We start from the raw sequence: 52,419 nt of genomic DNA, 5'->3' as shown, positions 1-52,419 counted from the left end.
AAGAAACTATCAAGCAAGGATTTCGATGTAATTTTCAAAGAATCTGCCGATACTACAGATAAAACAAATATTTCGTGAGGAGATGTCGGAATGAAAGAACTGATGCAGCAACATTTAAAGGATCGTGCCTTAACAGCGCAGAGATTAATTGAGGAATTAAAGAAAGTTTGTCATGAGCAAGACAGAAAAATGACTGGACTTGATGCAAATCTGGCTACTTTAGGAACTATAATCCTGTAACAAGTCAATTTGTTTTCGCTTGAAATAATACTTTCATAAGGTGGTAATAGGGGTATGAAAGTCATTTGTATTAGAAATCTTAATATTCTAGGTTATCGAATGACAACCGCAGGTAGAGTCTATGAAATGCATATGAATGAAGACGGAGAATTCTGTATTATAGATGATAACGGTAGAGAGTTTGAACCAGTTATTGATGGTAAGTATTTTGAAATTTTACGTTAAAACAATTCTTTTAACAGGAGTGATTAGCATGTGGTTTGAAATCGAATATTATGGAGAACTTCCGTCTGACGAAGAGTTAAATAAATTTAAGGAGTTAGAGCCTCCTGCTTCATATATAAATATGGATGATGATTGGGATTTGGCTACAATAATGTGCAGAGCTTTGTGGAACTATAGCGACGAATCATCGAGAGATTTTAGTCCATTGAAATATAAAGAGGCAAAAATGATTATGATTGAAACTCTGGAGAAGTTAAGAAATTTAAGATAAATCGAGTCTTTCAACAGGATGGTGGATGGTGTGAATGGATAACGCATATCGAGTAATTCCTATTGAAGTTGGATTGAAAATCACTGTAAGAGATTTCGTGTTCAACAATATAAGAAAAGAACAGTATATTCAGCATCATTTCAAATTAAACTCCAAAAGGATTAATAGATGGTGGTATAGCGTTTATTTTGATGAGATTTGCAAAGCACGATGCAGAAAAATTGAATTTTGATGGTTACACCTTTTGCTTAAAATGTAGAGCGAAAACAGAGTCATCTTTCAACGGGAGGTAAGGATGGAAAAGGACATTAATTCGATGTCGATTGAAGAAATCGAGAAGCTGCAAAATGAGTTGGAATCAAGAAAGAACGCAATAAAAGAACAAGAAATGAAGAAGAAAAGAAAAATTGTTAAAGAAAAAATTGATGGTCTGGAACAATATAGAGATATTATTTTAAGTTTACTTAATCATAGCCGAACTTCCTGCTCTGATGATCATATATCGAATGGATACATTGATTCGTTGGGGTACGCAAAGTGCTCAAAATGCCACTTAATTGAAATTTTTAATGGCTATTATGATAATGGTGAGTTCGATGTGTCGTTTGATGTCACAATTACTCAGGTTCGATAAAATGAATCTTTCGTGAGGTGATATATTGATTATCGAGGGTTGGCTTGGTGGAAATTACGATGATTTGGGCATCTTTGATACAAAGGAAGATGCAGAACGAGGGATTTATCCAGCAGATACACTGTGTGACCTACTGCAAAGCGTAAAGACAATGAAGGTACGAATTACAGTAGAGATAATTGAAGAATGATTAAAATAACTTTTAAATGTTTGAAATGTGGACATGGCAAAGGGAGAGTCAATGTTGATATTCATTTTGAGCCTTATATCGAGTGTTTAAGATGTGAAGAGTTAGAGGAACTGCCTAAGTATATACATAGTGAAGAGGTGATTTAAGAAATGTTTGTCTTTACAAATAAAGAAAGAACTTTGATTATTAATAAGTGGAATTACGAAGAGGCAGTTAAGGAAGTTTTGGAAAATTATGATCCAAAGTTTTTTGAAAAAGACGCAAAAGTTGCTCAGGTGTAAGGAGGAAAACGTTGAATAGTCTTTTGAACGATATGGCAAACGCTATCCTGTTTTATTGTATTGTTTTACCGCTGCTTTGCTTGGGTGTTGGAATCGGAATTGGATACTTTATTTGGGGATAAATTCGAAGATTTATCGGGAAAGGTGTGATGGATTATAAGTGAAAAGAAAAAGCCGCTGAAATATGAGGAGTGTCATAAACTAGTAGAAGGTGTGGAATATAAACTTTGTAATACATGTTTACAATGGTTTCCTTGTAACAGCGAATATTATTATAAAAATAAACAAAACAAAATGGATGGATATAATGCTTATTGCAAGGAATGTACTATTAAAAAATCGAAACTTTGGCAAAAGGAGAATCCAGAACAGTACAAAAAGTTAAAAGAAAAACATAACGCGAATAGACCTGAAAATCAAGTAGTATCTACTCGATTAAGTTCTAAACGTAGATTGAAGGATGGAAGACATAAAGAATGGCAGCAATCAGAAAGAGGTAAACTGGCACATAAAAAGAGCCGTGAAAGGAGAAAAGCAAAGAAACATATAATTAGCAAAGAAGAATGGACTAAATGCAAGTTGTACTTTGATGATTCGTGTGCATATTGTGGTTTGCATATAAGTGAACACTTTATAAAATATGCTGGCGAGTTCAAATGGACTGATCTACATAAAGAACATGTTGATGATAATGGTGCGAACGATCTGAGTAATTGTATTCCATCATGTAAGAATTGCAATAGTCAAAAGTGGGAATTTGATTTAGATGAGTGGTACAATGAACATAATCCTTTTTTTACATACGAGAGACTTCTGAAGATAAATAAATGGCTAAATGGCGATTGCTACATACATATAGATTAAAACCAAAGAAATTGAGATTTCCTTGGGAGTTGATATTTATTGTTCAACACTCCAGCAGGAGAAACGCATCAGTTTTATATAGATAATTATCTGATTACAATCGACACGTGGAGATATTGGCTTTTTAGAAGTAATTATTATTTAGTTTATGTCTGTCCTAGAGGATCATACATAGGTGCTGATGATTGGTATGGTTTTAAATTACCATGTAAAAGCAGCAATCTTCAATTGATTGGTAAAGTTGCATTGCGGAGATATCGTTAAGATCATAACCAAATGAATTTCATGTTTCATGGTGTAAATTCCTCGGAGAATAATTAAATAAAAAACGAAAAATAATGTATAAAAAATATTGCCAAGCTTTGGATATGGGTGTATTATAAGGAAGCAATGAGGAACGCCAATAAAACAACAGGCCAAAAGCCTGATAACATAGATGAGAAATCATCTTAAACAGAAAGGAATGGTTGATTGAAAGTAGGTGATAAAGCATAGCAGCTAGTCGATCGCCACCAGAAAGACTCCCTTAAAACAAACATAAAATAATAATAAACTATAATATAAATAAGGGAGATTGAATACATAATGGCAGAGTTGAAACAAACAGTTGGTAAGATTCGAATTGAAGGTAAGATTCAAGGTCTGGAAGCTGAAGGTGCTTACCGCGAAGGTAGAACAAAGAATGGCGAAGGTCAACCATATCGTAGCATCAGCACATCAGTAAAAACTTCTCCAACGAACACTATTTATAACATCGACCTATTTGGTCAAGTGCCTAATAAGAAAGTTAAAATCTTCTCCAATAAAAATGGCAACAAGCAGCAGATGGAGATTGATTTTGATGAACGTGATCAGATGCCAGATGGATTTACTTGTTTCGGATTTGGCACAGTGGGAACAGGATTTGAACAAGAGAATGGCAGACTGAAAATGAAAAATTACTTTAACTATGATGGCGTTAAAGCAATCAAGGATAATCTACATAACGATACTCCTGTTTGGATCGATGGAGAATTTAACATTAATACATATGAATCAAACGGTGAAACAAAAACAAATGTAAAATACACAATTGCAAGAATTGGTTTGAAAGACGAGATGGACTTTGACGCTGATAACTTCAAAGAAGTAGCATCTTTTGAGCAAGAATTTGTAGTAACAGAACACCAGTTAGACAAAGAAGCAAGAAAGCTTTATGTCGGTGCTCGTATCATTGGTTGGGATAAAACATGGAAAGATATCACTTTCGTTGTTGATGCTAACAAGTATGAGACACTTGCAAACAATGTATATAAGAAAACAAAATTTGGCGATTTGTTGAAAGTCCAAGGTGTCATTCGCAGTGGAGTTGAGTTAGCGGAAGTAGAGGAAGAGCCAGAATTGAATTGGGGTGGCGAGACTCCAACAGGACAAGGCAAAAAAGCAATTCGAAACAAGATTAATGAATTGCAGATTACCAATGTAATGAGTCATACGGCAAAAGTGTACAAAGAAGATGACTTCATTGTAGATAATCCATTTGAACAATCGAACGCTCTAGACATCGAGGACAGCGACCTTCCCTTCTGAACCAAATAAGTAAAAATAGTGAGTCTAATTAAGTAAAATATAAAATATTAGGAGGATTATTTTAAATGGCATTGCAAAAACGCGAGAAAAAACGTGAAGGTGTAACATTTCTTTGGTACGGTGAATCTGCGACAGGGAAGACTCCAACTGGTCTTTCCTTCCCTAATCAACTATTGTTTGATAGTGATGGTGGGACTAAGTTTTACGAAGAGTATAATGACAACATTTTGATGGAGTCCAATACTCTTGTCTTTAAAGAAATGAATGATGATCTAGACGATTTTGAAAGTGATGAAGAACTGTTCAATCAAGTAGAAACGATCAATATTGATAGTGCTACTCGCTATCATGAGAACATGAAACATGCTGCTCTAAAAGTGGTTGAACAACGTGCTAGAAAATCTAATCGTCTTCTTGAAGGCGAAGGGCTTTCGTTTAAGGAATACGGTGTAATGGGTCTGCACTATGACAGATTCTTTGCAAAGCTTCTAACATATGTGAAGATGGGTAAAAATCTATCCTATGTTGCTGAAGCCAGTGATGAAACTGAGAGCCGTACAGACGCTCAAGGTAATCAAATTAGTGTTAAAGTTGGAGTGAAGCCGAATCTTCCAAAGGGTAGTAAATTTGATTTCGATGTTGTTGTTCAAACTTATACTAAAGATGGAAAGTCTTTTGGAAAAGTTGAAAAGGATCGTACTAAAACATTTAACATTGGCGATATCGTAGAAATGCCAAATTACAATCATTGGAAAGCAGCTATTGCAAAGGCTCAAACTGGCAGAAAGATTACCAAAGAAGAAATTAAAAACTTCGATGAGACTCTAAATGCAGAAGCAGAAAGTTTGAGTAATCCTGAAGGCAATAAAGTTGATGAATTGATTTCTAAAATCGATACCATTATTGCAACTCTGTCTCAGGATCAGAAGAAAGAACTCGCTAAAGGATTGACGGATAAGTTTAAGACTGCTAAGTATAAAGATGTTAAGGATGAAAAAACTCTGCAAGCAATGTATGAGTACACGAAATCCCTATAAAAGAATTATTTTAAATGAAAAAGTGAGGTGAAGAAACATGGTGAGAGCAAAATTCAAGTGCGCTTTTAAAGAAGGAAATAGTGTACGCTTAGAGGCTGTAATTTCTGGATCAGAAGAGAATGAGCAATTTTGGAAATATACGCCATTTGGTCAAATTCAGATGAGCGTTGATAACGAGAAAGCGCAAGAACAATTTGAAGAGGGCAAAGAGTATTACGTTGATTTCACGCTTGCAGAATAAAACTGAATAATACATATAACAACGTTCGATCCACGCTCTCTAGAATAATCCAAACAGAAAGTTCTAGAGAGCATTTTCACCAATATACACAACAGGAGATGACAAATGAAGCCGATTACAAAGCACTCTCTCGCACTTGCTTTGGTGAGCAGTGTCTTACTCACAGCAGGGAGTTTAAGCGCAGGAGAAGCGAAAACAGACACCTTAAAACCCGTTTACCAGTCGCAAATGGCTGAAGATAATTTTAAAAATAACATTCATCATCTAGCAACAGCAATTAAAGTTGCAGAAGAAGTTAATCCAATAGTTCCAATTCCGGTTGAACAAGTTAAGCCTAAACGTCCACAATTAGATGTTCCTCTTCCAGAAGAAGTTCAGCAATACCTTTGGGAGTGTTCAAATAAATCTAATTTCTCATACGAGATGCTGTTAGCACTTGCGAATACAGAATCCAAGTTTGACTATAAATCTATAAGCAGCACTGACGATTATGGTCTATTCCAACTGCATCAACCTAACACGGTTGGATGGATTGCTTCTGAAATGGGACTCAAGAAATACAACCTACTTGACCCTAAAACGAATATTGATATGACAATTTGGTTGTTATCTTACCTTAGGGACTATTGGAGAAGCAAATGGATGTCAGAAGAACAAGTGTTTGATATGACAATCTTAAGTTTCCATCATGGGATTGAAGGAAGTAAAAAATACATAATAAACAAACGTAATAATGAATATTTGAAAACAGTAAAAGAGTACAAGTCTGAATTTGAAAGGGGTGGATAGGTGGCAACTGTTGACGATTTAACGGGACGTAAATTTGGAAGATGGACTGTACTAAAAAGGGTAGAGAACAATAAAGTAGGTAGAGCGATGTGGTTATGCGAATGCAGTTGTGATAGCAAAACTCAAAAACCCCTCAGTAGTTCAGTCCTAAAAACAGGAGATTCTACAAGTTGCGGTTGTTTTCAGAAAGAGTTAGCCTCCAATGTAAATCGTAAATATGATATCAGGTTGCAGAGTAAAAGGATTTATACGATATGGAACGATATGAATCGTCGTTGCTTTAATGAGAACTGCCGAGAGTTTAAGTGGTATGGAGAAAAAGGGATTACTGTTTGTGACGATTGGAGCGACGAAAATAATGGCTTCCCTAATTTCTTTAAATGGTCTATGGAAAATGGGTATAGCGAAAATCTAACTATTGATCGAATTGAATCTGACGGAAACTATGAACCGAGTAATTGCAGATGGGCGACAAAGATAGTTCAAGCGAATAATAAAAATAATACAATTTATGTGAAAATCAATAATGTTACAAAAACAGTTGGCGAATGGTCTCAAGAAAGCGGAATTGCGTCAGGTGTGATTAGAAGTCGATTACGTTCTGGATGGCAGAACGAAGATTTATTGAAACACGTGAAAGTAAAAGTTAGTAATGACTAAAGGAGAAAATGGATGAGTTATACACCAGCAGAACGTGAAACTGTTTTACAGTGTGATGATGAAAGCAAAACTTGGACTATTACAAGTTGTCAGCCAACAGTCATTACAAAGTTGAAGAAGTCTAATCTTGAGCCTTATAAAGTCACTGACGATGGAATGCATTGGTACAAGGATATTCCTTTTAGTCAAGTTTCATTCCGGTCAGTGAGCAAGCGCAAACCAATGAGTGACGAACAACGTCAAGCAGCAGCAGACAGACTCAGAAAGGCGAGAGAGAAGCAATGAAATTTAAAATTGGTGATAAGGTCAAGTTTAATAAGCGAGGGCTGGATATTTTTTTTAAGCAACATGAACCAGAACATGCTGATGACATCAAGTATTATACCAATCGAGTAGCCGTAGTCGAGCAGATTCCAAGTGGCAGTCAACTATATCTTACTATTGTTTTTGAGAACGGCAAAGATTTCCCTGTGTCAGAAGAAGAAATTATTCAAGCATATGAAAGCGATATCCCACTTAATTATCCATCGGAAGAGCCAGTTCAAGCAGGATACTTTGAGCAAATGGGACTTAACATTGGTCAACTGGTTGATAAGAAACAATTGGCTTATGGTGATAGTGTTGAAAAGAGTTATAGATTGATGCAGATTTTCTTGGAGAAATGGCGTAATGAAGATGGAACTTATACAATTTCTGATGCATTGTTGAAACATTTATTGTTGATGGTCAGAGTAATAGATAAACAGAACAGGATTTTTAATAATCCTGAAACAGATTTGATGGATGAGAATTGTTATCTCGATATTACAGGTTATGGCCTCTTAGGTCAGCGAATGGTTGATAAGAATTAAACTTTTTGGAGGTTGATAAGTTGACCACAATATTTAAAAGTGAAAAAAGTAAATATAAACCGTATTTCAATAATAAATCAAAATGGCAGCATCAGAAGGAAATTAAAAAGCAGGATACTAACCCAGAATATTATCTTCCAATCAATTTACAAGGACTGAGGAGTTATGATCAAAATACATAATGCTATTTAAAACATTTGAAGGGAAAACACACAACGAAGCAATTGATTTAATGCATAAATGGATCAGAGAGAACTCTGAGAAGATTAAATATGTTGATTTCTCATCTGATTGGGATTGGGGCAGGATTAAGGTTAAGTACCAGTTGAAAAACCCTTGATATATAAGGGTTTTTCTAAAGCATATTTCCAATAAAATGACGTTTTCAAGGGGAAATTTTAGGAGGGGATAGCACAATGAACGATAACGAAAAAGACCTTGCTTTGCAATACGCTGATTATGATGGATATGTGAGATTAGACAAAAAGGAAATTTACAGTCTAATTGATAGTGAGAAGAAGGCTTGGGAGTTAGTTGAACTGACAAAACGGAAATTAAATTACATTGCAACTATCACTCAAAGGAGTTGGAGAATGGATGACCCAATCGATCTGGCAAGGGTAGCTTTTGAAGAAATACTAGAGGAAATTAAGCTGTTTGAGGACTCTGCGAAATAAATTAAAAGCTAAGGAAATTTGGTTTTTATAAGGAGGGCAAAGATGCCAATCGTCACTAGGGACAATATAAAGTGTTTGCATTTTGGTTATGGAGATATATTTGTCGGAGACATCCAAGATGATAATGGGCGTACAGAAGGTGTTGCTTTTATACTGTCGCAACCAAGAGAAATTGGATCAGAGTGGGAGGAGTCAAAAGGACAAACATTAGACAGTTTTGATACACATGTGGTTATGAAATTCGATGACATTAAATCATTAGATGTTGTTATACAGGTATTGGAAGCAACACGTAATTCGATGAGATTGCAAAGGAATGCTTATTGAATGAAGAAAGACATCCATTTGTGGTTTGGCCTTACATATGCTCAATACTTAACCATTCCTCGAAGTGTATTACAATCCATGCCTGAAGATTGGCAGCATAAATTTGTGGAATTGCTTGAAGAGCTAGGAGATACATATTGGACTGATATCCTCCCAGAAGGCACTGACTACCGTGTTGAGTCAAGAAAGTCCGTCTGTGACCATTCTGGTAAGTTTAAGTGGGGTAAAAAAGTTGATGATCCACTACAAGATTATAAAAAAGGTAGGAGAGATATATTTCAGGAATATGGAAAATAATCAAGAAAATAAAGGGAAAATGAAAGATGATGGTCGTTTTAAGAGGAAACCCATAGAATTTATCATTGATGACAATGGGTGTTTTGTTTGTACTTCACATTACGCCAGCAGTGAAGAAAGCGGCGGTCATATAAGGTATTGGTTCGACAAAAAAGTTTCCGTAATGCACAAATTCATTTACAATGAATTATTTGGCGAAGTTCCAGAAGGGTTGGTGGTAAGGCACACTTGCGATAATCCAAAATGTATTAACCCAGAACACTTAATATTGGGAACGCAAGGAGACAATGTGCGTGATAAAGTTGAAAGAAATAGACAAGCAAAAGGAGAAAAGGTACACACTTCTAAATTAACCGAAGAGCATGTGCTTGAAATACTCAAAGATAAATCCAGCACGAATGCAGATTTAGGAAGGAAGTACGGTGTAATAGCTGATGCAATATCAAAAATTAGACTAGGGATAACATGGAAGCATGTCAATAGAGAGACCGTATAAATTTATAAACGCGGTAGACGAGATGTGTTTCAGGAGTATGGAAGTTAAACCCCAATGATATTAGGAAGTGACAAAATGCAATTAGTTGTCGGAGCAGTAATCTATAACAGCGATACTGACAGATTTTTATGTGGTAAGCGATATAAATATAACAAATGGGAGTTTATTGGTGGGAAAGTTGAAGAAGACGAAACCCCTGAAGAAGCTTTGCGGAGAGAAGTAATCGAAGAGATTGGATGCGAAGTAAAAGTCGGTGATATGGTAAAAGATGTTCAACACGACAACATTCGATTGCTTACATATATGTGCGATATCGAATTGGGTAAACCAGTACTTTACGAACATGAAGCTTTAGCTTGGATTAAGAGAGATGAACTTTGGATGTATGATTTTCTTGAGGCCGATATTCCTACTGTTCGAGAGTTGATGGAATGGGTTTGAAATTGGACTTTTATGAGGAGGCATAAACTTAATGGCTAAGAAGCCAAAAAAAGAAGAAAATGAAAGATGGGAAGCATTTCTTAGACAACAGGAAGAAGAAAAATATCCTCTTGCTGTAGCTGCTGTAATAAAAGCCAAAGAGAGCCATCCGGAGAATGAGGCATACGCTTCTGTATCGTTATTACAAAGGACTTGTAGAGTAGGCTATAAACAGGGAGAGCGCTTGATCAATCGAATGGTCGATGAAAAAATTCTAGAGCCAGAAGTTCATGAGCACTATACGAGGTATCGAGTAATTGGATAAAATGGAACTTTCTTGAGGAAAGTGAGGTGATGTACTCTGAAGGGTTTAAGTTTTAATGTTACGTTAAGTAATGAACAGATGGATCATATCGCATCTCTTGCAGCAGATAAAGTAAATTATACACTTGGAAAAGTAAAGAATAATGACATGTGGTACGAAGAAGAGATTAAGCGTCTTAAATCACAGACGAACAGAGTAAATGAATTGATGGTCGGTAAAGAGTTATTCATTGATAGGTTAAAGAGGATAATCGAAGACCAGCAGAATGAAATTGACGAGTTGAAAAACCGTTGAAAAGCGAATTTTATGAGGGAGATGAAAATGAGAATTTTTGAATTGTGGTGGAAAAAGAACACAAGAACTTTAAATATATCGTGGTTTCGTGGAATCAGAAAAGAAAATAAACGGCTATATCCAGATGATTCTGATGCCAACACGGAAGCACAATGGGGGATTAGTACGAATGGAGCAAGAAAAGGAATCGATTCTTGTCTTGATTGGACTTTATCGTTAGGACATTTAGAAATTAATTATATAAATTGGAATTACAATAGATGAAATGAATACGGAGGAAAGAATGACTAAGAATGTAAATTTGTTTGCAGAGTGGAATTGGTCATCCTTAATGTTTGGAATCTCTTATGGAATAGTGGAACAAACTCAATTTAGAGTTGAAAAAGTTTTAATAGTTTCCATAGCCATGTTCTCTTTTGGATGTCAATGGTTCATTGATAAATACCTTTGAAAGGCAAATTTGATTGGAATCGAGGTGAAGTTATTGGAACAAGATATAGCATTGCCATCACAATTAATTACTACACCTATGGAATTGGAAGAAGTTAAATTAAAAACTTGGGATAATTTTAAAGAGGAAATGGATTATTTCTTGAATTTGCTTAAGCAAGACAATCTAACTGAAGAAACAAAAGAAGTGATAAATAAATCAATTAGACAAATGATTCATTTTTGGGCTAATCCAATCATTTATTGGAAATGAAAGGTAGATTTTAACCGGAAAAGTAGGAGGTAAAGACCCCAAAAGTTTGTTATCAAGGTTATATTATATAGAAATTGACGGAATCGAAGATAAATAAACCTTTAATACATAAAAAAAGGAGAAATAACATGGAACTTAATACAATTGATAACAAGAAACTTCTAGAGGATTTTGCAAAATCATTTGGTAGAGCTGCTTTCGATAAAGAGCCACAACTTCACAGACAAGTCGAAGATATGAAAAATGAAATCCTAAAACGTATGCAAAGCAATATTATTACAACTACTGATCTGAAGTATTCACTGGCAGACGAATATGTAATTATCGGAAATGAAAATGTAGAATCTATATTTACAGCACTAAAAAACAAATTGAATATTGTTACTCCAATCACCAAGAAAAAATCTGCAACGATTATCTCCATTATTGACTCTTCTGGTTCTATGGGATCATTTGAAAAGTATTTGAGCCAATGCGTGTCATTGTGGACTGAAAAATTAATTGAACTAAAGTATGAGAAAGTTAACCATAGGTTTATTTCTCACCATACCGAAGCGCAAGAAGTACATAGAGATGTATTCTTTGTAAAAGGCGAATCAGGTGGGACTATTATCTCCTCTGGCCTAAATAAAGCAAATGAACGCATTAACTATATTGATTATGAGAATCAAGATATCTATGTATTCCAATATAGTGATGGCGATAATCTTACGAGCGACAATGATGTATCTGTTCGTGTATTAAAGGATATCTTGAACAAAGTAAATCAGTTCGAATATGTTGAAATCAATCAATATAGTCGAAGCAGTACAATTATGAGCGCATATCGAAATGTTCAAAATAGCAAATTTAATGCTCATGTATTACGTGAAAAAAATGACGTTTTGAAGACTGTAGAGAGTATTTCAAGTGCTATTATGTTCTAAATCAAACAATGCTTTCAACGGGAGTTGATAACATGGAACCGAAAGAGTCATTATCGAATTTTAAAGAACTGATTCATTCAATCCCAGAAGAAAAATTTGATGATGTTCTATCTGAGCTTGCAACTCTCCTCGGCAAATACTCGCTCGAAGATCAACTGAAGGCACTTGAGCAATTGAGGGAGTTGAGAAGCCATAACTAAAGAGACCTGTATCCACTGTGCATTTGAAGGCCACGAAGTTGAACTATATGCAAGCGAACATTTGAACCGCTGCTTAAGATGTAGACGATCCACTGAACAGGAAGTCAAAGGTGAAGAACACTTCAAGTTGAGAACTGGTGTTGATAAACATAAACAAAGTAATTGAATACATAAACAAAAATGAGATTGATGATATGGTTAATGAAATAATGAGACAGGGTAAGGACATAAAGAAGGTGCTCCATGACATTCGTATGAGTAGAGTGGAGTACCAAACTAAGTCGCAGCATCTTCAGTGGGCATTGGAGAAGTATTTGGAGGATGATGAAAATAAAAACGTATGATGTTTATTTTTACTTTGGTGTTTATGTACCAAATCCATTCATGAAAGCATCTAAAGTTGTAGAGGTTGAAATTGAAGAAAATTCCACTGAAAAGGACATTATTTTAAAAGCTCTAGGTAAAATTGGGGCTTACCCTAAAACATATGCCGCAAATGTTATCGAAAGAAAATAAATTAAAATTCTTCTTTCATAGGGAGGTTAAAAATGAAAACATTACAAATTGAAATTACCGAAAAGGATTATCATCTACTTCGTAAATTATTGGAGCGAGGTTATTATTCTGCAAAAGACAATGGTAACTTAGAGGAAATGGAACATATTGATGATTTAGATAATTACTTTATTTCTATGCAACCAGAATGAAAAGGCAAATAAAAATCTTATTTCAATGGGAGAATGATGCATGGAGTTAAATGAAACAACGAAGCCAGTTAAGCCAGAATTCACACTTACAATGTCTTTAGAAGATGCGATTGATCTATGGAGAATTGTGAACGCTGCTTACGATAGCGGCAATCAAAACGCAGACAAGTTTGTCGATGTATTGTATGATTTTGCTGCAAATTCAAATAGATATACTGAGTATTTAAGCAAATAAATCTGTATTTCGAATGGAGTGCGCCGAGGTGGGAAAAGATTGGGAGGAATTGGTTTCGAAAGTTAAAGAGTTATTCCCTAATTGGGACAATGAAAAATCATGCACTAGATGTATTCATACAGATGGATGGTGCGAGGTTAGAAGTAGTGATGTCAAAGAAAAAATATACATGATTTATTGTGGGGAATTTAATAAACCAATAGGCGACTTCTTAACAGAGGCAGAAAGTTGTCATGAGTATTGTAACAAAAGTGATTTACAATAAACTTGGATTTCAAAGGGTGAAATATGAAAAATCAGGCCATTGAATATTTGCATGAGTACCATAGACTCAAATGTAAAGCAACTGATTTATCTGCCGATTTATACTTTTATGACGGTAGTATTGAGAGGTTTAAAGAAGAAATCGAAGAGGACTTGCGAATTGTTATGAATAAGCTTAAATCAATCGAAGACAAGTTCAGTAATTTTTATTCGCAATAAAGAATTTATAAGGAAGGGATTCTAAAATGAGCATTGAATCAACCAAGGCCAATTTACAAAAATATATTAATAGTTATGAAAAATGTGTTGCTAATTTTGATCAAGAACGAATAGAACATAAGCATAAATATGAGTTAGCGCAACAGAAATATGAATTTTATTGTACAAAATTAGCCGAGTTTAGATATCTTCTTAATGAACTTGAAAGTTGATAAAAGCAGCATTTCCTCATGAAAAAGAGTCCACCCAATGGCAGACTCTTCGGAAGGGAAGCAAGTTCTTCGATGCATTAAAATTATTTACATAAGCGAACATTTATATACATATGCAAAGGAGAATGTATAACCAATGGATAACAATGAAGTTTGGTTTGATTTTGCTGGTGATGATAAATGTGAAGATTGTAGAGGTTGGGATGGGGTAGATAGTCGCTGCGACTGTGGGAACAGGAGAGTGTATTGGGACTGCGAGAAAGGTAATGGTTGCAAGTGTAAGGATAGAGTTGAAACGGCTGAGTGCGAACATGCTTATGCTGTGGCTGATTAAGAGGAGGAGAATATAGAATGGAAAAGATCATGAAGCAAGTTCCTGTAAAAGTTGAGCAGATGCAAGAGAAAGAAATTTTTGTCACAGCAGATGGAAGAGAATTCGAAAGAGAAGAAGATGCATTAGTTCACGAGACACTTAATCTTATCAATCAAATTGACATCTCTGATTACTTCCCTGCTTACAACAAGCAAATTAAATTAGTTTATTTTGAAGATGAAACACAGGTTGAACTATATGAGCAGTTGCACTCAGGAAATGCCGATGATAATACATGGATGTCTTGGTTGAGCCATGCACATAAACACAAATTTGAAAATTTGCCCAAGTGGGTTGTGTGTCATTTTGAGAACCATGGAAATGATTATACTGCTTTTTATTACACACTAGATGAGTTTAAAGACAACTTGAGGAAAGTTTTGACCGTGGTAGACATGTGTTAAAAATTCAGCATTTATAAGGGTTTTTCAAAACAGAAAAGCCCACGAAAACATGATTTTATCTTAATTAAACAATAACTTTGAGGTGATATTTATCAAATTAGGAGAACTGGCAAAACAAAGTTTCTATTACAATAAATTTGGTATGCTCTTAAATGGTGAAACTATTGAAGAAATGTCTAAATTACCAGAAAAATCGATTAATCTAATCTTGGCTGACCTTCCATACGGTACAACTCAAAATAAATGGGATGAAGTCATTCCTTTTAACAAACTTTGGGAACAGTACGAGAGAATCATTGCTGATAACGGAGCAATCGTTTTAACTGGTAAACAACCATTTACAAGTATGCTTATAATGAGTAACCAAAAACTATTCAAATATTGTATGGTGTGGCGCAAAAATTTAAAAACAGGAAATCTCAATGCTAGGAAAATGCCGATGGGTGCATTTGAGGATATTGTTGTATTTTATAAAAATCCTCCAACTTATAATCCGCAGCAGATTCCAAGAACATTTCAAGTTAAATCAGGGAATAAGACAAACTCTAAGACAACAAATTACGGTAAGCAGAGAGAAGAATACATAGATCGTCAAAGTGATTGGCTTATGCCAGATGATGTAATTGATTATGAAGACGCTTATGCATTAGATGCATTAGAACTTGAAAATGAAATGTTATACATAAAATGTGTTCATAACTCTAGTGGCAAATTACATCCAACTCAAAAACCTGTTGAATTATTTGAGTGGCTGGTTAAAACCTATACAAGTGAAGGAGATGTTGTTCTTGACAATACAAGCGGTAGTGGAACTACGGCTGTTGCAGCAGAGATAAACAATAGAAAATGGATATGTATTGAACAGGATCGAGGATATTGTGAAAAAACCGTTGAGAGATTAAAAAAATTGCACCACGAGGCTGTTTAAAAAATCAATGATTATAAGGAATTTTTAATACGTAAATTACGATGAAATTGTAATTTTAACGACATAAATTAAATGCAAAATACATAAATAATATTAAATAAATAATGGGAGAGTGTATACATATGACACAACTTTACGCATTGGCTGACCAGTACAGAGCATTTAATGAATTTGTTGAAGCTGCATTGGATCAAGAGGATTTGACCGAAGACGATTTGCAGATGTTCATCGATACTCTTGATGGCATTCAAGATGCATTGGAGAATAAGGTTGAGAATATCGCCAAGTTTATGAAGAATATCGAAGGGGATATTAAGGCGTATAAAGAAGAAGAGAAACGTTTGGCTCAAAAGCGCAAGTATCTGGAGAATAAGTTTGATGGCCTGAAATCATATACGCAAAGTGTTCTTGAGGTAAATGGCATTGATAAGATTAAGGCTGGTAAGTTTACTGCAAGACTACAAAAGAACAACCCATCTGTTGGCGTTGTAGATGAGACAAAAATCCCAGAGGCTTATCGTATCCCTCAACCTGACAAAATCGATAATAAGAGCATCCTAGAGGATTTGAAAGCAGGTAAAGAAATTGAGGGTGTGCAGCTCATTACCGATAAAATGCATCTAAGAATTAGTTAAAATAAATTACGAAAAAGTATTGTTTAAAATAAACTATAGATGATATAATCACATTACCGAGTTAAATCTTGGTAGTGATTATATCATCTATACATAGGAGGATAAAATATGAAGTTTCAGCATTACAAAGGTGGAATCTATACATACATTGGTGAAGGCGTACATACGGAAACACTAGAAGAATATGTTGTGTATCAGAATGAAAGTGGCAACATTTGGCTACGTCCAAAGGATATGTTCTTCGGATTTGTTGAGACTGAACATGGTGCAAAACCAAGATTTAAGAAGATTGAGTTGCATTAAAATCTCGGTTTCATTGCCCATTCATAATTTGGATAACGCGATTGACATACTTGGGGAGCATCGTGCTCATCTCACTCTTGATTAACTCTCTGCGCATTTGAAACGTGAAATGGTATCCTCGCACCATGTATGGATAGTGGAACAAAGGATACTTGGATTGATCTCGATCAAATATCTTTATGTTAGCTTGTTTAAGCAACTTTCTATTCTCTGCCATATCCTGATGGATTAGATTCATCACGGCTTCGCAGGAAGCAATGTAAAGTGGTTTAAGCGTAGACTGATTGAGGCTCAAATCCTCTATGTTTTTCTGCACTACATCCAGCATCAAGGGAAGGATAATGTGCTTCTTGATTAGTTCCATCTCTTCGTTAGTTGCGTGGTTGTTAGTCATGGTATCACCTTTACGGGAATATATGTTCTTATATTATAATGGAATATTGATTGAGTGGCAAATGGGAGGTGAGATGTTGGCACAAGTTAAATGCCAATGGTGTGAAGCAAAAGATTTAAAAGAAAAGATGACTAAGGAGCATCCAAAAGGATACATACACTTAGAATGTTTGCCGAAATACATAAAAGATAAAGAATTCAAGAGAATAGAACGCGATAAGAAGGATAAGCTTGCTGAAAAGATTGCGGAAATATATGAACTAGAATCGATTCAAATGATTCCTCATCAAATCTGGCCTTATATCGAAGATATCAGAAACGATTCTAAACTCTTTGGAAAGTTAGGGAAGTCTTATAAAAATGGCATTCCTTACGAAGGGATTGAATACACTCTTGAGTTTTGCAAAGATAAGATTCGACTAGCAAGAAAAACTGTTCGATTTAAGAATCTCCAAGCAGAATTAAAATACGGATTAGCTATAGTTAGAAATAATCTTGCAGATGCGAAGAATCACGCCATCAATGAGAAGAGAAGAAAAGAGTTGGCTGAAATTCAAAAAAATAAATCACAAGAAAAGATTGAGACAAAAGTCGAATTCAAAAAGAAAGAAGTAAATAATGACATATCAAGTTTTATTTAAGGAGGCTTAAATGACAACAATTAAAGAGAGATTACAAAAAGAAGTTGTTGTATCAGAAGGATACCTTGCCGCTTTATTTTGGAATAATCCAGATTTATATAATTTTTATTCTCAAGAGAAAATTAACTCAAAAACATTCTTAAATGAAGTTTATGGCTATTTTTATGGACTAGGAAGAGAGTTAGCAAATAAGGGAATTGTTATTTTTGATGATATTAGTGTTGCTAAAATTATTCAAGAAATGAAATTGGATAAATATCACGAAAAATACGGTGGGACTGAAACAATTCAGGAGTTGATGAAAGAAGTAAAGGGGAAGGAGGATAACTTAGATGCACACTATAATGAAATTAAAAAATACAATTTGATTAAAAGTTTAGTTGATTTATTTGGTGAAAAAGTTTTGGAGTCAGATGGAAAATATAATTATAAAAAGATGACTAAAGAGCAATTGCATACATATTGGAATGACAAGCTAAATCAATTAGCTTTGGATGGTGATAACAAATATGATGAACATTATCTTCTAGAAGGGCTAGAGGATGCAGTAGAGGAGTGGGATCAAAATCCTGCTGTAGGACTTCCATTTTATCAAAGCGAGAAAATGACGCGAATTTGTACAGGTTGGGACTATGGAAATGTATACATATTTGGTGGCTTCGGGGGGTCTGGGAAAACGAGCATAGTTTTTAACAAGGTTGTTATGTCTTGTATCGAACATAAAGAAAAACTATTGGTAATCTGTAATGAGCAGTCATTGAGTGAGTTTAAAAAGCTTCTCTATGTAACAGCGATGGGAGTTGGAACGAAGTCTTCCATACAAAGACAAAGGTTAAATGAGGGTAATTTTACGGATGAAGAACATGAAAAACTGAAAAAAGCAGCGGATTGGGTAAAAGAGTTATGCGAAGGTGATGAAAAAATTGTCACATTCGTTTTTATGGAAAATTACATCATTGATGATGTTAAGAAATTGATTAAGCATTATGCAGCTAGGGGAATCAGAAGAGTTCTGGTAGATACCGGAAAGCCTAGCGAGGGTATGAGCGATAAGGCAAGATGGGAAGTTATGACCGATGATTTCAAAGAACTTTATAAATTGGCTAGAACAAACGGAGGAGGGTTGAACCTTGCAATGTGGGTCAACGTTCAATTATCCGACTCTGCGTTAAACCGTAGATTTTTAAATGAACATGCTCTTGGTGAAAGTAAAAAAATAAAAAATGAGGCTTCTGTAATGTTTATGTCTCGTACTGTATGGGATGATGAATTAACTGGTGGGAAGCACGAATTGAAAGTAACCAGATATGTTCCTGATCCATTTATGGGAGGATATAAGGAAGAGGAATTTACTCTTGATAAAGGAGAGCAGTGGATTTTATTATTCACGTCAAAGAACAGGCGAGGGATGGATAATAAAACTGGTCAACGAGTTCTTGTTCTAAAACCTAATTTTAATAACAATACATTCAAAGAAGTTGGTTGGACAACTGTTTATGACGATAAAAATTATTAATGAGAGAAGGTAATAAATGGCGAGTGTAATTAAATTTAAATTCGACAAAGAAGAATTATATGATTTGTTTGTAAATCAACTCAAAACTACCAAGGAAATAGCTGATATTTATGGATGTACAACAGTAACAGTAAATGTTAATTTGCGGAAATACGGTATAACTTGGGAAGACAGAGATAGGAACGATCCAGAAAAAAATAAATACACAAGAGAATGCCTGTATAACTTATACATAGAAGAACAAAAATCACCAGAAGAAATCGCTGAAATATATAATACTACTCATACCGTAATTAGAAGGAGATTGCAAAAATTTAATATTACTTATGAGATGCAAAAAGAAAAACATCATGAACAATTTTTAATTAGTGAATTACAACATGATGTAATAATTGGCAGTGTGCTTGGCGATGGTGCTTTGACAAGAAAAGGTGAGAGCAGTATTCTTACAGTTTTTCATCAAGAATCACAAAAGGAGTATTGTCAAGCCAAGTTTGATGTTATGAGAAATTTATGTCCCATTAATGAATTAAAATTCTCATATAGACTTAATGAAAGCGATGGATACAACAGACAAAATCAATTTTATTTTTACACTAGATACATTCGTAATTTAAATAGGTATAACGATATGAATACTTATGAATTACTAAACAATCTCAACCCAAACAGTTTGACAGTGTGGTATCTAGATGATGGATCGCTTGAAATTAAAAATTACCGTAAGGGTAACGGTCATATACAGTTCGCCATGAAATGGTTAAACAGAGACGAGATTGAATACGCCATACAGATGTTTAAAAATAAATTTAATATAAATGCTAAAATAAAATGGAGAAAAAAAGAAGAAGGAATTTATTCTGGTTTAAAATTTGATATTGCAGATACAGAAAAATTAATTAATGTAGTAAAAAATTCTGAGTTAGGTAAAATGGCAAGAGAAACAATGGCCTATAAATTATTGTTATTAGCATAAATCCTCAATGGGAGGAGGTGGCATGTCAGACAGTCTCAAACAACTAAAAGAGCGCATATCGCAAGAAGATGGCAATGTTGAGCAATTACTTGAGGAATTAGGATGCGACAACGTAAAACGCAAAGAAGGGCGTTCTGGTGATGATTTAGTAACTGCCAGATTGCCTGACTCTCAAAATAGCCGAAGCGTTCAAATCTATATTAACCCTAATTTAAACTCATACATAGTTAACCGTGGAATCGAAGGGGATATCTATTCAATTGTTGGATATATTCTTTATGATTGTCAAACTTTTGATCATGTTAGAGAACATCTATACCAGATTAAAACATACATATGCAACACTTTAGGTTATGAAAACATAGGCAATGATTTCGCGGATAAGCCTGTTCCTAAAACAGATTGGAATTGGTGGCTCCGTGATATTCAGAAGCAGCGTAAACGTGAAATAGAGATAACTGAAAATCATGTTCTTGATCCAATTGTCTTAAATCAATTTGTTCATTATCCTTGGCTTGGATGGGTACATGAAGGATTATCCATCAGAACGCAACAAGAATTTGGTATTTGTTATGACTTGCAAACTGAAAGAGTTATAATCCCTGTCCACAATCAATATGGTCAACTTATTGGCGCAAAAGGTCGATATTACGGATTAGACACTCGTGTTATTGATGAGTTTGGACAGAAGTATATATATGTCATCCCCTGTAGCAAGAGCATAGAACTGTTTAACCTTTTTCGTGCATTGCCATATATTAAAGAGAAAAAACAGGTTTTCATTGTAGAAGGAGCCAAGACTACAATGTTTCTTTGGGAATGGGGCATTAAGAACGCAGTAAGTATCGAAGGAGACCGTCTTAGTCCTGTTCAAGCTATGCTGCTTAAAGGTATTGGCCTTGACATTGACTTAATCTTCGCGTGGGACAAAGGTAAATCAAAGGACTTTATTGAGAAGCAAATCAAGCAGATCAAGAACAGAAACGTATACTATCTCTTGGATAATCCCGATGGAATCCCAGATATTGATCGATTCAAAGATAAACAATCTCCTACTGATAATGGATATCGCATCTTTATGGACTTGCTGGAGAATGACATTTATAAATACACGTAAAAAACGCAAAAACAATTAAAAAAATAGTGGACAAATTTACCATCTAAGTGCTATACTTACATCACAGACATGAAGTATAGCACTTTTCATTTTTTATACATAACAAATTAAAAAAGGAGAATTAAAAATGGAACTTCTACTTAATCACAAAGGTTTAAAAGTTAAACATTCAGACGAATACGAGAGAGTGTACTACTACAACGATGATATGCTAAAAAATAATGTGCTTATCACAGAAGATACTTTAATGAATGACAATGAGAGTGGGAAAGTAAATGTTCAAACGTCTATCTCTGTCAAACATTTCAATGAAATCGATGCAGTCACGTATGATATTTATTGGGGGGATTTACTTTCGCCTATCCAAGTTTATCGAATCACTTTGGATATTTATGAAATGTACAAAAACTATCCGTTGAATTTATTTTTGGAATTGATTGATGATATCAGCACAGGAAGCATGTCGGCAGCATCTCAATCCAAGCAACAAAGCAGAGATGAGATCATGGATTGGATTAAAGGCGAATTTGAGGAAGTCATGGAAGGAAGTGAACGATGATCCTCATGACAATCATCGTTCTAATTTGGCTCTTCATGGCTGGCATCACAATATCGTTTCTATCGGAATCAAGTAAAAAGGAAAAGGAACGTTTAGGCGAAGATTACTATAGATAAATACATAAATAATACATATAAAATGGATATGGATTGGATGAAATAGATGAAGCTTAACAACATAGACGATATCATAAAATATTACTCTTTACCAGTTGAAGAACGAAAACAAACACAACAGGCCAGTACAGCCACGAAACCAAAACAAGGGGAATACGCCAATGTCAGTTACCGAATATGTTGATAAAAGAATGGATCAATTAAAACAACTTAGATTAACAAGCATCAGGAATGAGGACGCATTTCAAAATTCACAGGTTTGGGCAAGAATTGATGAGTTGAAAAAATTAAAAGAGAAATTTAGCGACAAGGAAGGGAACTGGTTAATCTGAAAATTTCAAAGCAGGTAATCGAAAAGTATCAGCAAATTTGTCCACTAAGCTCATCAAAGTGTGAAAGCGATGAAGAGATTGAGTATAAAGTCACTCGCTGCGTAGAATTGGGAACGGTTATTGCCAGAGCAGAAGATGGCACTCTTACTAAGAGATATTATCATCTCAACTTTGTTTACAGGAATGGCGAAGTAGTGGATATGTACAAGGATACTGAGGCTAAGATTTATCAGGTGAGCGAGGAGCTTAAGGAGTTGCATTGGAAGAAATATTACGAAGCTTGGTGCAAGCGTAATAAGGTACTGGTATAAAACTAAAATACATAATATGAGGTGTTATACATATGAAAAACGAACGGCAGATTCAAGAGTTGAGAGAACAAATTGCACAGTGGAGATTGGAAGCAGAGAGAATCGAGGACATGATCGAAGCAGCATATAGTCGAATTGATGAATTGGTGGGGTGAAATATGCGGATTCTTTGCGAAGTTATACAGGATAAATCTAATGTAGGAAAAATCTTCAGAGTATCAAAGTCAAGCAATTTTGATAAGTTTGGATTTAAAATTGGTGATGAAGAAGATATATACTACTTTAAAGTAGTAGGCGAATGCGCCAGTGATAGAACTAAATTTCGTGTCCAATTTGTAAAGGAATAAAAGACTAATTTCAAGAGGTGAATAACAATGCTAAACCGTCATTTGAAGAACCCAAGAGATATAAAAATTACAACCGAAGAAGAAAGCCATAAAAAAGATAAGAGAGAATTTTATGTAGATTATTATTGCTATGTAACGGAAGATGAATCTCATGCAATCATTACTGTTCCTGCTCCTGATAATTGGACTTCATGGGACTTATATGCTGAAGTTCAAGTGAGCTTTGATAAAGTTCCAAAATCAATACATAGATGGGATTATGACAAAAAAGAATGGAATCAGTTGCATGGGGCTAAGGAAAAATTATCTCATCGACTTCCAATTATCAAGGAGTGAGACAGTGACAGAGAGAGAAGCAGCAGGCTTAATTGAGCAGGCATATGAAATTGTAAAGCGAGTAATAGAAGCTGGACATAATCCAGCATTAGACTTGTCGTGTGCGAAATATCATCTATATTATGGATTGGCAAATCTTAATAATGAGTTTGACGAAGATTAAAGGAGGCGTTAAATGTTCAATAATTGGTTAAGTGGTAGTGGATCAAACAGCCATGTTACTGAATGGTTAATGTGGCAATGGGCTAGTCAACATCCGTATTTATACACACTAATCAAAATATCTCCTCCAGCCCTATACGTACTAATATCTCTACTAGGTGTGAATGTGGTTAAGATGATTTTGCAACGTAAAATACATAGAAGATGAAATTATACAAGGAGGCAGTACATATGCAAAAATACAGAGTTTACGCAAAGGATAACCTAGAGTTATTCCCTCACACATGGACTAAGGATTTGGATTATGAATTGATTCAAAAAGAAGATCATTTTACTTTGGCTTCGAATGAGGGTCAAATTAACATCTTAGGTAAAGCAAGTGAAAAATTAGTTGATATTTTTGAAGTTGGATTTCTAAAAAACGGAGTAAGTGACTTTGTAGATTTTCTAGATGAGGATAGAATGCACTTCAGAACATGGTAAGAGGAGAGAGGTATAGATGAATCAGTGTTTTAAAATTACACGTGGGACAGACTATGATAAAGCGGTTAAGAAACATTTTAAACAGAAACCATTGTGGCACAACGTATTCGTAAGAGTGAGTGCGATGCTAAATGAAAAGATTGACAAAATGGCACTTGTGCCTGATGAACTTTGGGTGGAATTCAATGATCTCACTAAAGACGAAAATAAAAAGTTATTTGGTAAGAACGGTAAATTGAAAAACAATACTAAAAGAGCAAAAGAGACGCTTGAGCAATACAGACAGATTGTTACCGATGAAGGATTATCTGATTTTAGACAACTTGGCGAAATAAACTTTATCTATGGAGTTATGCGATTTCAAGGAGAAGAACTTTCGAGTTTTGTGACAAGCGAAAACGATATTTATTATCAGGCGAGTTTTAACTTGCAGGAACGCAGCGAGGGGTTAGTAGAGACCATTTCCGAAATTGAATATCAAGAAATGTACCTAAAAGAATTAAAAAATAAATCGGCATAAAACAACGATTGTCTAGGGAGATAGAAAATGAATGTTGGGGAACTAATTGAATATTTAAAAAACATCAATCCAGAATCAAGAGTATGGATTCAGAATGAATTAGGTTTTACTGAAAATATTGTTATAACTGAAATTGATGATGATGTTTATTTAGAAGAATGGAAATGAAACACGATTTTTATTAGGAAAATTAAAAGGGAGATAAATACATATGACATTAGAAAATAGTATTAAAGACGTAATTGCAGCTAAACTTGCAGATGGAGTAGTGGAGACATTAATCTCAGAACAACTTGAAAAGGGAATTAAAAATGCACTAGACAGTATGTTTGGTTCATATGGAGACGTAACTAAGATTATTGAAAAACAAGTTAAGTCTGTTATGATTCCTTATCTCGAAAACTATGATTACTCTGATTATATTGTGAAATTGGATAATGTCTTAGTTGAAGTCTTGAAGAACTCTTCTTTAGAAAACAAGAAAATTCTTGGCAATTTCAAGTCTTTAATTGAGCCACAAGATGAACTCAAGACAATTAAAGTATCGGAACTTTATGAGAAGTGGATGAAATATGTAGCGGAGAATGTAAAAACGGATGATTTAGAGATAAATTATGATGAAGGTGTAAGTTATGAACCTGTAGAAGTTAGCTATAATATTGACTATAACGAGGATAAAAGTTGGAGTTCGTTCGAATATGCAGTACTAAATTTTGAATGTGAGCATGATGAGGAAATGAATTTTACCATTCGTTTGTCTCGATGGAAAAAGGATAAGAAAGAAGGATGGGATATTGGATTTGATCAGGAACACACTTTAAAATCATTGAGACATTTAAACGATTTTGAAATTTATCTTATGAAATTAACCCAAAACTATACAAAGTTAATTATTGATGAAGATGGAAGTTCTGATGAAGTGATACCTGATAAAGAACCAGAAGCATCGTATAATTAATCCAAATAAAATAGCGATTTCGAAGGAGTTGAATACATAAAATGTGGACTATTATATTCTATATTTGGATGATCGTTTCAATGTTATTTGCAACAGTTAACGTGATATATGGAAATGGACGCAAGTGGAAGATGACACATGGACATTTACTTTGGTTTATTCTTGGAATCATCTTTACGGCGATACCGTTTGAATGTATTCTGCATTTAATGTAAGAAAGGGATTGGATCAATATGAATATGAGCTTGGTAGCAGTGATCTTTGGATGCGTCTGTACTATAGGGGCACTTTTTGCAGGATTGTATGGATATATTGTGCCCAATACATTTACATCTTGGTTCTGGTTTTTGGGTTCATTAATGTTTGGAGTGGCGACAATCATTGATTATATAAAGTATAAAAAGCAAATAAACTAACAGTTTCATTCTAAAAAAATTAAAGGAGATGTTCAGGATATGCCAACAGGTTATACTCATGATGTAAGCGAAGGTAAAATTACAGATGTAAAAGATTATATTATGCAATGTGCTCGTGCTTTTGGTGCTACAATTATGATGAGAGATGAGCCATTAGGCACACCAATCCCAGAGTTTGAACCAAGTACATATAGTAAGAATGCAATAGAAAAAGCAAGGGAGCGGTTAAAGGAATTGCAGTGTATGAGTAATGATGAGATCGAAGCACAAACAGAAGGTGAGTATCAGTCTGAACTGAAAAGAAAAAAGAAGTATGCTCAAGAAAAGCTTGAAACGAAAAATAGATATACAAAAATGCTGGTAGATGTTTATGCTTGGCAAGCACCAACATCTGATCATGGCAAGCTTAAACAATTCTGTATTGACCAATTAAAAGAAAGTATTAAATGGGACTGTGACAACATGGAGGGGTACTACAACCCTGAGAGTGTTAAGAAACAAACTGCTCAAGAATGGTTGAATAGCAATATTGAACGTTGCCTGAGAGATATCGAATATCATTCTAAAGAGTGGGAAAAAGAAGTAGAGCGCACAAATGAGCGCAACTTATGGGTTAAACAGTTAAGGGATAGTTTCAATTAGTGTAACGAAACTATCGTTTCATGAGGAAAGGTGGTGTTCATGGCAATGGCTGAAATTATATTCATCAATCTAGGATTGATTACAGCCTTCGGTCTTGGTATTCTTCAAGGTTGGGTATGGTGGCGTAAGGATACGGTAATTGGTCAAGGTTCCTTTGGTGTAGTAACAACTGCCAAAAGTCAGATAAAAAGAATAAGACATCAAAATGAAGAGGGTGTACTTGGGTATGAGTGAGTCTATTTGTAATGACTGCAAACATTCCGATATAGTTTCGGATGAAAAACCTTGTGACAGTTGTATGCAGTACGACTTTGATGGGCATTTGGATGCGCGAAATTTTGAACCCCAAAGATCAAAATGAACAGGCGGTGAACATTTGAATCGGGAACGAATTTTAACGAATATCGGCATAACTGCTGTAATTGCTTTTGCGCTTGGAACAGCGTTCGGATGGTTAATTTTGAAGTAATTCAATGAATATGGGGTGAACATGGGATGGATAAAGAAAAAGAGTCCAGAATCAAGGAAATTGAGAAGTTATTACATGAAAACAAGGAAGTTATTTTTCAAGACGAACGCGCCTTGCATGAGTTTAGAGAACTGTTCAAAAAGCTTCAAGGCGAGAAGAATGAGGTGATACCTATAGAACCATTACTATCCGGCTTAGACACAGCCAGAACGCTCAGACGAGGCCAGAGAGCCATTGGAGTCAACGGGATATACCACAACTACATCATCAAAAAGGACGAGTATGGAGATGTCCTATGGGACAATGGTGAGATTGTCGGTTTAAGTCGATTTTTTATAGAATCACAATGGAAATTATTAAGATAAATTTAGTATAAAACTATTGACCGTAAAATGTAAAAGATGGTAAAGTACTTGTACAAGCCGAGAGGAGTTGATCAAACTGGATTATCAATTAATCAAAACCACTGAAACAATCGAAAGGATTTATCTTCCAGTTTCATTCGAAGCGAAAAAAGCAAGGTCGCTATACGGAGCACTAGAAAAGAGTTTTGCAATGGCGTTTGATCACTGGTCTGATTTAGATATACAGACTCATGAGTACCCTGTATTGCATTTGTTTTATAATGGGATCGAAGAATCAGGAGTACTAAACGGAGAGAGCGAATCTTGTTCAATTAATTTAGAAGCAACATATGCAAAAACATTTATTGAATTTATAATTAAATGGATTGGTTTGTGTAGTGAAGGAGCTAACGTCTTAGGTATGGATGAAGGTGAATTAGAAGTCGTTTTTGGGCTACTGGGAACTATTGATCAATCAAACATAATGCATTATGCGTAAAAAATAAGAATACATAGAAAAGAGAGTGTCATATGGAGTTTAGAAAATATCAGCATTTGGAACGATATTCTACAGATGAAGTTGATGGAATTGAACTTGGCGAATGTCTTGTGTTCCCTAAACTGGATGGTACGAATGCTTCAGTTTGGCTTGATGATGAAGGTAACGTAAAAGCAGGAAGCAGAAATAGGGAGTTGAGCTTAGACAAGGATAACGCTGGATTTTATGCTTATATTCTAACAAACAAGAACATTGAAGCATACCTTAAGAAACATCCAACACATAGGCTTTATGGAGAATTTCTTGTTCCTCATACGATCAAAACTTACAGAGAAGACGCATGGAGAAGGTTCTATATCTTCGACGTAACAATTGATAAAGATGAAGAGCACGTAGAGTACATTCCTTATGATATCTATAAGCCAATGTTGGAAGAGTTCGAATTAGATTATATTGCTCCACTGGTTAAACTTAAAAACGGAACATATGAAAGTTTCATCAAAACTCTTGAACAGAATAATTTTCTAATTAAAGATGGTCAAGGAAATGGTGAAGGAATCGTAATCAAAAACTACGACTTCTACAACAAATACAAACGTCAAACATGGGCGAAGATTGTTACAAGTGAGTTTAAGGAGAAGCATTATAAGACAATGGGATGCCCAGAAGTGCAACTTAAAGAAATTGTTGAACAGCAAATTGTAGATGAGTTTGTGACTGAAGCGTTTGTTGAAAAAGAATACGCTAAGATTGTTAATGAGAATGAAGGTTGGCAAAGTAAGTACATTCCTATGTTGTTAGGAAGAGTATTTTCAGAGTTGATTAAAGAAGAGACTTGGAACATCTTGAAGAAGTTTAAGAATCCCAAGATTGACTTCAAGACGCTTAACACCCTTACAATAAACAGAGTAAAACAAGTAAAATCAAGCGTTTTTAGCTGACATTATTCCGTTAAAATGAAGGTTTTATTCTGAATTGAGGTGAAAAAGATACAAAATAAACTGTTATTGTTTGTGAGTTTAATGTTGTTATTGTCAAGCTGTGGTCATGCACGAGCGAAAGAAGATGTTCAATCAAGATTTACTAGAGAACAGGTTCAGAATTCGTTAATCGATGGCTACTATTACATTGTTACGGATCATGAAACTGGCTGCAAGTATTTAATGAAGGATAATAAAGATTCAAGTGGTATTACTGCTTTACTTGATAAGGATGGCAAACCTGTAGGTTGTGGTAAGTAACATATGAAAAAGATAATAATTATCATAATGTCCCTGCTTCTTATTGCTATGTTATTGAGAGAGCATAATAAATCTCCAACGCCACAACCAGCAGAAATGCATCTCCCACAATTCACCATAGACAGGGCGATGGTTATCAAATCATTGTCCTCCTCAAGTCAAATTGTTGGCTTAAGTGCTACAGTTACAAAAGAATACAAATACATAGATAACAAATTTTATGGTCACAGAGAGTATCATTACACCGCTGTATGCTATCTCAAACTAGGCTATGACGTTGAAGATGTCATCAAAAACATAAGCATTAGCGGTACAACGATTGTCATACATAAACCAGAGGTTAAGTTAATATCCATGGATATTCCCATGAACGAAATTAGCGTAGAGAGAAATGTGGGGCTGCTGAGAAGTGAATTGTCATTTGAGGATCAGCAGGGGATATATGAGTTTATGCGAGTTAATGCAAAGACTGATGTGATGCATGACGAGAAGTTGTTGAGTGAAACTAGATTGAAAACAAATAAAGCTGTAGAAAGTTTACTCATGGCTATTCCCAATGTGAAAAGAGTGGAGTGGGTACAGTGAAGGTTGAATATGTGAAAGAGCTTAATGCTATCTGTGTGCGTGATGGAGAAACTGCAACGACAATTCCAGTAACATTGCAAGCGTTGGAGGCTGTTGCCGAGTATTTTTATAATAATTATGGTAGTTATGAGAATCAAAATGGAAGAATAAATTATGAATATAAATATTGAAAAACTATTGACCGCTCTAAAGAAATGATGATATATTAACCAAGCAAGGTAAATTAATACAAGGAGGTGATTGATTGAGCGAAGAACAATTAGAGCAGCATGAAAAAATTTATTCGTTTAGTCGTATCAATGGGTTTGCATTAGCTGAGATGGGAGAGGGATGCTACTGGAATTGGTATAAAACATACATAGAGCATGATCGAGGAATCAATAACTATTTTGGCCTCTACGGAACTCTGTTTCATGAAACAATTGAGAAGTTGATGAAGAATGAATTGTTCGAATGGGACATTAAACAAGAGATCACAACAGGAATGAGGAACTTCGAATTTAAAGCACCATTCCCTGCAATGGGCAAATCTTATGAAGAATCAATACATAGGTTTTTCGATGACGGAAGTTATGAACAAATCTTCTCTCAGTACAAAGTGTTAGAATCAGAAGAAGAAAAAATATTTGATGTAGGAAATGTTAAAGTAAAGGGATTCCCTGATCTAGTTGCTAATCACGATAAATATGGATTTGTAATTGCTGATTATAAGACAGCTAAGAAGTATGAGGGAGATAAACTGGATCATAATTTAATGCAACTTTATCTCTACAGCATTCCCATTAAAGAGAAATATGGAAAATATCCTGATCATTTAGTTTATATCTTCCCCAGAGAAAAAGGACAAAAAGAGTTTGCTTATCCATTTGAAATTGAAAAGTTAGAGAGGACAAAGGAATGGGTAATTGATACTGTAGCTAAGATTGAACAACATACTGATTGGAAACCAAGATGTGAAATGGTGGATGGTAAGCGCGACTTCTTTGCTAACCAATTGTGTAATTCACGATGTAATTGTATTTATAAGTAACATATATAAACTATATATAATTTAAGGGAGACAAAACAAATCATGCAAAAACTTTACGCTATCGCACAAACTCAAACTGGAAAATCCGTAGTTATTGATAATCTATCCGATTTCTATCCAACAGCACTTCGTCAAGCTCAAGAACAATGTGCAAAACAAGACCTCATTTTTCAAGGAATCCGTCCAGTGGGCAATGTTGAGAAGAAAGAGAGCACAATGCAGAAGCGCTTTAGCAGCGGATTGCCAACCCCTAGAAGTGGAAAGGGTAAACGCTAATGATATTTTGGACGCTTGTATTTATTACAACGAGTCTACTCACTCTTTTCAATAAAGGGATTTTTCAATCCCTGAATCAAAAAATGAAACAACTGGAACTTAAGCGTTTAGGCGATGGTAATGACGAGGCTTATACAAAAGAATTCGTTAAGTTCGGATGTTTTTCGTTAATTGCAGGAATGGCGCTGTTTGTTGCTCAGATTGTATATATCATCAAGGCAATTGAAATTGATCCATATAAGTATCCTTCAATCTTGGCAGTAGCAATTGTTATTATTTGTTTTCTTAGAATGAAGAAGAGCAAGAAAACATCCGAGATGAATGAGCAAGAGTTGATTATCTATAAAGCAGAGTTATTGAAGCCGAAAAAGCGTACATTTTTACAAGTTGTTCTTTCACTACTATGGGCTGCGTACTTTGGATATATGTTCTATGTGTTGGTGTTTTAATAAAAGGAGGAGTTAAATGGACACTATCAAATGGTTAAGCGAAAGAGAATTGCAACTTAAGGATAAGCAATTACAACTTAAGGAACAACTTGAAGCAGTTGAAAAAGAGTTAGCGATTGTTGAAGTAGCCAAAGATTACCTGCAAGAATTCTATTTCAATAATACCGCTCAAGAATTGTTTCTCCTCTATCTTACTCACATTGAAGCTTATTGCAATTGGACGAAAGTGGATGTTGATGGTGCTCTTTATGATCCAGATGAAAAGTTAATGAGAAGAATCGAAGAGAAAATTGGGATCAGCGAAAACGCAAAGAAAGCATTTCGAGAAGAAGTTTTAATCAGAATGTCATCTTATAAGAGAAAAGGTAAACAGTTCGATTATAAATCCCATGAGAGACTGAAAGAGGCAATCGAAAATTCCTTATAAATACTGAGTTTTTTGAAACTAAAAATCCGATAAAAGTCACGTTTCATTAGAAAAAGGAGATGTAAAATGAAATTATTTAATGTAACTTTCAAACATTCATTCGCTGCTGGATCGAGAGAGATTAACTTTATTGTAACTTTAAGTGACTATGAGCTTTTTGACGAAGATGGACTTCCTCTTGATGCAGAGTCACGAGCAGTTGAATATGCGTTAGATAAATTTTTTAAGCATGATTACATTTTCACGACTGGTGCTAGTTTAGAAGTTTTGAGCATCGAAGAGGTTGAAAATAAGGACGCAGGTAATGTGATTAATGTAACAATTAACGGTGTAAAAACAAAAGAATTTGATGGATATAAAATGCTTAATATCATCCAAGAACAATTGAGCAAGTATGGAAAATACTAAACCAAACCAAATTAACATTTTATTAAGAATAAAAAAGGAGAAATGAAAATGACAATTTTAGTCACTTTAAAAAATGAAAGAGAAATTGAGACTGAAGTAAGTAATGAATCGTTTGATGATTTCGCCCAACGTTTTGTTGAAAATGGCAGTCTGTTCCTTGTAACCGATGACGCTGTTATTCTGAAGGATGCAATCCATTATATCCAAAAGTGGTCTTAAATTAATTCCTATCAAGCCGTTCTTTATTCTAATAAAACAAAACTATACATACAAGGGAGATTAAATCAAATGAAGAAAAACACAAACAAATTGGCTGGACTCGCACCTCGTCAACAACGTAGAGAAGAAGCAAAAGCAAATGGTGTGGCATTTGAACCTGTATACAATGGGGCTAAACCTGAACGAGTGCAGCATAAGGCTGTTTATAAGGCTCAGGTTAATGAGGCTAAACGCAAGAGTAGAGCAAAATAAGGAGGTGACAATATTGAACTCACAAATTGAAAACAATTTTAAGTATCATCCAACTAAAGATGGTCAACCACAAACATATGAGAATATCCGCAATAAGGCCAAAGAATTTGCTTATATTGGAACAGGCTGTATTTTGGGCGAATGCTTCAATCGCTAGAAATGAGTAGTAAGGCAATACAATAGTTAATTCATCTGGGAGAGTGCTGCTTACTGATTGTAGTTTGGGATAGTCGGACAGGAAATGTTGAGCGCTTTGTTAATAAACTAGAAGGAATAGAAAAAGTAAAAATACATAATGACATAATTGTTGATGAGCCATTTGTGCTAATTACATATACAACTGGTATGGGTAAAGTCCCACAGAGTACATTGGATTTTCTAGAACATAACCATCAACATATGCTTGGTGTAGCTTGTAGTGGAAACCGTAACTGGGGTGATTCCTATGCAAGAGCAGCAGACATTATATCACAAAAATACAATGTACCTATTCTACTCAGGTTTGAATTATCAGGCTTGAGTAGCGATGTAAATTCATTAATGGAAAGGTTGCGACAATTTGAGGCACATTGAGTTAAACAATGAAATTCTCATTAAGAAAGATGGTTTCTTTGATCTAGAAAAAGATAAGGAGGCCGTAAAAGAATTTATTAAGGTAGTCCAGAAAAACACCGTATACTTCAGTAATTTAAAAGAAAAAATTGATTACCTTATCAATAACGATTATTACATCAATTTCTATGATTTCTATACATATGAGCAAATTGAGAAAATTTATAAAATTGCCGAATCATACAATTTTAAGTTCGAGTCTTATATGGCAGCGTCTAAATTCTATTCCGACTATGCCCTCAAGACAAATGACAAATTAGATAGAAAATATCTTGAAACGTATAGTGAGCACAATGCTCTGGTGGCTTTATATTTTGGTAAGGGAAATGTGGAAGCGGCAGAGATTTTAGTTCGAGCTTTCATGGAGCAACGAGTGCAACCAGCTACCCCTACATATCTGAATGCAGGACGCAGTAGACGAGGAGAAATGGTAAGTTGTTTCCTTCTAGACATGGATGATAGCCTCAATTCCATTAACTTTGTTCTAGGTGTATGTATGCAGCTTTCGAAATCGGGTGGCGGCGTAGCCGTGAACGTCTCTAAACTCAGAGGTAGAGGCGAACCAATTAAAGGGGTTGAGGGCGCAGCAAAAGGAATTATGCCTGTACTGAAACTCATGGAAGATGCATTCTCCTACGCGGATCAGATGGGGCAGAGAAAAGGTTCAGGGGCAGGCTATTACAACATTTTCGGGTGGGATGTAATCGAGTTTTTGGATAGCAAGAAGATTAATGCTGATGAGAAAATTCGACTCAAAACACTTTCTCTCGGACTCATTGTTCCACAAAAATTTTATGATCTGGCAGAACAAAATAAGCCATACTTTATCTTTGCTCCATATTCTGTCTATAAAGAATATGGCATTCACTTGGATGATTTGGACATTGATACAATGTACGATGAATTGGTTGCAAACCCAAAAGTGCAAAAAAAGCAAGTTATGGACGCAAGAGAGATGCTAATCAAAATTGCTACAACTCAGCTTGAATCAGGCTATCCATATCTGATGAACAAAACAAACGCAAACAAACAACATGCTCTTGGTAAAATTGGAACTGTGAAGATGTCTAATCTCTGTACCGAAATTTTTATGTTGCAAGAAGTCTCTACAATTACGGACTATGGGCAGCCTGATATCATCAATCGAGACATTAACTGCAATCTTGCCTCGTTAAATATTGCTCCAGTTATGGAACGTAAAAATTTGCGCGAATCTGTACATACTGCAATGGATGTGCTAACAGTAGTATCAGATGATACGGATATTGCAAACTCGCCAACTACTGCGAAGGCGAACAGGGAATTACACAGTGTTGGCCTTGGAGCAATGAATCTCCATGGATATTTAGCCAAGAATAAGATTGCATATGAAAGCAAAGAAGCAATTGATTTCGTGAGAGCATTCTTCAGCGCAATGAACTTCTATTCCATTGAGAAATCGATGATGATTGCCAAAGAAAAAGGATCATTTAAAGACTTTGATAAATCCGATTATGCGAGTGGCGTATACTTTGACAAATATCTTAAGAATGATTATTCTCCACAAACGGAGAAGGTTAAGAAATTATTCGCAGGTATGCCTTTCCCAACTAGGAAAGATTGGGCGAAGTTGAAAGCAGATGTTGCACAGCATGGTCTGTATCACGCATATCGCCTTGCAATTGCACCGACTCAATCAATTAGTTATGTTCAAAATGCAACTTCTAGCGTAATGCCGATTGTTGAGCATATTGAAGTAAGAACATATGCCAATTCTACAACATACTATCCGATGCCTTATCTATCCAGAGATAATTACTTCTACTACAAATCGGCATACAATATTGATATGTTCAAAATGATCGACCTCATCTCAGAAATTCAAGAGCACATCGATCAAGGTGTAAGCACCATTCTCTATGTAAATAGTGATGTATCGACTAGAGAATTGGCACGTTATTATGTTTATGCAGCTAAGAAAAATTTGAAGTCCTTATATTACACTCGAACAAACAGATTAAGCCCTGAAGAATGTACTTCTTGTGCAATCTAATTAAATTGGGGGAGAAATCCCCCTTTATAAAATACATTTACTCATAGGAGTGACTAGAACATTGTTTAAAGCTGTTAACTGGAATCGACCTGATGATGATTTTACAAAAACATTTTGGGATCAGAATATTATGCAATTTTGGACTGATGAAGAAATCCCATTGTCAGATGATAAGATGTCTTGGATTGACCTCAATAAATCTGAACAAGAAGTCTATAAGCGAGTTCTTGGTGGCCTGACTTTGCTTGATACTGTTCAAGGTGGAGTTGGTATGCCTAAGATTATCGATCACGTAGAAGGGTTGCAACGTAAGGCTGTACTTGGATTTATGGGCATGATGGAGCAAATTCACGCTAAAAGTTATAGTAGTATTTTCACAACACTGGCTACAACTGAAGAGATTGATGAGATTTTTGCTTGGGTGGAATCTAATAAGTACCTACAAAATAAAATTCAAATCATCTCGCATTACTATAGAAATATTAAGACTAAAAAAGATTTGTTTATGGCCTTAGCAGCAAGTGTATTGCTTGAGTCGTATCTTTTTTATTCTGGTTTCTTTTTCCCATTGTATCTTGCTGGACAGGGTAAGATGACAGCCAGCGGAGAAATTATTGACCTGATCCTCCGAGATGAGAGCATCCATGGCCTGTATATCGGTCAACTAGCTCAAGAGGAATATAGTTCGCTAAGTAAACGTGACAAAGAGAAAGCAAAAGATCAACTGGATCGTTTACTGTTTCAATTGAATTCTAATGAGAATCTTTATACTGATGAACTGTATTCTGCAATTGGACTTCAAGAAGAAGTCAAGAAGTACAGTCGCTATAATGCAAATAAAGCATTTATGAATCTAGGATTTGAGCCTTATTTCCCAGAAGAAGATATTAACCCAATTGTAATGAATGGTATTAAGACAAGCACCAAACAACACGACTTCTTCTCGAAAAAGGGTAACGGCTATATTCGTACCTTGAAGGTAGAGAAATTGACTGATGCTGATTTTGTATTTAACTTTTAATCTTAGGAGACTCAAATGAAACTACTAAAATTCCAGCAACCGAATTGTGCTCCATGCACTCAAGTCAGTGAGTACTTGGACAATAAGAATATTAAATATGAAAAAATAAATGTATGGGATGATCCAGAACAAGCCAGTAATTACGGAATCATGTCTGTTCCTGTTGTCATCCTATTAAGCAGCGATGGAGTAGAAATCAGACGTTCAGTTGGATTTAAGCCTCAAGAATTGAACGAATTCGCTGAATTTTTTCAACAATAATTTACAGAGGAGAGTTTCCTTGTCTAAATCTAAATATCAAAAAGTAAAAGAGTTTCACAAAGCATTCAATTACCCTATGGCCGATAAGCCAACTCCAATGTCCATGGAAATGGTATTGAACCGTTTAGGTTTTATTGCAGAAGAAATGATTGAAGTCCTGCATGTTACATCCAAAGATGATACGGAATTTTCTCAAATGTATGATCAATTAATTGGTCGAATGTTGCTGTCCTATGCAAAACAAGCCAAAAAAGAGCGCGTTGCTGATGTTCTTACAGGACAGTTTGATGGATTCCTTGATATCGAATACTTCAACAACGGCAATTATACAATTCTAGGACTCGATCCAGATGCTCCATTTGACTTAGTACATGATGCTAATATGAACAAGTTATGGGAAGATGGTAAGCCTAGATATGATGAACATGGCAAAATTATTAAGCCACCACACTTTGTCCCTCCCGATGAAGCCATTAAAGAGGAAATAAAGAGGCAAATTGAGAATGCAGGAAAATAAAATACATGTATATAATGATGGTTACAAAGGGAAATTTAAATCTTCTCCAATCCAATACATAATAGGTGACAATGGCTGCTGGAATGTTTACGGTAGAAATCTTGATACAGATGGATACTACTATATAAGCAGAAATTGTAAAAAGTATAAGTTGCATAGATGGATTGCTCTTAACGAATACGGTTTTACAGAAGAAAATCAAAAACTAGTGGTGAGACATCTATGTAATAATAAAAAATGTATTAATCCTTCGCATTTAAAATTTGGCACACCAAAAGAAAATTCTGAGGATAGTGTTTTAGCAGGAATTCAACCTCATGGTGAAACATCTGGACAGTCAATACTTAACAATGATGATGTACTAAAAATTAAGGAACTGCTTCAGAATACTAGTATCACCTTTAAAGAATTAGGGGAAATGTTTTCTGTTGATGAATCCACAATTCAAGACATCAATCAAAGAAGAACTTGGGTTCATATTGGGAAAGAGTTTACTCCTCGCCCTAAGAAAGATAGAGTAATTGCCGATGAAACAGTAAAGAAAGTAAAAGAATTACTACTCGAAGGAAAGTACTTACAAAAAGAGATAGCGTTGATGTGCGGAATAGATAGAAAAAGAGTTTCAGATATCAATACAAACAAAAAATATAAAAATGTTAAATTATTATAAAATTTGTGGACGGTCTTCGGATCGTCCTTCTTCAAACAAATTCCAACCCCAAGGGAGACCAAATAGATGACAACAGAAATTCTAAAAGTACTTGATAATGGTTATGTGCGACTTGTCGATGTATTAGGTTCTGATCTTACAGTGGCAAACGCAGCTCGTGTATCCTATGCCAAAGAGTCCTTCGAACTCACAGATAAAGATATTCGCCTAATCAAATTCCTTGCTCGTGAAGGTCATACATCACCCTTTCGTCATGCCATGCTTCAGTTTGAAGTTTTTGCCCCTCTGATGGTTGCTAGACAGTGGTGGAAGTACGTAATTGGTTCAACTCACCAAGAGGCCACCGGAGACTCTATGGAGGCTTGGAATGAGTCAAGTCGTCGTTACATTACCGAGGAGCCTGTTTTCTATAGGCCGCAACCCAATGAATGGAGAGGCAAACCAGAGAATAGCAAGCAGGGTAGTGGTGATCCAGTTGTGGAGAAACTTGGTCTATACTACACTCAAAGTCTTAATGATTTAATTAACAAAGCAGAACGATTATATGAGGCTGCTATTGAAGATGGTATTTGTGCAGAACAAGCACGACTATTCTTGCCCTCTTATGGCATGTATGTTCGTTGGTACTGGACAGCATCTTTGCAATCCGTATGCCACTTCTTAAATCAGCGTCTAGAGCACGATGCTCAAAAAGAAATTCAGGATTTTGCTAAAGCAGTATACTATTTAGCTAAACAGAGATTCCCTGTTTCGATTGAAGAATTAATTAAGTAAAAAATAGAAAATAACTATTGAACAAATAATATATAAATGCTAATATATGGTTAACGGACAAGACAAACACAAGTCAAATCTCCGTTAACCATTTTCTTTATGAGGGGATGACGTAAAGTATGAAACTCACCAAGTCTCAGATGAAGAAGTTACAAGTTACCGAACATGCCGTAAAAAGAGCCAAAGAAAGATTCAATCGTAGGGATAGGAATGATGTTTTAAATTTCTGCAAAGCTCATTTAGGTGCAGCGCAATACATAGGTAAAACGACCAGCGATAACGGAGAAGGATTAATGTTCTCTCGACATGGAGTGATGATTGTGCTATCAGAAGATTTATCAAAAGTAATTACTTTAATGGAAATCGAAAACAGGTCTCACATTGCTAGAACAGAACCGAATACGCCACTATACAAAAAGTTGAAGAGTTTGTATGAAACAGAAATCCGAAAACTAGAACGAAGCGAAAAAAGTTGCAACAAGAAGGTTGATTATATTAAAGCAGAACTCAATGTTGAATTATCTCAGTTGAATTTAAAATTATTGAAAACAAGATCAGAATCAATCAGATGTGCGTGTAAAGCAAGAATAAATGCCATTGAAACATACATAAAAGATAAAGAAAGTGAATTGTGTAATATACAGAGCGAAAAGAAAAAAATTATTAAGGCATTAGCGTGTATTGTATGAATAACTTAAGCGAATCAGCATTAGCCTTTATCTCTCGCTGCTTTCATGGAAATGAGATTCGAGTAATTAATCCAATCATAAATGAAAAATACATAATAAATAACGTTAAACATACACTTACAGGAGAAGTAATCGATGAAATGATTGCCTCAAATAGAGTTAAACTACTCTTCAAAAATGAGAAAACTGCTAATATCATAGGAATCGAGGGAATGCATGAGTAAAAGAACTTTCGTTATCAGTGATATCCACGGTTGTCACGATGAATTCAATAAACTGTTAAAAGAATGTGGATACAACTCTAAAACTGACCATCTTATCCTGCTCGGTGATTATGTTGACAGGGGTTTTAAAAGTAAAGAAGTTGTTAGTCAAGTAATGAAGTTAGTGTATGAAGATGATGCAATTGCATTAAGAGGAAATCATGATCAAATGTTCCTAGATATCTTCTCCGACGAACCTGATGATTATCTATTCCTTCATAACGGTGGAATCTCAACTATTGAAAGTTACTGTGGACTGAATTGGTTTGAAGGATATCAAGGTTTTGACTATATGCGATATCTGCAAGCGAAGGAATTTATTTTGAAACATTATACGAATCACATTCAATTTTTACGATCCCTGAGATGCCACTATGAAGACGATAACCACATCTATGTCCACGCTGGATTACACCCCATGTACGAAAACTGGAAAGAGCAACCGGCTGAACATTTTATCTGGATCAGAGACATCTTCCTGAACAATAAAACATCAGTTGATAAAATGGTTGTGTTTGGACATACACCAACAGTTAATCTACACAATTCTGCTGAGGTTTGGTTCTCCGAAGAAAAAATCGGGATTGATGGAGGATGCGTTTTTGGGTATAAACTCAATTGCCTAGAAATTATCGAGGGAAGTTACAATACACATTCGGTTGATAGTAGATTGAAAAGAGATGATTAAAATAAACAAAGTAGATAAAAATAAAATTGATACATATATAAAGGAGTTGTGTGCAAATGAACTTGTGTGAGTTAGTTAAAGTTATGGAAGATGGTCAAGTGGCATTTTCAAAAGAATGTGATGAGCGAATTTTTTATAGCGGTGCGATATTTAGGCACAAGGAAAGTGGCAAAGAGGTAGTCTGCGATTTCAATTATTTGCTTGCCGAAGATTGGGAAATTGAAGTTGAATGGGTAGACTTTTGGACAGCTTGGAAAGCCGCGAGAGATGAGGGATTGGCAATAAGGTCTGAGCATTCATGGAATCCTGTCGTATTTCAAAATATTGTAGCGGTAAATAAAGAAATGATTAATGGACGATGGATAATATTGCGATAAAATAAAATAAAATAAAATTGCAGCTTCATCGGAAAATAAAAAGTCGGCATAGTCATCTATACCGACGAGACCGAAACTGCTCTTTCTTGCAAATTAAATAGATAATAAGTATGAATAAAAAAGTAAAAATTATCAACAATAGACTAATCGCGTTCAAATCCTGTAACTCTAGAGCGACAATTGCGATCAGGGTCGAAGTTGCAGCAATGGTAAACATAATAATTTTGTTTAGTAATGTAGACACAACATTCCTTACTGTGCGCTCCTCTGGTACAAAGGTGAATCCTAGCCTGTACTTTTGAATTAGTTGACAGCTAATCATCATCAAAGCAATGGTGGTCAGTCTCATTAAATAAGCAACAGTGGTGTCCAGAGAGTAGACTTCGCTAATAAGATGAATTGCGCCAATTGACTTGTAAAGATATAGTGAAGCCGTAGTTAACAGAATGAAAAATACATAGCTAACTATTCCTAAAATGATTGCGTAAAACTTTTGAATCCCGAACATTGTCCAAAGTAGCAAACAATAGAACAACATTTGTGCAAGCGCGATGTAACCATCCTGATTCAAATCTACATTAATGAAGTATGATACCAACGCTAACATAAAAGAAGACACAACTATACAAATTACCTTATCTTTAATTGTAAAACGGAATAGTGAGAAGGCCAGATGAAACAACGTAGACCATCTAAATGTTGCGACTATCATGTAAACTAAAATGGTCATAGTAACCTTCCTTACGATGCAGTTGTCATCACTATAATATATACGGAAAGTATATATTATTTTAAGGGGTAGGACTAGTGGATAGGATAATTTATTATTTGGAAATGTATTCTAAAGTATGCAAAATGAACTCGTTCAATCTCACTTATACTCATTAATGCTCGTTCTTACGATGTTAATAATATGATAAAAGTGTAGTTTCATTAGGAAGAAAGGAGGTCGTTAGACAAATGAAAGAAACTATTGTAATCTCAGAAGGTGTTGGATGGAAGATGCTTGCTAAGTGCGAAGACGGTATCATTAAACGATTAATATATAGATCAAATTAAATGCCTGTTTCAAAGGAAAGGAGCCATTAAATGAACACAGGCATGATGGACATCTCAAACTGTTCACCAGAGCAATTCATGAGAATTTTATACGAAAATGCAAAATGGAATCGTGAAATAAGTGGTGAAAATGGAACGATTGAATCGGAGTATTTTTGGTCAGGAACTTTAAATGGAATTTATGCAACTTTAGAAAATTTGGGAATCAAATATGATTGGCTTCAAGGTAGAGATAAGGATTTTAACGAGTATTATAAATCAAAATAAAACTCAGATTTCATAGGAAAGGATGGAGATAGCCAATGACCACTGTAATGACTAAAGAATGGTACTTAGGTAAAGGTTGGACTGCGTATGCGATGATTCATAAACTTAGCAGACCAATTCTAGGATTTCAAATTAGTACAGATAGAATAGATATTGATTTAATTTATATATCTGTAGGCTTTTGGAGATAAAAAATTAATTTCGTGGGGAGATAAGATGAATACAAACAATAAAACAAATTATAAATTATACAATGAAGATAATATTACTATTGAAGCACATATGCAATACTATATAGATTATGCTAATAAATTGTTTTATCCATCTGAAGTTTGGATAGAAGGTGTTCAAGAGGGCAAGTGGATTGTTGTTAAGTCGCAGCAGTTTCTTGGTGGCGATGAATATCGATACGTTGTAGACTTTGATAAAAACGGGATTTTTATTTGTGGCAATTCTAGATTTTATGGAAAGCAACATAAGAACGATGTGTACGACCAAAATCAATTTAAGCAGATCATCAAAAAGGAAATCAATAAGGTAAATAATCTTCATGGTACAACAGTTAAATTAATAAATAGATAAAAGATGAATTTCAATTGTAAAGGAAGTGAACAAATGATTAGTCCGAACTTGGCACATCCACTATCTTCAAAAGAATTAAATATCATGTTGCAAGATGTTGAGTCAAATAAAACTAAACTAATTGAACATAGTTTGCGATATGTTGTGTGGGTTGCAAGTAAATACGAGAAATATGAAGATATTGAAGATTTAATTCAAATTGGTTGTATAGGATTAATAATAGCTCTCCACAACATGGAAGGTATCGGTTTTGAACAGTACTATTATCACGTTAAAGAATATGTTCGCTGCGAAATTGAACGATACATTGAAAATAAGGAAAGACAAAAAACGAAATGAAGTAAAAGGCGAAGAGAGGCAATTAGACAAGCAAAATAAAATCTCAGTTTCATTATAATTAAAATATAAAATATAAAGGAGATACATACATATGAATACAATGACAGCATGTATGATGGGTGAAATGAACAGAGGCAAAGAATTGAAGGTATTTGACTGGAATAAAGCTGCTACTCTTATCAAAGAGAAAAATGTTAAATTTGCTGCTGCTGGTTTGAGTGGAGATTGGGAGTATACAGGTGGGACAATTTTTATTGATGGTAAACCAGACTACGATGATTATACATATTTGGCATCCACATGGGCAGCTCCTGAACTTAAAATTGATGGAGAATATATTGACTGCTATCTAATGCAGAGCGAAACAGACAATTGGGATTCTGAGACAAAATGGCCTCAATCAGCGATTGATATTTTAAACAGTAAATAAAATTCTATTTCATGAGGAGATTTAATATTGAAAATTGTATGTGGTTGTGGCAATGATGACCAGTTCACAGTTGAGATTATTAAAGATTACTCGTCTGATTATGGAGTGGGTGGATGGGGAATCGAAGGGTTTGAAGTTAAGTGTGACTGCGGCAAGTCGATTGAGATTAATACAGATGGTATCTCTTACAGTAAATAAAACTTTATTTTCGTGAGGTGTAAACAATGGATCACTTAGACGATATCATGCCATTCGGTCAGAATGGTCATTGGGGCGACAACGGAGGATTCTTCAAAAAGAGAGAATTTGAGAATTTCCTTGAAGAGTTTAAACGTATGCGAAGTGAACCTAGACTCAAAGAAATCAAAGGTCAATAGCAACTATCTACCAACATTTCTTGAACAAATTCAGGCCAAAACCTTGCCAGTGAGTAAAGGATATAGTGGATATATGAGTTTATATGACGGAGTACCATTGATTTTAGATGATTCAATTGATACATATGAGTTGGTTATTGATCAAGGAGAAGGTGATTACAAATAAATCGAGAACAGTTTGAGTTAGAGTATTACAATTATTTCATTAGTGAGCCAAAGTATGAATATGCATTTAAAAAGTGGCTCGAATACTATCATCAAACTGAAGTATTTGACCGTAGAGTATGTAGTGGAATTAACGAAAAGACTGGAGATGCAATACCTCTTAGTACAGTAGAATACAGATTAATAAATCAGAATGCAAAAAGATTAATGAATCAGATTGTTCTTGATCTGAGGGAAAAAGAAATTAATGACAACGTATGGAGAAGTGCGAGAGATGCTGCCTCCAAGTATACACATCAAGAGGTTGAACGATTATTGATGAATTATTATCAGATAAACTTTGAATCTCAAAAGGAAAAGAGGTTTTAAAATGGAGCAAAAGAAAAATCCACCAAAGGAATTTCGAGCAGAGTACAATGCAGTAAAAAATCACATGCACAATACACTTGGAATCACCAAAGAAGATATTCAAAAAATTATCGTAGAGACTGTTCAAACTGAAATTCAACGAGTTATCAATCATGGAGATATTGAACGGATGACAACGAACTATGTGAATCTTTTAGTACAGAGAGCGATTGATAGGGGGAGTTACTGGACTAACTTTGAAAAAGTAGTGGCATCAAGACTAAAAGACGAAATTACAAATACGATTGCTGAACAACTTACAATTGATGTTCAAGTAAAAAAATCCGTCGAAAACTAGATTTTATCAGGGGAGTGATAAATCTGAATCTATGGCAGCGACTTGAGAAGCGAGGAAGAGAAGAATATAAACTCGATGAAGATTGGCACTTATATGCAGTTGATTTGAGTGATACAGATAATTTTGCCGAATTGAAATTTGCCAAGAAAACTGGAGACCGATATCTAACTAATAACGATATTATTATGAACGTAAAGTATATGGATTTACGTTGAAAACAAGATGAGGTGAGCAATGGATTCAACAAAAGAAATGCAGATACAAAGTTATGGCCTATATCTAAATGAGATGAAGCAGCGTGGAGTATCAATGATTCCGATTGATCAGCACATAAAATTGTTTGAACACTATATTGAATTAAGCGAATACATGCAGCGAAGCCATGAGAAATTTTCAAATGTGATGGATATTCTAAGAAGTTTTAAAAAGTAAAAATACATAGGAGTTGAAAAAAATGTTTGACTACGAACAACAAACAGATGGAACCAGTTATGATTATCGAGTTGGTGAAAAGGTGCAAGATATGGTCGATGATGGCTACACTGAAATTTTCGTAACTAAGATGGAAGATGGATGGGAAATTGTAGGTAGACGAAAATTTGAAGAGGATTAACCGGAAGGGAGGATATCTTTGCAATCATTCGATGAATATGTAAAAGAAATGATTGATAAGGGTTACATCGCCAAAGATGGCAAGCCTTTAAAATGTTACCACTGCGAATCAACAAACTTTGATGAAAAAGAATATTACTTAGATGGTAGATTCATTGTCATTGAAAAGGTTGTTACCTGTAAAGATTGCAATATCAAAGTTGGACAGTGGAGCTATGGAACTTGGGAAATCTAAAGAAGGAACAATTTTATCAGGGGGTGAAAACTACTATGGTGGAGAATCAAAAATATTACATTGCAAAAGTGGGTAGTCTTTGGGTGCATAGCTGCTATTCAAATATTTGCTCCGTCAATCTTCAACTTAGAAAGCAATTTGCGACTCATATAAAAGAAGAAGATATTAAGTGGTTACAAGCAGCAATCCCATCAGTGGAAATTATAGAAGTAAATGTAACTATTGAGGAAACTTTAGTTTAGGAGGAAGAGGTGATTCATGCTGCTTTTCGGAAGTCTATTATATTTGCTTATTGGTGTGTTATCTGCGATTTATTTTCTTTACAATACAAAAGATGAAGAATTTGGTGCGAATGAAGTTACTGCGAGTTTTATCGCTATATTTTTTTGGCCTCTATATTGGTTATCAAGGATTTGAATACATATAAGGAGATAAATAAATGATACATAAAATTAAATATCACTGGCATAATTTTCGAGCTATTGTTTGTTCGCATATGTTAGACAGTTTGGTGGACACAAAATGTGATGAGTATAAAAAGTATAATGATAAATTTAATTATCATATTCTGAAAGCACTTCATCATGCTCAGAAGCATAAAGAAGAAGGATATCATTAAGGACGATTTCATTTGCATTCTAATGCATACAAAAGGAGAGATAAGCAAAAAGTGAACGACCATGATAACACAAAAGGCAAAGAAGTATGTGCAGATTTTTGGAATGTAGATTTCGATATTTTGGACTCACTAGAATACATAGAAGCTTCGATTAAAATTGCAATCCAGAAATGTGGTGCAACTCTTGTTGGTACAATCGATAAAAAGTTCCGTCCAAGTGGTGTCACATTATTAGGACTACTTGAGGAATCACATATAGGGATTCATACATATCCGTCCAAAGGGTTTGCAGCGATTTCTTGCTATGTCTGTGGGACTGCTGATCCAGATATTGCAATTGATTATTTAACTGAAGCATTCAAGCCGAAAGAAGTTCTTAGACAGACATTGATTCGAGGAGTTAGGTAAAATGGCTACTAAAAGCAATGCGAGTTATACAAACGAAATTTATCACGACTATAATTGGTGTTATCAGAAATTTGTAATCGAAGGCTTAAATCATCAAGAGATGGCAAAAGAAGCAAATACAACGGTCAGAACAATTAAAAAATGGGTTGTTGAAAAACATAGATTGACTGGAAATATTAGAAAAGAAGTTAAAAAATTGAGTTCGAGGCAAGAAGATTTAATTGTCGGCTCAATATTAGGCGATGGTCACATAACAAATGAAAAATACATACCACTATTTATCGTCTCACATGCGAAGGATGAAAGGGACTATTTATATTGGAAGTATGAGATTTTAAAAGACATTTGCAATACAAGTCCTAGGCTAATCAAATCAACAGAAAAGCCATTCGGAGACAAGGTGTATATTTCTCAAGATGCTTTTAGATTCAATACTAGGAGTTTAGATGATCTAAAAAGATTTCGTGATATGCCAATTTGTGACGTTATGGATAGACTGAATGAATTTTCATTTTCCATTTGGATGTTAGATGATGCCAGCAGAAGTCCTACATATTGGGAGTTATGTGTTGCTCCGTATAATGAAATTGAAGTTGATAAAATGCTTGATATTATACATAGAAATTTTAACCTTGATTGTAAACTGCAAACATCAGATAAGAGATACATAAGATTTACCGCAAAAGCAAGTAGAGATGTTGATACAATCATTTTAAAAAACATCCCAAACGGATTAGATGTGGTGAAGAAAAAGATTACAGAGAATGAAATTTCCGAAGAAGCGATTTATTTTTGGGTCTCTTATAACAATGAAAAAATCGGACTAAGGAGATTTTGCGACGAGAATGAGCTTCCATATCTATTGGCTAGAGATTATTATCACAATGGTATTATAGACGGTGACATGCTGATTGATTACTTGGGCAAGAATAAAAATAACAAATGAATATTGATACGTAAAACTAAATATGGTATGATAGCAATACCATATTTTTCTTCTATAAGGAGGCTGATTCATTGAGTAAACGCTTTTCAAGCTTACACAACCATACATATTATTCGCTCCTTGATGCTGTAATGTCACCTAAAGAACTGGTTGAGCAAGCGTACAATCTTAATTTTAATTCTATTGCAATCACTGAACATGGGAGTATGCATTCATTTGTTGAAGGTTATAAAGCTGCAAAAAAACTTGGAATCAAGTTTATCGCTGGATGTGAGGTCTACGAAACATCAGACATGAACTATAAAGAGAAGGATGCTGATCGATACCACCTTATCCTTCTTGCCAAGTCAGACCTTGGATTAAAAAATCTGTTCAAGATTGTTACCGAGGGAGCAACCACAGGTTTCTATGGCAAGCCTAGAGTGGACTTGAATCTAATGAGCTATTATTCGGAAGACATCATTTGTATGACAGCGTGTTTAGGCTCTAGGATTGACAGACTTTTATATGGTGGAAGATGTTCTTGTTGTTCAGATGGACTTGCAAAAGATGAGTGCTACAATTTTGTGCCAGATTACAAATCAGCCAAAAAATGGGTTGGTAAATATAAAGAAGTGTTTGGTGATAATTTTTATATTGAACTTCAATCCCATGACACCGAAGCATCTAATATTGCCAATCAGAGACTTTTGAAACTCGCTAATGATACAAGCACAAAATATACAATTACATTCGATACGCATATCCGTGATGGTTCAGAGTTACAAAAAGACGTACATCGTAAGTTCATTCAGATTTCTCAAGACAGAGAAGTTGGAGAGACATACGAAGGCTGTTGGCAAACAGATATTGATACAATACATAGTGTAATGGATAAACAGATCGGACATGAAGCAGTCGAGATTGGCATTGACACATCTGACGAGATTGCATCACAGTGTAACCTTGAAATTCAACTTCATCGAGAATTGATGCCAAAAATTAAAATTCCAGATATGTTCGAGTCAGAACAAAAATACTTGCAACATCTCGTTCGGACTGGCTGGATGAAACGAGGATGGAATAAATTTTCTCCTGAACAAAAGAAATTGTACAAAGAGAGGCTAGAAAAAGAGTTTGAGGTATTAGATTATCTCGGTTATTGTAGTTACTTTATAATGCTTGCTCAACTAGTTGACAAAATGAAGGAAAGAAAAATCCCACTTGGTTATAGTCGTGGATCAGGAGGGAACTCCCTCACACTATATGCAATAGGTGTAACTGAAATTGACAGCATCAAATGGGATTTGGATTTTTCTCGATTTGCGAACAAAGGGAGAAAAGGTTCAGCAGCGGATTATGACTTAGACATGAGCCAATTACGTAGACAAGAGGCTCTAGAGATTGCATCGGAGTTGTTTGGACAAGAAAGCATTGCACAAGTGGCAACTTTTAATTCACTCTCTCCTAAAGTTTGTATCCGTGACTTAGGTAAAATATTTGACGAAGAAGGAACTTATAAAATTCCGTATGATATTAGAGATAAAATATCGAAACTGATACCTGATGATGCACAAGAAAAAATGACTATCGAAAGAGCCTTAGAGAAGTCCGATGAACTTCAATCATATGAAAGGCAGTATCCGTTGCTTTTTGAGTACTCTAAATATCTTCAGAATTTACCTAAATCAGTTGGATGTCATGCTTCTGCTGTAATTATTGCACCAAATCCTGTTGTTGAATATGCTCCATTGATGCTCAACAAAAATGGCAACATTATGATGCAAATTGAGATGCACAATGCCATGGATGATATTGGTCTCGTCAAAATGGACTTTCTTGGACTAGTAACAATGGATGTGGTAGATAAAACACTTGAATTAGCAAATCTCACATGGAACGATATTGATCTTAGTGAATTAGACTTGGAAGATGGCGCAGTATTCAAAGAAATATATGCACAAGGGAATACACATGGAGTGTTCCAAATGGAGGCATACGTAGCCCAAGAAATGTTTAAGAAGATGAAGGCAGATAGCGTCTATGACGTTTTTGCAGTAAATGCAATGAATCGACCAGCTATCTTATCTGTTGGAATGGACAAAGTATACATAAGTAATAAAAATAATCCAGAAAATATTACATATATTCATGATGATTTAAGGTCAATTTTTAATTCTACAAATGGAATAATGCTGTATCAAGAGCAAGCTCTAAAAGTGTTTGAACTTGCAGGATTTCCAGAAGATGAAAGAGATAAAGCGAGAAGAGCAATCGGGAAAAAAGAAGCAGTGACAATGAAGAAATTATTTGACAAGTTTGAAGAAGGACTGCTTGCAAGGAATTGGACGCGAGAACAAATTAAGTCCATCTGGGATTTGGTTGAGGCGCAATCAACGTATTCCTTTAATGCAGGGCACAGTACAGCTTATGGACTTCTATCTTATGTTACTGCTTGGCTAAAGTATCATCATCCGGTTGCTTTTATGACTGCACTCCTAACGTCTGAGATTGGCGACTATCAACAAACAACCAAGTATATATCAGAGTGTCACAAGATGAATATTAAAGTTTCGCCTCCGAACATTAACAAATCTGATCGCTCTTACACTATTCATAATGGCGAAATCCTATTTGGTCTTGAATCTCTTAAAGGTGTAGGCGAAAAAGCAGTAGAGCAAATTATCAACGAGAGAAACAATGGAGAGTTTACATCATTGCTGAATTTCGTTGAGAGATGCAAGCTAGATTCTGCAACAATCATTGCCTTAATTAAAAGTGGCTGCTTTGGAATGAACAAAGATGAATTGCTATTATCATATGCTGAAACGCTCTATCCAATATCTCAGTATAAACCAGTGTTAACTATTCCGACGAAAAGTAAGTTATTTGAACTCGATTTTATGAAAGGCCACGAGAATATAATCGACAAAAACAGATTGCTTGAATTGTACAATGATGGAAGAAAGGTATTACACAATGAGCAAGCGAGAGTCAAAAGAGAAAAATACATAAATGATTACAGAGAAAAATACATGGACTCACCCGAAATGTATGAATATGAAACATTGTCAATTTTCATCAATGGAAATCCATTTGATAGTGTATCTCACTTTTTTAAACCGTTTGACGAATATGAAGAAGGTCAGATATGCGTTCCAATTGGTACAATTACATCTATTAAACGTAAAAAACAAAAGAATGGACTTACAATGGCTTATATAGAATTGCTGACCCCAGATAAGATGATCGAAGGAATGGTGTTTGCAAAGCAGTATGCTGAATATCAAGATATTCTCAAAAAAGGCTCAAACATTGTTGTTAGGGCGAAAAAGAGTGGCGCACAATTTGTTGTTGATCAAATTAAGACATTAGAAGTATGGAAAAGGGAAAGAAAACTCAAATAACTCAAGGAGGAATAAAATATGCAAACTCTAAAAGGTAGACCAAGAAAAAACGCAACTCAACCTAAACAGCAACGTTGGTATCTCCAATATATCACCTCAGACAATACGCCACTTCAAATGGTGTTCCGTGGTGAAGAGTCGTTAAATACATATATTAAAGAACAAAATATACATAAAACGCATATTAAATATTTATCAACAAATAAGTTTCCATGGAGGCAGCATTATAGCCTGAACAATAGCACATCTGAATTCGTTTCTGCTATTGGATCAAATGGGAACAAAACAACTAAGCGTATGGGAGGTAACTAGATGGATCGATTTGATACTAGAGGAGACTCACAACAACAACCTATTAAAGCTCATTGTGCAGCCTGTGGTCAGGGGATATATGAATTAGAACTGGTCTATAAATGTCAAGATGAGATATGCCATAAAGAATGTCTGCCAACATTAGTCGATGCCGAACTATTTACAGCAGGAGAGGAGGATGAAAAGTGAATGATGAAGTGTTCAAAAATTACATACGTTTGAAGAAATGGACTCAACATTTAGAAGAAGAAAATAAAAAACTAAAAGATGAAAATGCCATATTAAAAGGTTGGGTCGTTGGTTTGAAGAATGGCATGAGAGAGTTACAAAGTCAAATTGAAGCAGACAAGTCAATGGGGAAGGGGTGTTAGGTTGGGAAAGAACGAAGGCAAAGGATTCGAGGAATCCCTTGAACAAAGTGTTAAAAGCATGAAACCTAAAATGTTCTTTTTAAGAATTAAGGATACATTTATCCCTCCAGATTTGAGAGCAAGGGTTCGTGTAACTAAGAATAAATATGACTGCTTGCTATTCGATCAAGGCTACCTATTGACCTTAGAGCTTAAGTCAACCGGAAATAAATCGGTTAGTTTTGATGAGAAAATTATTAAGCAGCATCAAATCGACAACCTGTTAGAAGCGTCTACATATGAAAATACAATTAGCGGATTTCTATTTAACTTTAGGGAATACGACAACAAAACATATTTTGTACATATCCAAGACTTCGTTAAATACCAACATACAGCACAAGGTAAGAGCAGTCATACATATAAAAGTAAAGTAAACAAAAGCAGTATCTCCTTAGACATATGCGAAGAGATTGGGATTGAGTTGAAGAACTATTTGAAGAAGAAAAATTATCATTATCATGTTCGGATTATGATTGATGAAGCCATTAAAAAATACTGTGATAAGGACAATCCGGTTGAGCGTATTGTTGTAGTGTGAGAGGTGATGCCATTGAAGGAAGATGAGGAGCTTATTATTACAATTTCATTCGTTGATAAATACACTGGAGAATTTTTAGGAAATGACCCAGAAGAGGTCTTTGCTAAATTTCCGACAGAGAGGCAAGCTCAATTTAAGGCATTATGCTTAGAAGCATTGACAGGTAAGAAACATAAGATGGCTAAATGAACACTTAAAGATACATATATTTAATACCAAATAAAAATGCAGCTCCCACACATAAGGGACTGCATTTTTTTATCGCTTATATAGGTATCACCAACAAACACTTAGGCCAAC

The 52,419-nt window shown here is 35.0% G+C and carries 94 protein-coding genes (1 of these 94 only partly in view); 93 read left to right on the top strand and 1 reads right to left on the bottom strand.

Annotated features, from left to right (window positions below; genetic code table 11):
- The 34 genes from FPZ49_RS10935 to FPZ49_RS10800 all read left to right on the top strand — a co-directional run.
- Positions 1-78 carry the 3' end of a hypothetical protein gene (locus FPZ49_RS10935; protein WP_144846444.1) on the top strand. Its footprint begins 105 nt before the window's first position, so 78 of the gene's 183 nt are visible here — the last part of the coding sequence; the start codon falls outside the window, past its left edge; it ends in the stop codon at positions 76-78.
- Positions 79-90: 12 nt separating this feature from the next.
- Positions 91-240 (top strand): hypothetical protein, encoded by a 150-nt coding sequence (locus FPZ49_RS35565; RefSeq protein WP_186445746.1) that lies wholly within the window; start codon positions 91-93, stop codon positions 238-240.
- A gap of 54 nt (positions 241-294) precedes the next feature.
- A complete protein-coding gene (locus tag FPZ49_RS35560) occupies positions 295-465 on the top strand; it encodes a hypothetical protein (RefSeq protein WP_186445745.1) in 171 nt (56 codons plus the stop codon).
- A gap of 28 nt (positions 466-493) precedes the next feature.
- A complete protein-coding gene (locus FPZ49_RS10930) occupies positions 494-736 on the top strand; it encodes a hypothetical protein (RefSeq protein ID WP_144846442.1) in 243 nt (80 codons plus the stop codon).
- Positions 737-1,031: 295 nt separating this feature from the next.
- Entirely contained in the window at positions 1,032-1,370 is a 339-nt protein-coding gene (locus FPZ49_RS10925; protein ID WP_144846440.1) for a hypothetical protein, read from the top strand.
- A 339-nt stretch (positions 1,371-1,709) separates the two neighbouring features.
- The gene (locus FPZ49_RS36730) at positions 1,710-1,841 is read left to right on the top strand and encodes a hypothetical protein (RefSeq protein WP_261381360.1); all 132 of its coding nucleotides are present in this window, start codon (positions 1,710-1,712) and stop codon (positions 1,839-1,841) included.
- Between the two features lie 213 nt (positions 1,842-2,054).
- Positions 2,055-2,705, top strand: coding sequence for an HNH endonuclease (locus FPZ49_RS10920; protein WP_144846438.1), 651 nt, complete (start codon positions 2,055-2,057; stop codon positions 2,703-2,705).
- Positions 2,706-3,290: 585 nt separating this feature from the next.
- Positions 3,291-4,274 (top strand): hypothetical protein, encoded by a 984-nt coding sequence (locus FPZ49_RS10915; RefSeq protein WP_144846436.1) that lies wholly within the window; start codon positions 3,291-3,293, stop codon positions 4,272-4,274.
- 65 nt (positions 4,275-4,339) lie between these two features.
- Positions 4,340-5,311: an AAA family ATPase gene (locus tag FPZ49_RS10910; protein WP_144846434.1), complete on the top strand. Its 972-nt coding sequence runs from the start codon at positions 4,340-4,342 to the stop codon at positions 5,309-5,311.
- 37 nt (positions 5,312-5,348) lie between these two features.
- Positions 5,349-5,552 carry a hypothetical protein gene (locus FPZ49_RS10905; RefSeq protein ID WP_144846432.1) on the top strand — a complete coding sequence of 68 codons (204 nt, stop codon included), beginning with the start codon at positions 5,349-5,351 and terminating at the stop codon, positions 5,550-5,552.
- A gap of 105 nt (positions 5,553-5,657) precedes the next feature.
- The gene (locus tag FPZ49_RS10900) at positions 5,658-6,341 is read left to right on the top strand and encodes a transglycosylase SLT domain-containing protein (RefSeq protein WP_144846430.1); all 684 of its coding nucleotides are present in this window, start codon (positions 5,658-5,660) and stop codon (positions 6,339-6,341) included.
- Complete coding sequence (locus FPZ49_RS10895; RefSeq protein ID WP_144846428.1) at positions 6,342-7,001, top strand: hypothetical protein; 660 nt, start codon at positions 6,342-6,344, stop codon at positions 6,999-7,001.
- Positions 7,002-7,013: 12 nt separating this feature from the next.
- Complete coding sequence (locus tag FPZ49_RS10890; RefSeq protein WP_144846426.1) at positions 7,014-7,286, top strand: hypothetical protein; 273 nt, start codon at positions 7,014-7,016, stop codon at positions 7,284-7,286.
- Positions 7,283-7,852: a hypothetical protein gene (locus FPZ49_RS10885; protein ID WP_144846424.1), complete on the top strand. Its 570-nt coding sequence runs from the start codon at positions 7,283-7,285 to the stop codon at positions 7,850-7,852. Before FPZ49_RS10890 ends, FPZ49_RS10885 begins: the two co-directional genes overlap by 4 nt.
- 416 nt (positions 7,853-8,268) lie before the next feature.
- Positions 8,269-8,529, top strand: a complete 261-nt coding sequence (locus FPZ49_RS10880) for a hypothetical protein (RefSeq protein ID WP_144846422.1) — start codon at positions 8,269-8,271, stop codon at positions 8,527-8,529.
- A 42-nt stretch (positions 8,530-8,571) separates the two neighbouring features.
- Entirely contained in the window at positions 8,572-8,856 is a 285-nt protein-coding gene (locus tag FPZ49_RS10875; protein ID WP_144846420.1) for a hypothetical protein, read from the top strand.
- The gene (locus FPZ49_RS35555) at positions 8,857-9,153 is read left to right on the top strand and encodes a hypothetical protein (protein WP_186445744.1); all 297 of its coding nucleotides are present in this window, start codon (positions 8,857-8,859) and stop codon (positions 9,151-9,153) included.
- The gene (locus tag FPZ49_RS10870; RefSeq protein ID WP_186445743.1) at positions 9,143-9,649 is read left to right on the top strand and encodes an HNH endonuclease signature motif containing protein; all 507 of its coding nucleotides are present in this window, start codon (positions 9,143-9,145) and stop codon (positions 9,647-9,649) included. The genes FPZ49_RS35555 and FPZ49_RS10870 overlap by 11 nt, the downstream gene beginning before the upstream one ends.
- A 75-nt stretch (positions 9,650-9,724) precedes the next feature.
- Positions 9,725-10,090 (top strand): (deoxy)nucleoside triphosphate pyrophosphohydrolase, encoded by a 366-nt coding sequence (locus tag FPZ49_RS10865; protein WP_186445742.1) that lies wholly within the window; start codon positions 9,725-9,727, stop codon positions 10,088-10,090.
- 31 nt (positions 10,091-10,121) lie between these two features.
- Positions 10,122-10,394 carry a DNA translocase FtsK gene (locus tag FPZ49_RS10860; RefSeq protein ID WP_144846414.1) on the top strand — a complete coding sequence of 91 codons (273 nt, stop codon included), beginning with the start codon at positions 10,122-10,124 and terminating at the stop codon, positions 10,392-10,394.
- Positions 10,395-10,472: 78 nt separating this feature from the next.
- Positions 10,473-10,688, top strand: a complete 216-nt coding sequence (locus tag FPZ49_RS10855) for a hypothetical protein (protein ID WP_144846412.1) — start codon at positions 10,473-10,475, stop codon at positions 10,686-10,688.
- Positions 10,689-10,715: 27 nt separating this feature from the next.
- Positions 10,716-10,952 (top strand): hypothetical protein, encoded by a 237-nt coding sequence (locus FPZ49_RS10850; protein ID WP_144846410.1) that lies wholly within the window; start codon positions 10,716-10,718, stop codon positions 10,950-10,952.
- Positions 10,953-11,172: 220 nt separating this feature from the next.
- Positions 11,173-11,391 (top strand): hypothetical protein, encoded by a 219-nt coding sequence (locus FPZ49_RS10845; RefSeq protein ID WP_144846408.1) that lies wholly within the window; start codon positions 11,173-11,175, stop codon positions 11,389-11,391.
- Between the two features lie 128 nt (positions 11,392-11,519).
- The gene (locus FPZ49_RS10840) at positions 11,520-12,317 is read left to right on the top strand and encodes a DUF444 family protein (protein WP_144846406.1); all 798 of its coding nucleotides are present in this window, start codon (positions 11,520-11,522) and stop codon (positions 12,315-12,317) included.
- 32 nt (positions 12,318-12,349) lie between these two features.
- Complete coding sequence (locus FPZ49_RS35550) at positions 12,350-12,517, top strand: hypothetical protein (protein WP_186445741.1); 168 nt, start codon at positions 12,350-12,352, stop codon at positions 12,515-12,517.
- 321 nt (positions 12,518-12,838) lie between these two features.
- Positions 12,839-13,033: a hypothetical protein gene (locus tag FPZ49_RS10835; RefSeq protein ID WP_144846404.1), complete on the top strand. Its 195-nt coding sequence runs from the start codon at positions 12,839-12,841 to the stop codon at positions 13,031-13,033.
- A 32-nt stretch (positions 13,034-13,065) separates the two neighbouring features.
- A complete protein-coding gene (locus FPZ49_RS35545; RefSeq protein ID WP_186445740.1) occupies positions 13,066-13,224 on the top strand; it encodes a hypothetical protein in 159 nt (52 codons plus the stop codon).
- Positions 13,225-13,264: 40 nt separating this feature from the next.
- Positions 13,265-13,459: a hypothetical protein gene (locus FPZ49_RS10830; protein ID WP_144846402.1), complete on the top strand. Its 195-nt coding sequence runs from the start codon at positions 13,265-13,267 to the stop codon at positions 13,457-13,459.
- A 28-nt stretch (positions 13,460-13,487) separates the two neighbouring features.
- Positions 13,488-13,724 carry a hypothetical protein gene (locus tag FPZ49_RS10825; protein ID WP_144846400.1) on the top strand — a complete coding sequence of 79 codons (237 nt, stop codon included), beginning with the start codon at positions 13,488-13,490 and terminating at the stop codon, positions 13,722-13,724.
- A gap of 244 nt (positions 13,725-13,968) precedes the next feature.
- Positions 13,969-14,154 carry a hypothetical protein gene (locus FPZ49_RS10820; protein ID WP_144846398.1) on the top strand — a complete coding sequence of 62 codons (186 nt, stop codon included), beginning with the start codon at positions 13,969-13,971 and terminating at the stop codon, positions 14,152-14,154.
- Between the two features lie 351 nt (positions 14,155-14,505).
- Positions 14,506-14,931 carry a hypothetical protein gene (locus FPZ49_RS10815; protein WP_144846396.1) on the top strand — a complete coding sequence of 142 codons (426 nt, stop codon included), beginning with the start codon at positions 14,506-14,508 and terminating at the stop codon, positions 14,929-14,931.
- Between the two features lie 82 nt (positions 14,932-15,013).
- The gene (locus FPZ49_RS10810; protein ID WP_261381359.1) at positions 15,014-15,859 is read left to right on the top strand and encodes a DNA-methyltransferase; all 846 of its coding nucleotides are present in this window, start codon (positions 15,014-15,016) and stop codon (positions 15,857-15,859) included.
- Between the two features lie 122 nt (positions 15,860-15,981).
- Positions 15,982-16,494 (top strand): siphovirus Gp157 family protein, encoded by a 513-nt coding sequence (locus tag FPZ49_RS10805; RefSeq protein ID WP_186445739.1) that lies wholly within the window; start codon positions 15,982-15,984, stop codon positions 16,492-16,494.
- 108 nt (positions 16,495-16,602) lie between these two features.
- Positions 16,603-16,797 (top strand): DUF1653 domain-containing protein, encoded by a 195-nt coding sequence (locus tag FPZ49_RS10800; protein WP_144846392.1) that lies wholly within the window; start codon positions 16,603-16,605, stop codon positions 16,795-16,797.
- A 10-nt stretch (positions 16,798-16,807) separates the two neighbouring features.
- Here FPZ49_RS10800 and FPZ49_RS10795 read toward each other — a convergent pair whose 3' ends face one another.
- Positions 16,808-17,191 carry a hypothetical protein gene (locus FPZ49_RS10795; RefSeq protein WP_144846390.1) on the bottom strand — a complete coding sequence of 128 codons (384 nt, stop codon included), beginning with the start codon at positions 17,189-17,191 and terminating at the stop codon, positions 16,808-16,810.
- Between the two features lie 76 nt (positions 17,192-17,267).
- Here FPZ49_RS10795 and FPZ49_RS10790 point away from each other — a divergent pair, with 76 nt between their 5' ends.
- The 59 genes from FPZ49_RS10790 (at position 17,268) to FPZ49_RS35485 (ending at position 52,308) form a co-directional block, all read left to right on the top strand.
- Positions 17,268-17,831, top strand: coding sequence for a hypothetical protein (locus tag FPZ49_RS10790; RefSeq protein WP_222429898.1), 564 nt, complete (start codon positions 17,268-17,270; stop codon positions 17,829-17,831).
- Positions 17,832-17,841: 10 nt separating this feature from the next.
- Positions 17,842-19,347, top strand: coding sequence for a DnaB-like helicase C-terminal domain-containing protein (locus tag FPZ49_RS10785; protein ID WP_144846387.1), 1,506 nt, complete (start codon positions 17,842-17,844; stop codon positions 19,345-19,347).
- 16 nt (positions 19,348-19,363) lie between these two features.
- Positions 19,364-20,323, top strand: coding sequence for a hypothetical protein (locus FPZ49_RS10780; RefSeq protein ID WP_144846385.1), 960 nt, complete (start codon positions 19,364-19,366; stop codon positions 20,321-20,323).
- Between the two features lie 22 nt (positions 20,324-20,345).
- Positions 20,346-21,440, top strand: coding sequence for a DNA primase (locus FPZ49_RS10775; protein WP_144846383.1), 1,095 nt, complete (start codon positions 20,346-20,348; stop codon positions 21,438-21,440).
- A gap of 127 nt (positions 21,441-21,567) precedes the next feature.
- Positions 21,568-21,999, top strand: a complete 432-nt coding sequence (locus FPZ49_RS10770; protein ID WP_144846381.1) for a hypothetical protein — start codon at positions 21,568-21,570, stop codon at positions 21,997-21,999.
- Positions 22,000-22,276: 277 nt separating this feature from the next.
- Positions 22,277-22,447, top strand: a complete 171-nt coding sequence (locus FPZ49_RS35540) for a hypothetical protein (protein ID WP_186445736.1) — start codon at positions 22,277-22,279, stop codon at positions 22,445-22,447.
- Between the two features lie 343 nt (positions 22,448-22,790).
- Complete coding sequence (locus FPZ49_RS36725) at positions 22,791-22,913, top strand: hypothetical protein (protein ID WP_261381358.1); 123 nt, start codon at positions 22,791-22,793, stop codon at positions 22,911-22,913.
- Positions 22,914-23,132: 219 nt separating this feature from the next.
- A complete protein-coding gene (locus FPZ49_RS10765; RefSeq protein ID WP_144846379.1) occupies positions 23,133-23,441 on the top strand; it encodes a hypothetical protein in 309 nt (102 codons plus the stop codon).
- Positions 23,442-23,445: 4 nt separating this feature from the next.
- On the top strand, positions 23,446-23,604 hold the full coding sequence (locus FPZ49_RS35530; RefSeq protein ID WP_186445734.1) for a hypothetical protein: 159 nt from the start codon (positions 23,446-23,448) through the stop codon (positions 23,602-23,604).
- A gap of 230 nt (positions 23,605-23,834) precedes the next feature.
- Entirely contained in the window at positions 23,835-24,086 is a 252-nt protein-coding gene (locus FPZ49_RS10760; RefSeq protein WP_144846377.1) for a hypothetical protein, read from the top strand.
- Between the two features lie 16 nt (positions 24,087-24,102).
- Positions 24,103-24,606, top strand: a complete 504-nt coding sequence (locus tag FPZ49_RS10755) for a hypothetical protein (RefSeq protein ID WP_144846375.1) — start codon at positions 24,103-24,105, stop codon at positions 24,604-24,606.
- Between the two features lie 27 nt (positions 24,607-24,633).
- Positions 24,634-24,774 carry a hypothetical protein gene (locus tag FPZ49_RS35525; RefSeq protein WP_186445733.1) on the top strand — a complete coding sequence of 47 codons (141 nt, stop codon included), beginning with the start codon at positions 24,634-24,636 and terminating at the stop codon, positions 24,772-24,774.
- A 43-nt stretch (positions 24,775-24,817) separates the two neighbouring features.
- Positions 24,818-25,564: a hypothetical protein gene (locus FPZ49_RS10750; protein WP_144846373.1), complete on the top strand. Its 747-nt coding sequence runs from the start codon at positions 24,818-24,820 to the stop codon at positions 25,562-25,564.
- Positions 25,565-26,019: 455 nt separating this feature from the next.
- Positions 26,020-26,622: a hypothetical protein gene (locus FPZ49_RS10745; protein WP_144846371.1), complete on the top strand. Its 603-nt coding sequence runs from the start codon at positions 26,020-26,022 to the stop codon at positions 26,620-26,622.
- Positions 26,623-26,661: 39 nt separating this feature from the next.
- Positions 26,662-26,856: a hypothetical protein gene (locus FPZ49_RS10740; RefSeq protein WP_144846369.1), complete on the top strand. Its 195-nt coding sequence runs from the start codon at positions 26,662-26,664 to the stop codon at positions 26,854-26,856.
- Between the two features lie 261 nt (positions 26,857-27,117).
- On the top strand, positions 27,118-27,456 hold the full coding sequence (locus FPZ49_RS10735; protein WP_144846367.1) for a hypothetical protein: 339 nt from the start codon (positions 27,118-27,120) through the stop codon (positions 27,454-27,456).
- 67 nt (positions 27,457-27,523) lie between these two features.
- The gene (locus FPZ49_RS10730; protein WP_144846365.1) at positions 27,524-27,934 is read left to right on the top strand and encodes a hypothetical protein; all 411 of its coding nucleotides are present in this window, start codon (positions 27,524-27,526) and stop codon (positions 27,932-27,934) included.
- Between the two features lie 32 nt (positions 27,935-27,966).
- Positions 27,967-28,875 carry an RNA ligase family protein gene (locus FPZ49_RS10725; protein WP_144846363.1) on the top strand — a complete coding sequence of 303 codons (909 nt, stop codon included), beginning with the start codon at positions 27,967-27,969 and terminating at the stop codon, positions 28,873-28,875.
- Between the two features lie 39 nt (positions 28,876-28,914).
- Positions 28,915-29,175 carry a DUF6440 family protein gene (locus FPZ49_RS10720; protein WP_144846361.1) on the top strand — a complete coding sequence of 87 codons (261 nt, stop codon included), beginning with the start codon at positions 28,915-28,917 and terminating at the stop codon, positions 29,173-29,175.
- 3 nt (positions 29,176-29,178) lie between these two features.
- Positions 29,179-29,760, top strand: a complete 582-nt coding sequence (locus FPZ49_RS10715) for a DUF4230 domain-containing protein (protein ID WP_144846359.1) — start codon at positions 29,179-29,181, stop codon at positions 29,758-29,760.
- Complete coding sequence (locus tag FPZ49_RS35520; RefSeq protein ID WP_222429897.1) at positions 29,757-29,930, top strand: hypothetical protein; 174 nt, start codon at positions 29,757-29,759, stop codon at positions 29,928-29,930. The genes FPZ49_RS10715 and FPZ49_RS35520 overlap by 4 nt, the downstream gene beginning before the upstream one ends.
- Before the next feature lie 74 nt (positions 29,931-30,004).
- Entirely contained in the window at positions 30,005-30,790 is a 786-nt protein-coding gene (locus FPZ49_RS10710; RefSeq protein ID WP_261381357.1) for a PD-(D/E)XK nuclease family protein, read from the top strand.
- 42 nt (positions 30,791-30,832) lie between these two features.
- Positions 30,833-31,066, top strand: a complete 234-nt coding sequence (locus FPZ49_RS10705; RefSeq protein ID WP_144846357.1) for a hypothetical protein — start codon at positions 30,833-30,835, stop codon at positions 31,064-31,066.
- Positions 31,066-31,515 (top strand): hypothetical protein, encoded by a 450-nt coding sequence (locus tag FPZ49_RS10700; RefSeq protein WP_144846355.1) that lies wholly within the window; start codon positions 31,066-31,068, stop codon positions 31,513-31,515. The genes FPZ49_RS10705 and FPZ49_RS10700 overlap by 1 nt, the downstream gene beginning before the upstream one ends.
- A 16-nt stretch (positions 31,516-31,531) precedes the next feature.
- Positions 31,532-31,942: a hypothetical protein gene (locus FPZ49_RS10695; protein WP_144846353.1), complete on the top strand. Its 411-nt coding sequence runs from the start codon at positions 31,532-31,534 to the stop codon at positions 31,940-31,942.
- Positions 31,943-32,008: 66 nt separating this feature from the next.
- Positions 32,009-32,350, top strand: a complete 342-nt coding sequence (locus tag FPZ49_RS10690; protein ID WP_144846351.1) for a hypothetical protein — start codon at positions 32,009-32,011, stop codon at positions 32,348-32,350.
- Between the two features lie 48 nt (positions 32,351-32,398).
- The gene (locus tag FPZ49_RS35515; protein ID WP_186445730.1) at positions 32,399-32,569 is read left to right on the top strand and encodes a hypothetical protein; all 171 of its coding nucleotides are present in this window, start codon (positions 32,399-32,401) and stop codon (positions 32,567-32,569) included.
- Between the two features lie 69 nt (positions 32,570-32,638).
- Positions 32,639-32,821: a hypothetical protein gene (locus FPZ49_RS10685; RefSeq protein ID WP_144846349.1), complete on the top strand. Its 183-nt coding sequence runs from the start codon at positions 32,639-32,641 to the stop codon at positions 32,819-32,821.
- A 13-nt stretch (positions 32,822-32,834) separates the two neighbouring features.
- Positions 32,835-32,978 carry a hypothetical protein gene (locus FPZ49_RS35510; protein WP_186445775.1) on the top strand — a complete coding sequence of 48 codons (144 nt, stop codon included), beginning with the start codon at positions 32,835-32,837 and terminating at the stop codon, positions 32,976-32,978.
- Between the two features lie 53 nt (positions 32,979-33,031).
- Positions 33,032-33,394: a class Ib ribonucleoside-diphosphate reductase assembly flavoprotein NrdI gene (nrdI, locus tag FPZ49_RS10680; RefSeq protein WP_144846664.1), complete on the top strand. Its 363-nt coding sequence runs from the start codon at positions 33,032-33,034 to the stop codon at positions 33,392-33,394.
- Entirely contained in the window at positions 33,381-35,465 is a 2,085-nt protein-coding gene (gene nrdE / locus FPZ49_RS10675; RefSeq protein WP_144846347.1) for a class 1b ribonucleoside-diphosphate reductase subunit alpha, read from the top strand. The genes nrdI and nrdE overlap by 14 nt, the downstream gene beginning before the upstream one ends.
- 61 nt (positions 35,466-35,526) lie before the next feature.
- Positions 35,527-36,486 carry a class 1b ribonucleoside-diphosphate reductase subunit beta gene (gene nrdF / locus FPZ49_RS10670; RefSeq protein ID WP_144846345.1) on the top strand — a complete coding sequence of 320 codons (960 nt, stop codon included), beginning with the start codon at positions 35,527-35,529 and terminating at the stop codon, positions 36,484-36,486.
- 15 nt (positions 36,487-36,501) lie between these two features.
- Positions 36,502-36,747, top strand: coding sequence for a glutaredoxin family protein (locus FPZ49_RS10665; RefSeq protein ID WP_144846343.1), 246 nt, complete (start codon positions 36,502-36,504; stop codon positions 36,745-36,747).
- Between the two features lie 19 nt (positions 36,748-36,766).
- A complete protein-coding gene (locus tag FPZ49_RS10660; RefSeq protein WP_144846341.1) occupies positions 36,767-37,264 on the top strand; it encodes a pyrophosphohydrolase domain-containing protein in 498 nt (165 codons plus the stop codon).
- Entirely contained in the window at positions 37,251-37,934 is a 684-nt protein-coding gene (locus FPZ49_RS10655) for an HNH endonuclease (protein ID WP_144846339.1), read from the top strand. The genes FPZ49_RS10660 and FPZ49_RS10655 overlap by 14 nt, the downstream gene beginning before the upstream one ends.
- 66 nt (positions 37,935-38,000) lie before the next feature.
- The gene (gene thyX / locus FPZ49_RS10650) at positions 38,001-38,708 is read left to right on the top strand and encodes an FAD-dependent thymidylate synthase (protein WP_144846337.1); all 708 of its coding nucleotides are present in this window, start codon (positions 38,001-38,003) and stop codon (positions 38,706-38,708) included.
- A 119-nt stretch (positions 38,709-38,827) separates the two neighbouring features.
- Positions 38,828-39,397, top strand: coding sequence for a hypothetical protein (locus tag FPZ49_RS10645; protein WP_144846335.1), 570 nt, complete (start codon positions 38,828-38,830; stop codon positions 39,395-39,397).
- Positions 39,398-39,613: 216 nt separating this feature from the next.
- Positions 39,614-40,348 carry a metallophosphoesterase family protein gene (locus tag FPZ49_RS10640; RefSeq protein WP_144846333.1) on the top strand — a complete coding sequence of 245 codons (735 nt, stop codon included), beginning with the start codon at positions 39,614-39,616 and terminating at the stop codon, positions 40,346-40,348.
- 56 nt (positions 40,349-40,404) lie between these two features.
- A complete protein-coding gene (locus tag FPZ49_RS10635) occupies positions 40,405-40,725 on the top strand; it encodes a hypothetical protein (RefSeq protein ID WP_144846331.1) in 321 nt (106 codons plus the stop codon).
- Between the two features lie 1,089 nt (positions 40,726-41,814).
- The gene (locus tag FPZ49_RS10630; RefSeq protein ID WP_144846329.1) at positions 41,815-42,051 is read left to right on the top strand and encodes a hypothetical protein; all 237 of its coding nucleotides are present in this window, start codon (positions 41,815-41,817) and stop codon (positions 42,049-42,051) included.
- 216 nt (positions 42,052-42,267) lie between these two features.
- Positions 42,268-42,633 (top strand): hypothetical protein, encoded by a 366-nt coding sequence (locus tag FPZ49_RS10625; protein WP_144846327.1) that lies wholly within the window; start codon positions 42,268-42,270, stop codon positions 42,631-42,633.
- Between the two features lie 33 nt (positions 42,634-42,666).
- Positions 42,667-42,972, top strand: a complete 306-nt coding sequence (locus tag FPZ49_RS10620) for a sigma factor (RefSeq protein ID WP_261381356.1) — start codon at positions 42,667-42,669, stop codon at positions 42,970-42,972.
- A gap of 91 nt (positions 42,973-43,063) precedes the next feature.
- Positions 43,064-43,402: a hypothetical protein gene (locus FPZ49_RS10615; protein WP_144846324.1), complete on the top strand. Its 339-nt coding sequence runs from the start codon at positions 43,064-43,066 to the stop codon at positions 43,400-43,402.
- 27 nt (positions 43,403-43,429) lie between these two features.
- Positions 43,430-43,600: a hypothetical protein gene (locus FPZ49_RS35505; RefSeq protein WP_186445727.1), complete on the top strand. Its 171-nt coding sequence runs from the start codon at positions 43,430-43,432 to the stop codon at positions 43,598-43,600.
- 26 nt (positions 43,601-43,626) lie between these two features.
- Complete coding sequence (locus tag FPZ49_RS36380) at positions 43,627-43,779, top strand: hypothetical protein (protein WP_222429896.1); 153 nt, start codon at positions 43,627-43,629, stop codon at positions 43,777-43,779.
- A 535-nt stretch (positions 43,780-44,314) separates the two neighbouring features.
- Positions 44,315-44,650 (top strand): hypothetical protein, encoded by a 336-nt coding sequence (locus FPZ49_RS10610; RefSeq protein WP_144846322.1) that lies wholly within the window; start codon positions 44,315-44,317, stop codon positions 44,648-44,650.
- A 234-nt stretch (positions 44,651-44,884) separates the two neighbouring features.
- On the top strand, positions 44,885-45,082 hold the full coding sequence (locus tag FPZ49_RS10605) for a hypothetical protein (protein WP_144846320.1): 198 nt from the start codon (positions 44,885-44,887) through the stop codon (positions 45,080-45,082).
- A gap of 22 nt (positions 45,083-45,104) precedes the next feature.
- The gene (locus tag FPZ49_RS35495) at positions 45,105-45,263 is read left to right on the top strand and encodes a hypothetical protein (protein ID WP_186445725.1); all 159 of its coding nucleotides are present in this window, start codon (positions 45,105-45,107) and stop codon (positions 45,261-45,263) included.
- A gap of 18 nt (positions 45,264-45,281) precedes the next feature.
- The gene (locus FPZ49_RS10600; RefSeq protein WP_144846318.1) at positions 45,282-45,497 is read left to right on the top strand and encodes a hypothetical protein; all 216 of its coding nucleotides are present in this window, start codon (positions 45,282-45,284) and stop codon (positions 45,495-45,497) included.
- A gap of 35 nt (positions 45,498-45,532) precedes the next feature.
- Positions 45,533-45,739: a hypothetical protein gene (locus tag FPZ49_RS10595; protein WP_144846316.1), complete on the top strand. Its 207-nt coding sequence runs from the start codon at positions 45,533-45,535 to the stop codon at positions 45,737-45,739.
- A 16-nt stretch (positions 45,740-45,755) separates the two neighbouring features.
- A complete protein-coding gene (locus FPZ49_RS35490) occupies positions 45,756-45,914 on the top strand; it encodes a hypothetical protein (protein ID WP_186445724.1) in 159 nt (52 codons plus the stop codon).
- Positions 45,915-46,167: 253 nt separating this feature from the next.
- The gene (gene speD / locus FPZ49_RS10590; protein WP_144846314.1) at positions 46,168-46,524 is read left to right on the top strand and encodes an adenosylmethionine decarboxylase; all 357 of its coding nucleotides are present in this window, start codon (positions 46,168-46,170) and stop codon (positions 46,522-46,524) included.
- Position 46,525: 1 nt separating this feature from the next.
- Positions 46,526-47,470 (top strand): hypothetical protein, encoded by a 945-nt coding sequence (locus FPZ49_RS10585; RefSeq protein ID WP_144846312.1) that lies wholly within the window; start codon positions 46,526-46,528, stop codon positions 47,468-47,470.
- A 71-nt stretch (positions 47,471-47,541) separates the two neighbouring features.
- Complete coding sequence (gene dnaE, locus FPZ49_RS10580) at positions 47,542-50,856, top strand: DNA polymerase III subunit alpha (protein ID WP_186445723.1); 3,315 nt, start codon at positions 47,542-47,544, stop codon at positions 50,854-50,856.
- Between the two features lie 18 nt (positions 50,857-50,874).
- A complete protein-coding gene (locus FPZ49_RS10575; protein ID WP_144846308.1) occupies positions 50,875-51,168 on the top strand; it encodes a hypothetical protein in 294 nt (97 codons plus the stop codon).
- Complete coding sequence (locus FPZ49_RS10570; protein WP_144846306.1) at positions 51,169-51,357, top strand: hypothetical protein; 189 nt, start codon at positions 51,169-51,171, stop codon at positions 51,355-51,357.
- Positions 51,354-51,539, top strand: coding sequence for a hypothetical protein (locus FPZ49_RS10565; protein ID WP_144846304.1), 186 nt, complete (start codon positions 51,354-51,356; stop codon positions 51,537-51,539). The genes FPZ49_RS10570 and FPZ49_RS10565 overlap by 4 nt, the downstream gene beginning before the upstream one ends.
- A 58-nt stretch (positions 51,540-51,597) precedes the next feature.
- A complete protein-coding gene (locus FPZ49_RS10560) occupies positions 51,598-52,119 on the top strand; it encodes a hypothetical protein (RefSeq protein ID WP_144846662.1) in 522 nt (173 codons plus the stop codon).
- 12 nt (positions 52,120-52,131) lie between these two features.
- A complete protein-coding gene (locus FPZ49_RS35485; RefSeq protein ID WP_186445722.1) occupies positions 52,132-52,308 on the top strand; it encodes a hypothetical protein in 177 nt (58 codons plus the stop codon).
- The last annotated feature ends 111 nt before the right edge of the window (positions 52,309-52,419 follow it).

The organism is Paenibacillus cremeus (genome assembly GCF_007786445.1).
GTDB classification, from domain to species: domain Bacteria; phylum Bacillota; class Bacilli; order Paenibacillales; family NBRC-103111; genus Paenibacillus_G; species Paenibacillus_G cremeus.
This window is presented reverse-complemented; position numbering and strand designations above follow the sequence as displayed.

Excerpts from the sequence above, each read along its gene's own strand:
- FPZ49_RS10890 (WP_144846426.1), top strand. The coding sequence starts at position 7,014 with ATGAGTTATACACCAGCAGAACGTGAAACTGTTTTACAGTGTGATGAT.
- FPZ49_RS10585 (WP_144846312.1), top strand. The coding sequence starts at position 46,526 with ATGGCTACTAAAAGCAATGCGAGTTATACAAACGAAATTTATCACGAC.
- FPZ49_RS10860 (WP_144846414.1), top strand. The coding sequence starts at position 10,122 with ATGGCTAAGAAGCCAAAAAAAGAAGAAAATGAAAGATGGGAAGCATTT.
- FPZ49_RS10755 (WP_144846375.1), top strand. The coding sequence starts at position 24,103 with ATGAATCAGTGTTTTAAAATTACACGTGGGACAGACTATGATAAAGCG.
- FPZ49_RS10820 (WP_144846398.1), top strand. The coding sequence starts at position 13,969 with ATGAGCATTGAATCAACCAAGGCCAATTTACAAAAATATATTAATAGT.
- FPZ49_RS10605 (WP_144846320.1), top strand. The coding sequence starts at position 44,885 with ATGGATTCAACAAAAGAAATGCAGATACAAAGTTATGGCCTATATCTA.
- FPZ49_RS10865 (WP_186445742.1), top strand. The coding sequence starts at position 9,725 with ATGCAATTAGTTGTCGGAGCAGTAATCTATAACAGCGATACTGACAGA.
- FPZ49_RS10930 (WP_144846442.1), top strand. The coding sequence starts at position 494 with ATGTGGTTTGAAATCGAATATTATGGAGAACTTCCGTCTGACGAAGAG.
- FPZ49_RS35565 (WP_186445746.1), top strand. The coding sequence starts at position 91 with ATGAAAGAACTGATGCAGCAACATTTAAAGGATCGTGCCTTAACAGCG.
- FPZ49_RS10835 (WP_144846404.1), top strand. The coding sequence starts at position 12,839 with ATGATGAAAATAAAAACGTATGATGTTTATTTTTACTTTGGTGTTTAT.
- FPZ49_RS35490 (WP_186445724.1), top strand. The coding sequence starts at position 45,756 with ATGCTGCTTTTCGGAAGTCTATTATATTTGCTTATTGGTGTGTTATCT.
- thyX (WP_144846337.1), top strand. The coding sequence starts at position 38,001 with ATGACAACAGAAATTCTAAAAGTACTTGATAATGGTTATGTGCGACTT.
- FPZ49_RS10640 (WP_144846333.1), top strand. The coding sequence starts at position 39,614 with ATGAGTAAAAGAACTTTCGTTATCAGTGATATCCACGGTTGTCACGAT.
- FPZ49_RS35545 (WP_186445740.1), top strand. The coding sequence starts at position 13,066 with ATGAAAACATTACAAATTGAAATTACCGAAAAGGATTATCATCTACTT.
- FPZ49_RS10740 (WP_144846369.1), top strand. The coding sequence starts at position 26,662 with ATGGCAATGGCTGAAATTATATTCATCAATCTAGGATTGATTACAGCC.
- FPZ49_RS10595 (WP_144846316.1), top strand. The coding sequence starts at position 45,533 with ATGGTGGAGAATCAAAAATATTACATTGCAAAAGTGGGTAGTCTTTGG.
- FPZ49_RS10910 (WP_144846434.1), top strand. The coding sequence starts at position 4,340 with ATGGCATTGCAAAAACGCGAGAAAAAACGTGAAGGTGTAACATTTCTT.
- FPZ49_RS10665 (WP_144846343.1), top strand. The coding sequence starts at position 36,502 with ATGAAACTACTAAAATTCCAGCAACCGAATTGTGCTCCATGCACTCAA.
- FPZ49_RS10625 (WP_144846327.1), top strand. The coding sequence starts at position 42,268 with ATGAATACAAACAATAAAACAAATTATAAATTATACAATGAAGATAAT.
- FPZ49_RS10760 (WP_144846377.1), top strand. The coding sequence starts at position 23,835 with ATGCAAAAATACAGAGTTTACGCAAAGGATAACCTAGAGTTATTCCCT.
- FPZ49_RS10780 (WP_144846385.1), top strand. The coding sequence starts at position 19,364 with ATGGCGAGTGTAATTAAATTTAAATTCGACAAAGAAGAATTATATGAT.
- FPZ49_RS10700 (WP_144846355.1), top strand. The coding sequence starts at position 31,066 with ATGATATTTTGGACGCTTGTATTTATTACAACGAGTCTACTCACTCTT.
- FPZ49_RS10805 (WP_186445739.1), top strand. The coding sequence starts at position 15,982 with ATGACACAACTTTACGCATTGGCTGACCAGTACAGAGCATTTAATGAA.
- FPZ49_RS10900 (WP_144846430.1), top strand. The coding sequence starts at position 5,658 with ATGAAGCCGATTACAAAGCACTCTCTCGCACTTGCTTTGGTGAGCAGT.
- FPZ49_RS10795 (WP_144846390.1), bottom strand. The coding sequence starts at position 17,191 with ATGACTAACAACCACGCAACTAACGAAGAGATGGAACTAATCAAGAAG.
- FPZ49_RS35555 (WP_186445744.1), top strand. The coding sequence starts at position 8,857 with ATGAAGAAAGACATCCATTTGTGGTTTGGCCTTACATATGCTCAATAC.
- FPZ49_RS10765 (WP_144846379.1), top strand. The coding sequence starts at position 23,133 with ATGCTAAACCGTCATTTGAAGAACCCAAGAGATATAAAAATTACAACC.
- FPZ49_RS35515 (WP_186445730.1), top strand. The coding sequence starts at position 32,399 with ATGACAATTTTAGTCACTTTAAAAAATGAAAGAGAAATTGAGACTGAA.
- FPZ49_RS10840 (WP_144846406.1), top strand. The coding sequence starts at position 11,520 with ATGGAACTTAATACAATTGATAACAAGAAACTTCTAGAGGATTTTGCA.
- FPZ49_RS10575 (WP_144846308.1), top strand. The coding sequence starts at position 50,875 with ATGCAAACTCTAAAAGGTAGACCAAGAAAAAACGCAACTCAACCTAAA.
- FPZ49_RS35540 (WP_186445736.1), top strand. The coding sequence starts at position 22,277 with ATGTCAGTTACCGAATATGTTGATAAAAGAATGGATCAATTAAAACAA.
- FPZ49_RS10610 (WP_144846322.1), top strand. The coding sequence starts at position 44,315 with ATGGAGCAAAAGAAAAATCCACCAAAGGAATTTCGAGCAGAGTACAAT.
- FPZ49_RS10880 (WP_144846422.1), top strand. The coding sequence starts at position 8,269 with ATGAACGATAACGAAAAAGACCTTGCTTTGCAATACGCTGATTATGAT.
- FPZ49_RS10925 (WP_144846440.1), top strand. The coding sequence starts at position 1,032 with ATGGAAAAGGACATTAATTCGATGTCGATTGAAGAAATCGAGAAGCTG.
- FPZ49_RS10855 (WP_144846412.1), top strand. The coding sequence starts at position 10,473 with ATGGATCATATCGCATCTCTTGCAGCAGATAAAGTAAATTATACACTT.
- FPZ49_RS10695 (WP_144846353.1), top strand. The coding sequence starts at position 31,532 with ATGGACACTATCAAATGGTTAAGCGAAAGAGAATTGCAACTTAAGGAT.
- FPZ49_RS10715 (WP_144846359.1), top strand. The coding sequence starts at position 29,179 with ATGAAAAAGATAATAATTATCATAATGTCCCTGCTTCTTATTGCTATG.
- FPZ49_RS10725 (WP_144846363.1), top strand. The coding sequence starts at position 27,967 with ATGGAGTTTAGAAAATATCAGCATTTGGAACGATATTCTACAGATGAA.
- FPZ49_RS36725 (WP_261381358.1), top strand. The coding sequence starts at position 22,791 with ATGAAAAACGAACGGCAGATTCAAGAGTTGAGAGAACAAATTGCACAG.
- FPZ49_RS10800 (WP_144846392.1), top strand. The coding sequence starts at position 16,603 with ATGAAGTTTCAGCATTACAAAGGTGGAATCTATACATACATTGGTGAA.
- FPZ49_RS10620 (WP_261381356.1), top strand. The coding sequence starts at position 42,667 with ATGATTAGTCCGAACTTGGCACATCCACTATCTTCAAAAGAATTAAAT.
- FPZ49_RS10815 (WP_144846396.1), top strand. The coding sequence starts at position 14,506 with ATGGAAAAGATCATGAAGCAAGTTCCTGTAAAAGTTGAGCAGATGCAA.
- FPZ49_RS10655 (WP_144846339.1), top strand. The coding sequence starts at position 37,251 with ATGCAGGAAAATAAAATACATGTATATAATGATGGTTACAAAGGGAAA.
- FPZ49_RS10645 (WP_144846335.1), top strand. The coding sequence starts at position 38,828 with ATGAAACTCACCAAGTCTCAGATGAAGAAGTTACAAGTTACCGAACAT.
- FPZ49_RS10870 (WP_186445743.1), top strand. The coding sequence starts at position 9,143 with ATGGAAAATAATCAAGAAAATAAAGGGAAAATGAAAGATGATGGTCGT.
- FPZ49_RS36380 (WP_222429896.1), top strand. The coding sequence starts at position 43,627 with ATGGATCACTTAGACGATATCATGCCATTCGGTCAGAATGGTCATTGG.
- FPZ49_RS10685 (WP_144846349.1), top strand. The coding sequence starts at position 32,639 with ATGAAGAAAAACACAAACAAATTGGCTGGACTCGCACCTCGTCAACAA.
- FPZ49_RS35495 (WP_186445725.1), top strand. The coding sequence starts at position 45,105 with ATGTTTGACTACGAACAACAAACAGATGGAACCAGTTATGATTATCGA.
- FPZ49_RS10630 (WP_144846329.1), top strand. The coding sequence starts at position 41,815 with ATGAACACAGGCATGATGGACATCTCAAACTGTTCACCAGAGCAATTC.
- FPZ49_RS10915 (WP_144846436.1), top strand. The coding sequence starts at position 3,291 with ATGGCAGAGTTGAAACAAACAGTTGGTAAGATTCGAATTGAAGGTAAG.
- FPZ49_RS10785 (WP_144846387.1), top strand. The coding sequence starts at position 17,842 with ATGACAACAATTAAAGAGAGATTACAAAAAGAAGTTGTTGTATCAGAA.
- FPZ49_RS10850 (WP_144846410.1), top strand. The coding sequence starts at position 10,716 with ATGAGAATTTTTGAATTGTGGTGGAAAAAGAACACAAGAACTTTAAAT.
- FPZ49_RS10570 (WP_144846306.1), top strand. The coding sequence starts at position 51,169 with ATGGATCGATTTGATACTAGAGGAGACTCACAACAACAACCTATTAAA.
- FPZ49_RS35550 (WP_186445741.1), top strand. The coding sequence starts at position 12,350 with ATGGAACCGAAAGAGTCATTATCGAATTTTAAAGAACTGATTCATTCA.
- FPZ49_RS35560 (WP_186445745.1), top strand. The coding sequence starts at position 295 with ATGAAAGTCATTTGTATTAGAAATCTTAATATTCTAGGTTATCGAATG.
- FPZ49_RS10690 (WP_144846351.1), top strand. The coding sequence starts at position 32,009 with ATGAAATTATTTAATGTAACTTTCAAACATTCATTCGCTGCTGGATCG.
- FPZ49_RS10885 (WP_144846424.1), top strand. The coding sequence starts at position 7,283 with ATGAAATTTAAAATTGGTGATAAGGTCAAGTTTAATAAGCGAGGGCTG.
- FPZ49_RS10875 (WP_144846420.1), top strand. The coding sequence starts at position 8,572 with ATGCCAATCGTCACTAGGGACAATATAAAGTGTTTGCATTTTGGTTAT.
- FPZ49_RS10705 (WP_144846357.1), top strand. The coding sequence starts at position 30,833 with ATGCAAAAACTTTACGCTATCGCACAAACTCAAACTGGAAAATCCGTA.
- FPZ49_RS10770 (WP_144846381.1), top strand. The coding sequence starts at position 21,568 with ATGGAACTTCTACTTAATCACAAAGGTTTAAAAGTTAAACATTCAGAC.
- FPZ49_RS10905 (WP_144846432.1), top strand. The coding sequence starts at position 5,349 with ATGGTGAGAGCAAAATTCAAGTGCGCTTTTAAAGAAGGAAATAGTGTA.
- FPZ49_RS36730 (WP_261381360.1), top strand. The coding sequence starts at position 1,710 with ATGTTTGTCTTTACAAATAAAGAAAGAACTTTGATTATTAATAAGTGG.
- FPZ49_RS10615 (WP_144846324.1), top strand. The coding sequence starts at position 43,064 with ATGAATACAATGACAGCATGTATGATGGGTGAAATGAACAGAGGCAAA.
- FPZ49_RS10635 (WP_144846331.1), top strand. The coding sequence starts at position 40,405 with ATGAACTTGTGTGAGTTAGTTAAAGTTATGGAAGATGGTCAAGTGGCA.
- FPZ49_RS10560 (WP_144846662.1), top strand. The coding sequence starts at position 51,598 with ATGAAACCTAAAATGTTCTTTTTAAGAATTAAGGATACATTTATCCCT.
- FPZ49_RS10750 (WP_144846373.1), top strand. The coding sequence starts at position 24,818 with ATGACATTAGAAAATAGTATTAAAGACGTAATTGCAGCTAAACTTGCA.
- FPZ49_RS35525 (WP_186445733.1), top strand. The coding sequence starts at position 24,634 with ATGAATGTTGGGGAACTAATTGAATATTTAAAAAACATCAATCCAGAA.
- FPZ49_RS10735 (WP_144846367.1), top strand. The coding sequence starts at position 27,118 with ATGGATAAAGAAAAAGAGTCCAGAATCAAGGAAATTGAGAAGTTATTA.
- FPZ49_RS10830 (WP_144846402.1), top strand. The coding sequence starts at position 13,265 with ATGGAGTTAAATGAAACAACGAAGCCAGTTAAGCCAGAATTCACACTT.
- FPZ49_RS10745 (WP_144846371.1), top strand. The coding sequence starts at position 26,020 with ATGCCAACAGGTTATACTCATGATGTAAGCGAAGGTAAAATTACAGAT.
- FPZ49_RS10775 (WP_144846383.1), top strand. The coding sequence starts at position 20,346 with ATGTCAGACAGTCTCAAACAACTAAAAGAGCGCATATCGCAAGAAGAT.